Origin of the sequence: Rhodococcus sp. ACS1 (assembly GCF_002300155.1) — a bacterium.
Lineage (GTDB): Bacteria > Actinomycetota > Actinomycetes > Mycobacteriales > Mycobacteriaceae > Rhodococcus_F > Rhodococcus_F koreensis.
On sequence record NZ_NSDZ01000012.1, the window covers coordinates 168,820 to 226,490 of the forward strand.

The following is a 57,671-nucleotide window of genomic DNA, read 5'->3' on the forward strand; positions in this document are numbered from 1 at the left end:
GTCGAGGTCGATGCCCAGCCCGGCGAGCTCGGCATGCAGTTCGGCGGCGGGGCGCGTCAGCTCAGCCACGCGCAGCCCTGCTCTCGGAGTCAGCAACCGGAATCGTCGTCAGCGGGGCCATGGCTACATCGTCGAGCCGCCCCCGAAGATTGTCAACAATCCACTCCGTGAGTCGGTACGGTACGGAGGGGTGAGCGTCGTGCGAACGTCTGCACCCGCCCGGCGACAGCTGGCCGTGCGGGTGGGTGGCGCTGCGTGGGTGCTGATCGCCCTGTATTTCCTCGCGGAGGTCGTGACCGCGCGGGCCTGGCCGCGGCCGTACCGGGTGCGGACGAATTCCGTCAGCAATCTGGGTGTCACGGGCTGCGACGGGTCTGCTGCCACCAGGCTCTGCTCGCCGCTGCACACGGTGATCAACAGCGCCTTCGTGCTGACCGGGGTGCTCATCCTCGTCGGGGCGGTGTGCCTGCGCGAGTTCCTCCCACCCGGCCTCCTCCGCCGCGTCGCGCTGGCCTTGTTCGGTGTGGCCGCTGTCAGCGCCGCGCTGACCGGCGTGGTTCCGATCGACGTGGACGCCCACCTCCACCAGGTCGTCGCGACCCCGACGTTCGTCGCGCGCAACGCCGCCATGATCGTCGTCGCGATCGGGCTGTACGGGCGGTGGCGCGTCTTCGCACTGTGGACAGGCCTGTGCTGCCTGGTCGGGATCGTCGGGATGGCGGCGATCCTCCTCCGCGAGGGACCGTTCGGGATCACCGAACGCCTGGCCCTGTACCCGTTCACGGTGTGGGTCGTGACCGCCGGGTTCAGTGCGCTTCGCGCCCGTGCGCCGTTCTGGTTGCTCTGACTACCAAAAAGGCGCACGGGGCGCCGAAGGTGCCACCATGGAGTGATGTCCACAGCCCTCACGCATGCCGCCGCTTCTCAGCAGGTCGCGGAGAACGGCCGCATCTCGATCGAACCCAATCGCAAGCGCCTCCGGGTGTTCTTCGGCGGTCAGGCGGTCGCCGACACCACCCGGTCGGTGTACCTGTTCGAGAAGGGACACCTGCCCGTCTACTACATTCCCCGCGACGACGTGAACTTCGACGTCCTCGAGCCCGTCGACGCGACCACCACCTGCCCGTGGAAGGGCAAGGCGCGGTACTGGGATCTCGTCGTCGGCGACCGGCGCGCCGAACAGTCGGTGTGGGGTTACGACGAGAAACTCGCGGATTCCCTCGACCTCAGCGCGTACGTCGCGTTCTACTGGCACCGGATGGACGCCTGGTACGAGGAGGATCAGCAGGTGTTCGTCCACGCCCGCGACCCGTACGTCCGGGTGGATGTGCTGCCGTCGTCGCGGCACGTGGAGGTCTTCGTCGGCGACACCCTGGTCGCCGACACGGTCCGCCCGCGTCTGCTGTTCGAGACGTCACTGCCGGTGCGCTACTACATTCCCCGCATCGACGTGCGGTCCGAGTTCTTCACCGCCTCCGATACCAGGACGTCCTGCCCGTACAAGGGGACGGCGTCGTATCTGTCGTTCACCGGGTCCGAGAGCACCGATCCGGTGGAGGACGCCGCCTGGTTCTACCCGTTCACCACCGCGGAGGCGTCGGGCATCGACGACCACGTCTCGTTCTACCCGGACCGTGTGCGGATCGTCGTCGACGGCACACCGGTGGAGAACTAGCGGGCCGGCAGCGGCGGCAGTTCGAGGTTGTCCCGGAACGTGCCGCCCACGTAGTCGTCGCCGACGATTCCGCGTCGCCGCAGTTCGGGCAGCAACCCGTTGACGACGAAGTCCCGGGTTCGTTCGTCGGCGAGCCCGCCGAGGGAGATGACGTCGAGAACACCGGCGTCGTAGCGTTCCTGTACGGCGTCGACGAGTTGCTCGGGTGTTCCCGCGACCGCCCAGTGGCCGGTGTCCTTGGACGCGATGATCAGCTCACGCAGCGTCCGCCCGGACGCGGCGAGACGGCTGAAGATCTCGACCCGGCCGCGGCGACGGTTCACCGAGTGGACGTCGGGCAGGACGTCGGCCGGGATCGGCTTGTCGAGCGGCAGCCCGGACAGGTCGATGTCGCCACCGAACATGTCCTCGAGCCGGATCCGGCCCGCGTCGAGGTCGGTGGCCTCCTCCTGCTCCCGGACGAGCCGGCGCACCTCGTCCTCGGACGCGCCGTAGGTGGCGTGGAACGAACTCATGATCAGGGGCAGCCCGTCGGCGCGGCCGAGTTCGGCGGCCCGCGCCCGGATGCTCTTGGTGTAGGTGACGGCGTCCTCGAGGGTGGGCAGCGACGTGAACACCACCTCGGCGAAGCGGGCGCCGAGTTCCACGCCGGCCGCGGATTGGCCGGCCTGGAACTGCACGGGACGGCGCTGCGGCAGCGGCGGGATGTTGAGCGGACCCTTGACTGTGAAATAGGTGCCCGTGTGGTCGATCGGCCGCACCCGGCCGGCGTCGAGCCTGGTACCTCCGGCACCGTCGGGCGTGAGCGCCCCGGGTTCCCAGCTGTCGAACAGGGCGTTGACGACTTCGAGGGATTCCGTTGCCCGGGCGTACCGTTCCTCGGGGCTGGGGAGGTCGCGGTCGCTGTAGTTCTCCTCACCCAGCGACGACGTCACGGCGTTCCAGGCCGCGCGTCCGTTGCTCACGTGGTCGAGGGTGCCGAACAGCCGCGCGAGGTTGTACGGGTGGTGGAACGTGGTGGTCACCGTCGCAATCAGCCCGACGTGCGAGGTCACGGCGCTCAGCGCGGACAGGAAGATCAGCGGTTCCTGCGCGCCGATCGCGCCCTGCGCCCCGAAACTGAGGAGGTCTGCGGCGAACAGCGCGTCGAACTTGTTTGCCTCCGCGATCTTCGCGATCTCGATCGAGGAGGCGACGGTCGACTGCTGCGGGTCGATCGCCGCCGCATAGGTGCTGACGGCGCCGCTGACTCCCGTCACCGTCTTCAGTGGGCGGCGTCGCGCAGTACTCATTCGCCCAGCCTAGGGACGGCGGGCCGGTCGGCCCAGCGTTCGGATCAGCCGGATTCTGACCGCCCACGACACCGTCCCGCTACCGTCGGGGTGTGCTGTTCTCGCAGATCGTCGCGACGTCCCGGGACGTGGGTGCCACCCGGTCGCGGAAGGTGAAGGTCGGGGCGCTCCGCGAGGTCCTCACCCGGCTGGAGCCGTCCGAGGTGGAACCGGTGGTCGCGTGGCTGTCCGGGGAACTCCGGCAGGGCCGCATCGGAATCGGCTGGCGGACAGTCGCGGACATTCCGGCGACGCCCGTCGACGTCGGGTCCGTCACGGTGTCCGAGGTCGACGGGACCGTCTCCGCCGTCGCCGAGGTCACCGGCTCCGGGTCGGCGGTACGCAGGCGTGAACTGCTCGCGGACCTGTTCTCTCGCACCACCACCGACGAGCGGGATTTCCTGATCCGGCTGGTCACCGGCGACCTCCGCCAGGGCGCACTGGAGGGGGTGATGACGGACGCGATCGCGGCGGCCGCCGATCTTCCCGTCGAACCGGTGCGCCGGGCGTTCATGTTGTCGGGACGGCTGCCCGCAACGGCGGTCGCGGCGTTCGACGGTGGCGTGGACGCGCTCACCGCGTTCCGGCTGGAGGTGGGTCGTCCGATCCGGCCCATGCTGGCCTCCCCCGCCGAATCACTCACCGACGCGTGGACCGAACTCGGCGGTGATGTCAGTGTCGAATACAAACTCGACGGGGCCCGCATCCAGGTGCACCGCAACGGCGACGAGGTGCACATCTTCACTCGCACCCTGCGTGAGATCACCGGCAGCGTGCCGGAACTGGTCGAACTCGTCGCGGGCCTGCCGTGTACGTCGGCGGTGTTCGACGGGGAGACGCTGGCGCTCACCGACAGCGGCAGGCCCCGGCCGTTCCAGGAGACGATGAGCCGCTTCGGCGCCGAGTCTTCCCGCGACCTGCTGCTGCACCCGTACTTCTTCGACTGCCTGCATCTCGACGGCGTCGACCTGCTGGACGCTCCGCTCGAGCAGCGGTTGGACGCGCTGGAACGGGTCGCGCCGCAACACCGCATCCCCGGCCTGATCCGCCCCGACAGCGAGGGGGCCGCAACCCATTTCGACGACGCACTCGCCGCCGGGCACGAGGGTGTGATGGTCAAGTCGCTCACCGCCCCGTACGCGGCGGGACGACGTGGCCGCGCCTGGCAGAAGGTGAAACCGGAGCACACCCTCGATCTGGTGGTGCTCGGCGCGGAGTGGGGGTACGGGCGGCGCACCGGATACCTGTCCAATCTGCACCTCGGGGCGCGCGACCCGGACGGCGGCGCACCGATCATGGTGGGCAAGACGTTCAAGGGCCTCACCGACGCGCTGCTGCAGTGGCAGACGGACGAATTCCCTCACCACGAACGCCGCCGCGACGACCACACCGTGTACCTGCACCCCGACCTCGTCGTGGAGATCGAACTCGACGGCGTCCAGGTCAGTTCCCGCTACCCCGGCGGGCTCGCCCTGCGGTTCGCGCGCGTGCTGCGGTATCGCCCCGACAAGGCGGCCGCCGACGCCGACACCATCGACGCCGTCCGCGCCCTGCTTCCGGGGTGAGCGCTCGTCCTGCGTGGCGCCCGCCGGGGCGGTAGCCTCCCCGGCACAGCAAGTCGCCGTGCCGCGAGGGAGTCGACCAGTGACATTCGTTTCCCGCTTCGTGCCGTCGTGTGTCGCCCCGGTGGTCGAGGACGCGTACCGGAGGGCGGCCGAGGCGGCGGAGGGTCCCGTCCGCGTCGCCGTGTGTACGGTCACCGTGCCGATCGAGGTCGGAAAGACGTCGTTCCGCATCCTCCGGCTCACCGAGGAACTGCTCGAAGAGGTCGTGTTCCTGCTGCGGACGATGCGGCCGGTGGTCGAGGCCGTGAGCACGGGCAGGCAGTCCGACAATGTCGACACGATGTTCCGGACGCTCGAGCAGATCCAGCAGTCGGCCGACGCGATCGCCCGCACGCCGATGGGGGTGGTCCGGAGTGTCTTCTCACCGGCCCGTCCGGTGCCCGAGCAGGTCGACTATCACCCCACCGTCATCGACGCCGAACCGCCGCCCGCCCCCGGTCTCACGGTCCGCATCGCGTCGATCACGGTGACGGCGCCGAGCATCACGTTCGGCAGGCCCGCGCGCTGACCGCGCCCACCCGGATACGCTCGTATGGTGAGCGAACACATCCTCGTCACCGGTGGGTCGCGCGGCATCGGCGCCGCCGTCGTGCGCCTGGCCGTCCATCGCGGCTATCAGGTGACGTTCACCTATCAGAACGACGACGAGGCCGCCGCCCACCTCGTGCACCAGTGCGGGATCCGCGCCACCGCCGTGCGTGCCGATGTGCGCGACGCCGCACTGGCCGCGGCCGTGGTGGGCGCGGCCGACGAGCGCGGGCAACTGACCGCGGTGGTCAACAATGCGGGGACCACCGGTCCGCTCGGCACCTTCCTCACCACCACGGACGCGTCGCTGCGGGAGGTGTTCGACGTCAACGTGTTCGGAACGATCAATTACGCCCGCGCGGCGGCCGAGCACTGGGTCCGGGAGGGGCGCCCCGGCGTGCTCGTCAACCTCAGTTCGGTCGCGGCGGGAACCGGGGCACCCGGCGAATACGTCGGCTACGCGGCCTCGAAGGCGGCCGTCGACAGTCTCACCACGGGGCTCGGGCGGGAACTGGCGAGCGCGAACATCCGGGTCGTCGGCGTCGCTCCCGGCACCACCGACACCGACATCCACGCGGCCGCGGGCGACCCGGGGCGACCCGAACGGGTCGCCGGTCGGATCCCCCTCGGCCGGGTCGCGACACCCGAGGAGATCGCCGAGGCGGTGCTGTGGGCCCTGTCCCACCAGGCGTCCTACGTCACCGCCACGACCATCGCCGTCGCCGGCGGTCTGTGACTACCTCGGCTTTGCGCCGCACCTCGGGACGAGCATCGGCACCCGCGTGCGGTAGGTGCGATAGTCGTCGCCGAACGTGTCGATCAGGTCGTGTTCCTCGAAACGCACAGCGACCAGGATGAAGCCGGTGGTCCCGACGGCGAACAGCAGCCGGCCCCAGGTCATGGTCGGCGCCACCCAGAACGCGATGATGAAACCGGCGTACAGCGGGTGCCGGATCACCCGGTACAGCACGGGTGTCCGAAAGTGGCTGGGCAGAGCCGACTTCCCGCTCTGATTTCGCAGCACCTGACGCACCCCGAACAGATCGAAGTGGTCGATGGCGAACGTAGCGGCCAGCACGAGGGCCCATCCGCCGAGCGACACGGCGAAGATCGCGACGCGGACCCAGCTCGTCTCCACGTGCCAGATCTGGTCGGGCAGCGGACGCCATTGCCACATCATCAGCGCCAAAGCGGCCGTGGCGAACAGTACGTAGGTCGAGCGCTCCATCGGTTCCGGGACGATCTTCGTCCAGCGCTTCTTGAACCAGGGCCTGGCCATCACCGAATGCTGCATGGCGAAAATCATGAGTAGCGCCACGTCGACGACCACCGCGACCGCGACGGGGGCGGCGGGTCCGTCGTTGATCGTGTGGGGCACGACGAGGCCCTCGACCCATCCCATCGCGTAGAGGAACACGACCAGGAACGTGACGTACACGACCGTTCCGTACACGGTGATCAGTGTTCTGGCGACGCCGCCGGTGCGGTGTTTCTGCGGTGGCTCGACCATCTCGGCCATGATGTTCTCTCCGATCCATGGGTTTCCCCCGACGCACCGAAGTCTCCGGCCGCGCGACGGGCGCGACCAGTAACCCTGGGGTGGGACTCATCGCACCCCGGGGACCTGTCGGAGCGGTTGACTACTCTGTGGCCATGCTTCCCGGGGACTTGCGCGACATCGATATGGCGTCGATCAAGGCGGTCCTCGGCACCACCACGTACCGCCGCGGCGAGCAGTACGCCCGCGACCACGCGGTCATCGAGATGTCGTGGGATCTGGCGGCCAAGGAGCTGTGGGGCGAGGTGGCGGGCACGGCGAGGGAGCCGTACTCCGCGTCGGCGTTCGTCGTCTCCAGCGGTGGCCGCACCGTGTACCGGTACGGGATCTGCACGTGTCCGGTCGGCATGAACTGCAAGCACGTCGCCGCCCTGCTGATCACCGCGATGATGCAGGCGAGGTCCGAGGCCCAGGCGGCGGTCGCGCCCACCTGGGAACGCTCCCTCGGTTCCCTCCTCACCGCCGATCCGTTCGGCGACTCCGGCGGACGCTCGCCGCTCGCCATCCAGTTCCGGGTGCAGGCGTCGGCTGCCGGCGCGGCACCTCGGTTGCTGGTACGGCCCGTCCAGCCGGGCAGCAGGGGCTGGATCGTCGGCGGGCTGGCGTGGAACAAGCTGGGCAGCCAGTTCCAGCATCCCGCCGAGCAGATCCGGGTGCTGCACGAGATCCACCTGCTGGCCGACGGGGGTCTGACCTATCGCCGCCAGAACTACACCGATCTCGACCTCGGGGTCTTCGCCAGCCGCCAGCTGTGGTCGCTGCTCGACGAGGCGGCCCGGGTTGGTGTCGAGCTCATCCACTCCTCCAAGCGTCTGGGCGCGCTCGGCCCCTACCGCACGGCCGAGGTCTGCCTCGACGCCACCCGCGACGAGGCCACGGGCTCTCTCGTGGTGCAGCCGGTGGTCCGGATCGACGGTCGACCCGTCGACGCAGCGACCGTCGGCTTCATTGGCGTCCGGGCCCACGGCCTGTTCTACGTCGACGCGGACGACCGCATACATCTCGCCCGGCTCGACGCGACCGTCCCCGCTCCCCTGCAGGACCTGGTGCGCCGCCGCACACCCATCGAGGTTCCCGCCGCCGAGCAGTCCCGTTTCCTGACGGACTTCCTGCCGAAGTTGCGCAACCTCGCCACGGTCATCTCCTCGGACGGCTCGTTCGTACCACCCGAGATCTCCGAGCCCACCCTGGTGATGCGGGCGTCGTATCTCCCCGACCATGAGGTCACCGTCGATTGGGAGTGGCTGTACACCGTCGGGGACGACGAGCATCGCACGCCGCTCTCGGCCCGGACCCCCGGCGACGAGTATCGGGACGACGCCCGCGAACGCATACTGCTCGACGAACTCGACATCGCCTGGGACAGGTACGGGTTGGGGTCGAGCGGCCCGGAGTCGACGGCGTTGCGCGGACTCGACACGATGCGGTTCACCACCGAGGTCCTGCCTCTGCTCCACGGCAAGTCCGACGTGTCGATCGATGTGTCGGGCGAAGCGGCCGACTACCGGGAGGCCGGCGACTCCCTGGTCATCGGGGTGTCCGTCACCGAATCCGAGGGCGGCACCGACTGGTTCGACCTCGGCGTGACCCTCTCAGTGGAGGGCCGGGACGTTCCGTTCGACCAGGTCTTCTCGGCGCTGACCGCTGGGAAGACCGAACTACTGCTGCCCGACGGCGCCTACTTCTCCCTCGACAAACCCGAGCTCCACACGCTGCGCAAGCTGATCGACGAGGCGCGGGCTCTCCGCGAACGCGCGGACGGGTCGTTGCGGTTGAGCCGTTTCCAGGCGAGCCTGTGGGACGAGTTCGCCGCGCTCGGCACCGTCGAGAAGCAGTCGACGCAGTGGCGGCAGCAGGTGGACGGACTGATGGCCCCGACCACCGTCGGGCCCGCGGACGTTCCGAGCACGCTCGACGCCCGGCTGCGCCCGTACCAGCTGGAGGGGTTCCGCTGGCTGAGCTTCCTGTGGGAGCACGGGCTCGGCGGCATCCTCGCCGACGACATGGGACTCGGCAAGACGCTGCAGGCACTGGCATTGATCTGCCATGCGCGGCAGTCGAATCCGGACGCGCCGTCGTTCCTCATCATCGCCCCCACCAGTGTCGTGTCGAACTGGGAGTCCGAATCGGCCCGCTTCGCCCCCGGCGCGACCGTCGTCGCGATCTCCGACACCCTGACACGACGCAAGGTTCCGCTGAACGAACTGGTCCGGGGTGCCGACATCGTCGTCACGTCGTACACCCTGTTCCGCCTCGAGTTCGACGCCTATGCGGAGTCGGCGTGGTCGGGGTTGATCCTCGACGAGGCGCAGTTCACCAAGAACCATCAGTCCAAGATCTACCAGTGCGTCCGCCGACTCGAGACTCCGTTCAAGCTGGCGATCACCGGCACGCCGATGGAGAACAACCTGATGGAGCTGTGGTCGCTCCTGTCGATCACCGCCCCGGGGCTGTTCCCGAATCCGGCCCGGTTCACCGACTACTACCGCAAACCGATCGAGAAGCAGGGCGATACGGAGCTTCTGGCACAGCTGCGCCGCCGCGTGAAGCCGCTGATGCTGCGCCGCACCAAAGAGCAAGTGGTGAAGGATCTTCCGGCGAAGCAGGAGCAGGTGCTCGACGTCGAGCTGCACCCGCGGCACCGCAAGGTCTACGACACCCATCTGCAGCGTGAGCGGCAGAAGATCCTGGGTCTGCTCGCCGACGTCGACAAGAACCGCTTCACGATCCTGCAGTCGCTCACGCTGCTGCGGCAGCTGAGCCTTGACGCCGGTCTGGTGGACGACGAATACCACGACGTCCCGTCCGCGAAGGTGGACGCCCTGCTCGAGCAGCTCACCGACGTCGTCGCGGGCGGTCACCGGGCGCTGGTGTTCAGCCAGTTCACCGGGTTCCTCGGCAAGATCCGCGACCGACTCGCGGACGCCGGCGTCGCGCACAGCTACCTCGACGGCAGCACCCGTCGTCGCGGCGACGTTCTCCGCGAGTTCAAGGAGGGCGCCGCCCCGGTGTTCCTCATCAGCCTCAAGGCCGGCGGCTTCGGGCTGAACCTCACGGAGGCCGATTACTGCTTCATCCTCGACCCGTGGTGGAACCCGGCAACGGAGGCCCAGGCCGTGGACCGGGCGCACCGGATCGGGCAGACCCGCAACGTGATGGTGTATCGCCTGATCGCGAAGGACACGATCGAAGACAAGGTGATGGCGCTGAAGGCGAAGAAGTCGGCGTTGTTCGCGAGTGTGATGGACGCCGACTCCCTGCTCAGCTCCAGCCTCGACGCCGACGACCTCCGCGGGTTGTTCGAGTGACGCGGGCCGACGCGCCTCGCTTCGGACCCCCGATGCTGTCGGGGAGTCCTGATAGGAACGCAATTGTTCACACCGAGCGAGGAGGGCGCTGTGAGCCGCAACAGCCAGCAGAACCGGGCCGCACGCAAACGTAAGAAGCAGCAACGCGGCGGTGCCCGGCAACATCGTGAGTTCCGTGCCGAGATCGACGCCGGATCGTTGATCTTCGCGGGAATCGAGTTCGCGTTCGGGCCGTCGGCGAATGCGGAGTCGCTGCGCCGGACGGTCGACGACCTGGCGGAGCTCGAGGGTTCACCCGTTGCCGGCGCTGCCCTGGACCGGGTCTCGCAATTACTCGACGCGTCGATGGACCACGCGTTCGCCTCGGGGTGGCAGCCGGCCGAGTTGGTGCACGCGGTGCGCCGGGAATTCGGTGCGCGCACCGCCCGGCTGACGGTCGCGGCGATCGGCTCCCATGCCGGCCGCACCTCGGCACACAAGAGTGCCCCGGAGCCGTGGCGCGAGCAGCTCGACGAGCTGAACATCGGCGCCGACGACGCACCTGCCCGCGGTCGACTGTCCGCCTGGCGTGCGGCAGAGAACGCCGAGACGACGGCCACCTGGACGGCGATCCTGTCGCTCCTCGGCTTCTGCAACTACCTGGCCCCTCTCACGCCGCTGATGGCCACACCACCGAACTGGGTGACCGGGGCGGCTGCGTCACGGCCCGCCAAGCGTGGGGCCGAACCCAAGGTGCTCTCCCGCATCCGCGGCCTGCTGGCCAAGGCCGAAGCGACCACGTTCGCCGAGGAAGCGGAGACCCTTTCGGCGAAGGCGCAGGATCTGATGACCCGGTATGCGATCGACAGCGCTGTGATCGACGCGCATGCACACACCTCACTGACCGATCAGGTGGTCACCCGCCGGTTGCTCGTCGACAATCCGTACCCCGAAGCGAAGGTGCAGTTGCTGCATTGTGTGGCGAAGACCAACAATGTGCGCGTGCTCTGGCACCAACGATTCGGCCTCGTCAGCATGGTCGGGATGCCCGTCGATCTGGATCTCAGCGAAATGCTGTTCACCTCGCTGCTCGTTCAGGCGTCCCACGCGTTGAGCGAGGCGGGCGGTGATCGGGTGAAACGCTCACCCAGCTTCCGTCGCTCGTTCCTCCTCGCGTTTGCCACCCGGATCGGGGAACGGCTCACGATCGCCCGGGAACAGGCCGGCCGCGACGCGTCCAGTCAGTACGGCAAGGAACTGGTGCCGATCATGGCCGAGCGCAGCGAGGCGGTGGGTTCGGTGTTCGAGGAGCAGTTCCCCTCGGTCGTCACGACGTCGCATTCGATCACCAATGAGCACGGCTGGCAGGCGGGGCGTGTGGCCGCCGAGCTGGCCGACCTGACCGGCGGCCGGGAACGCATCACCGGCTGAACCGAGAGGAGTCCGATGTCCATCACCGCCGACGTCCATCGGCTTCTTCGCCTGCGCCAGGACCACGCCGCGTGGACGCTGCTGCGGGCCGACACGGCGCCGGCGATTCTGGCGCTGCTGGGCCGGCACTTCGATCGCGGGACCCGACGCCTCCCGGCTCCGGAACTGTTCGCCCGCTTGGACTCCGACCTTCAGACGATGCGCGACGAGGGCCTCGACTTCCCGCGCACCGGTCAGGCGTACTGCACCGAGTGGGTGCGGTCCGGTTATCTGCTCCGCCGAGCGGCGGCCGGTACCCGGGAAGAGACTCTGGAACCGACCGAGGGCGCGTTCGCCGCGATGGCGTTCGTCGCGAATCTCACCAGTCAGGCGAGTTCGGCCACCGAATCCCGCCTGACCACGCTCTCCACCCAGTTGCAGGCTCTGGCCCGGGATTCCGATCCGCGCACGGAAACTCGTCTCACCGCGCTGCTGACCGAACGGGCGGCGATCGATCAGCAGATCGCGGCGGTGGAGTCGGGGGTTTTCACGGTCCTCGACGGCGATCGTGCCGTCGAGCGTTCCGCGGAGATTCTCGCGCTGGCCTCGGAGGTCCCTGCGGACTTCGCCCGGGTCCGCGCCGAACTCGAGGAACTCAACCGTGATCTGCGGGCGCGCATCCTCGACGACGACGGTGACCGCGGCGACACCCTGGGAGATGTGTTCCGCGGCGTCGACCTGATCGGTGACTCCGACGCCGGTCGCAGCTTCACCGCGTTCTACGACATGATTCTCGATCCGGCCCGGTCGTCGCAGATCGACGAGTGGATCGACGCGGTGCTGCAGCGGCCGTTCGCCGCCATGCTGACCACCGATCAGAGATTGCGGTTCCGGACGTTGCTGACGGAGATGGAAACGGCAGGCTCCGAGGTGCATTCGACGATGACCTCGCTGTCCCGGTCGCTGCGTCACTTCGTCCAGTCTCGTCACTACGAGGAACACCGCCGGCTGCAGCGGTTGCTGCGCACCGCGCAACAGAGTGCCGTCGCCGTGGCCAAACGTCGTAGGCCCTACGACCTGCTCGACCTCGATCTGGTGCGTGTGGGTATGACCATCGAATCGGTCGCAGCTCTTCGCCTGCACAATCCCGCCGACAACCTCGTCACCGAACCGGTGCTCACCCACGACGCCGGCACCGTCGATCTCGACGAACTCCGAAGGCTCGTCCGAGAATCCGAGATCGATATGGACGAATTGTCCGACAACGTCGCGGCCACTCTGCGGGCGCACGGTCGCGCCACGATCGGTGACGTCCTGCGCGACTACCCCGCCACTCAGGGGCTCGCGAGCGCGGTGGGATTGATGGTCCTTGCCACCCACCACGGGCACGCGATCGACGGCACCGAGGACATTCAGTGGGTGTCGGGAGCCGGCGTCGCACGTCGGGCGACGATTCGTCGTCGCCTGTTCGATCCGGCCGCCGATGAGTTCACCACCCGGCCGGCATTCGAACCCACGGGGAGCCCGACATGACCGACGAGCCGACGACCCGCGGCCAGTACCCCGGAGACACCGGCGAATTGGATGTGGAGACGCGGCGCGCCTTCGTGCAGCTGCTCAAGGGCCCGCTCGTCACCGCGGCCAAGCATCCCGAGGTGTGGCGCGCGGTGATCCGGGACGAGCGCCTCCTCCGGTCCCGGCTCGCCGACGTGTTTCTCGTTCTCGTCATCGACGACGAGAACGAGCTGGCGTTCACCCGCCCCGCCGAAACCGGCGACGCCGGTACTCCCACGGTGCTGCGCACCGAGCGTCTGACCTTCATGGACACGGTCATGCTGCTCGCGTTGCGCCAACGTCTGCTGCGCGCGCAACCGGGTGAACGGGTGATCGTCGATCTCGACGAACTGCGCGAACAGCTCGAGATGTATCGCGCGGCGAGCGACACCGACCCCGCCGGCTACGCGAAGCGCATCAACGCGTCGTGGAAGAAACTCGACAAGTATTCGCTGCTCACGAAGACGTCGACCGACGATCGGATGGAGGTCTCCCCGGTGTTGCGGCAGCTGTTCGACGCCGAACAGGTCGCTCTCGTCGAGGCGGAGTTCCGGCGGATTCTGGAGGAGGGCACACCGTGATCCATCCCGGTCAACGCCGACTCGCGCGCGTGCAGGTCGTCAACTGGGGGACGTTGCACGGCCACCACGATCTCGCGGTGGCCCGCAAGGGGTTCCTGATCACCGGCAATTCCGGCTCCGGCAAGTCCACGCATCGATGCCATCTCGGCGGTTCTGGTCCCGGGTAATCAGCTGCGGTTCAACGCGGCAGCGCAGGAGGCCACGAACTCGGGACGCAACTTCGTCACGTACATCCGGGGTGCGTGGCGGCGGGAGGCGGGCGCGGACACGGAGGGGCTGGTCGCCTCGTACCTGCGGACCGGTGCGACGTGGAGCGGCATCGCCCTGACCTACCGCGCGGGCACCGACGATCCGCCGATCACCCTCGTCAAGCTCATGCAACTCGGGCGGGGGCAGAACGCGGCGGGCGATGTCAGCCACCTCCATCTCATTCTCGATCACGAACTGGACCTGACGGATTTCAGCGCGTTCATGGCCCGCGGTATCGACACGAGGGGAATCCGTAAGCGGTGGCCGGAGGCGGCCGTCAACCCGACTTACGCGCCGTTCGCCCGCAGTTTCCGCTCCCGCCTGGGCATCTCGACGGAAGGCGCGCAGCGACTGCTGCACCGCACGTTGTCCGCGAAAAGCCTCGGCAGCCTCGACCAGTTGTTCCGCGACTACATGCTCGACACCCCGAGCACGTTCGCAATGGCCGAGCGCGCGGTCAACCAGTTCCACGATCTGCAGGAGGCCCACCGCGTCGTCGTCGACGCACGGCTTCAGGTCGAGATGCTCACACCGCTCGTCGACCTGGCCGACACGCGGCGCCGCGGCCTCGAGTCGTTGCAGGACACGGAGGAGGAGAACGCGCATCTCGGGGCGGTTCACGCCGAGATGACGCTGTCGCTGCTGTGCGGTGATCGCACCGAACGCCGCGCCCTGACTCCCCTGCTGGAGTCGGGCGCGGACGAGGCCACGGCAGCGGCCGAACGCGCCCGCCAGGAAACCCTCGATCTGACCGTGAAACTCGAGGGCATCGGGGGCGGCCGGCTGGCCACCCTCCACGCGCAGCAAGACGCAGAACTGAAGACGTTGGCCCGGGTGCGTGCCAGGCGGGATCGGATCGCCGAGGCGGTGTCGGCCTGGGAGGGAACCGTTCCCGGGACCGCCGAAGAGTTCGCGCGGTTGCGCGGGCAACTCGAGGATCAGTTGCGCCAGGCGTCCACCACCCACGAGGAGCGGTTCGGTGACCGCTATCCCCTCGCCGAACAGCGCGGCACCGCGCAGAAGGAGCGCGCCGCGCTGATCACCGATCGGGAGATCATCGCCCGAAGACGCTCCAATATCGATCCGGGACTGCTGCGCGCCCGGGAGTCGATCTGTTCCGCCGCGGGCGTCCCCGATGACACCGTGCCGTTCGCGGGCGAGTTGATCGCGGTCCGGGACGAGCACTCCGAGTGGACCGGCCCCATCGAGCGGGTCCTCGGCGGTCTCGGGCGCACCCTTCTCGTCCCGGAGGAGGTGTATCCGGCGGTCGCGGCGGCCGTCGACGCCACCCACCTCGGCGCGCGGCTCGTGTATCGCCGGGTGCGGGTCGGGGCCACGCCGACGACGGTGCCGAAGACCGGGGCGCTGTCGCTGGTGCGCCGAGTAGAGGTCTCGGACGGTCCGCTCGCCCCGTGGATCCACCACCATCTCGCGGACCGCTACGACTACGCATGTGTCGACACCGCGGCCGGCTTCGCGGATCACGCCCGCGCCGTGACACGTGCCGGGCAGGTCAAACACTCCACGGAGCGGCACGAGAAGGATGACCGCAGCCGCATCGACGACCGGCGGCGGTGGGTTCTCGGATTCGACAACGAAACCAAACTCGAGGACATTCGCCGTCGAATCGCGGATCTCGACGTCACGATCGCGGGCGTCACGAGCCGACTCGACGCGCTGGACCGTGAGGATCAGCGGATCGCCCGGCAGAATCGCGCAGCACAGACCATCCTCGATGCGCAGTGGGCGGATGTCGACGTCAGCGCGGCGCAGGCTGCCGTCGACGCGGTGGACGGCCGCCTCGACTCCTGGCGGCAGGACAACCCGGAGCATTCCGCGGTGTCGGCTGACCTCGAGCTCGCGAAGAAGGCGGAGAACGAGGCCGACGCGGCCCGGCGTCAGGCGGACACAGCTTTGACGGTGCACCGGACGGCGCTCACGGAACTCGAAGCGAGGATCGCGCAGGCCGAACTCGACGCAAGCGAGACTGCTCCCGATGCGGTGGATGCCCGGATCAAGGCGCGGTTTCAGAGGTTCGCGCGCCGGGTCACATCGGACAATATCGACAGGGCGCTGTTCCAGGTAGGCCAGGGCATCGGCAAGGACAGGGGTGAGGCGCAGAACGCGGTGTCTGCCGCCGGCGCGTCGATCGTCCGGATCCTGTCGCAGTACCTGGCGCGGTGGGAGTCCCGCGGCGGTGAGTTGAGGGTCGACGCCGAATACGTCGACGACGCCCTGGCGATTCTCCAACGGCTGCGCTCCGACGGTCTCCCCCGGTACGAAGATCGGTTCTTCCAGCTGCTGCACGACCAGTCACACCGCAACATCGGCGAACTCGCTCGCACGATCCGCAAGGCGCCGGCGGAGATCCGATCCCGGATCGACCCGGTGAACGACTCATTGCGCCGCTCCGCGTTCGACACCGACCGGTGGTTGCGCATCGACGTCCGCGAGCGACGTTCGCCGGCGGCGGCCGACCTGCTGGACGACCTGACCCGGATCACGAGCGGTGGTTGGGACGTCGAGCAGCGCCCCGCGGCCGAGGAGCGATTCGAGCGGATGGCGGCGGTGCTGGAGCGTCTGGCCTCGAAAGAACCCGCGGATCAGCGCTGGCAGCGGCAGGTCCTGGACACTCGCCTGCACGTGGGATTCATCGGCGTCGAGATCGATGGCGCCGGAGAGGCTCGCAACTACCACGATTCGAGCTCCGGACTGTCCGGCGGCCAGGCACAGAAACTCGTGTTCTTCTGTCTGGCAGCGGCATTGCGGTATCAGCTCGCACCCGACGGTGCAGACCTTCCCCGTTACGGCACGGTCATCCTGGACGAGGCGTTCGACCGCGCCGACTCCGCGTACACACGCCGGGCGTTGGACGTGTTCGCGCAGTTCGGTTTCCACATGGTGCTGGCGACGCCGCTGAAGTTGCTCGGCACCCTCGAGGAGTACATCGGCGGTGCGGTGACCGTGAGTATCCGCGACCGGATGCACACCGAACTCAGCCTCATCGAATTCGACGACGTGGGTAGCGCATGAGCACCCGATGCGTTCTGCCGCCCGTAGCCGCTGCGAAGGCACTGGCCGCCTACAACAGTCGCCGACGACGCTGGCTGGCCGACTCCGTTTTCGCCGATCAGGATTCGCTGACGGTGGCGCTGCATCCGCCGTCCGAGCAGCAGATTGCCGAGGACCCCGACACGGTCGTCGCGTGGGTACGCGCCTGGCGCGGCTACGCCGGCGACGGCCGGGTGGAGTGGGCGACGCGGCGGTGGCCGAGCTTCGGCACCCAGGAGGTGCCGGTGCGGCTGACGCTGGCCGGGGCCGGCCGGATCGCGTCGGGGGGTGGCCGCGCAACCGAATGGCGCGCCCTGGTGATGCGCCGTGACACACTCGTCGACCGTCTCGGTCCCGGCACCCCGGAGTTGTCGGCCGCGGTTGCCGCGACCGCGGCGAAATGGCTCGATCTGGACGACGACGACTTCGGCAGGCTGACCACCATCGCGCGGTGGTTGAGCGACCAACCGAACTCCGGGTATTTCGTTCGTCAGCTTCCCGTTCCGGGGGTCGATACGAAATGGCTCGCGCGTCACCGCGGCGTGGTGGAGACGCTACTCGACGGCGTTCGCGGCAGCCGGGACCTCGGCATCCGAAGCCTTCCCCACCTGCGCGATCTCGCATTGTGCGATCCCGGTCTGCTGGCCGGCAGTCCGCGACGCTTCGCCACCTCCCTGGAGGAACTCACCACGTTGCCGCTGAACCCGGCGCGCACGCTGATTCTCGAGAACAAGGAGGGCCTGTACGCGCTCCCGCCACTGGCAGACACCGTTGCGGTGCACGGCAGCGGCTACACGGTCCACGAACTGGCCGAAGTCCCGTGGGTGGTCGGCTCGGAAGTCTGGTACTGGGGCGACCTCGACAGTCACGGGTTCGCCATCCTCGACCGCCTGCGCCGGCACCTTCCGCACGTGCGGAGTCTGCTGATGGATCAGGCCACCCTGGACCGGTGGCGGGGACTCGCGGTCCGGGAGCAGTCACCGACGTTCACCGAAGTGTCCCACCTGACCGGGTCCGAAGCCGCCGCCCTGGAGTCTTTGCGCGAGGGTGATCTCCGACTGGAGCAGGAGCGGATCCCCTGGCCGTACGTGCTCGAGCAACTGAACGCCGCCTTCGGTCGGGACCTGTAGTCGCCGTCCTCCGGCTGCGACGCCCGTCCGGGCAGCAAAGTAATGTCCGATCCATGCCTCGTTACACGCTCCCCCTGCGGAACAACGCCACGCCGGACGCGCCGGCGTCCGTGAGCCGCCATGTGCCGTTCTACTGTGTGCACGAGGCGGCCGCCGTGGCGTGGAAGCGGGCGCTCGTCGAGGCATGCGGCGACCTGCTCGACCCGGTCACGCAGACCGCCGTCGTGAACGTCGTCAGCAACTTCGGACGCGAACTGTTCACCGGCGCCGCGGACGTCGACGTCACCCTCGACCGGATCGGCACCACCTCGCTGACCTTCCTGATCACCCTCCACCAGGACGGCGTGCAGGCCGCGGAGCTGACCGTCGTACTCGTGCACCTCGATTCGAGCCGCGTGAACTCGGCGCCGTGGTCGCCGGAACAGATCGCGGCGTTCGAGACCTTGCGCGATGCTCGAGCTGTCGCCTGACCTCGACCATCGAAGTTTCAACCACGCCTGATCTGGGCATTTGATGGTTATGAGTATCGAAGACGGGCCCGGTGACACGCTGAGCCCCAGCGAGAGCCTGGACTCCGACGACGTGCGCAACAACGACGGCGACGACGTCGTCGATCCGCCCGACGGCTGGAGTGAGGCCGACCGGTTCGGTACCACCTTGCGTGAGGAGCGCGAGGGTGAGTCGCTCGACGAGAAGTTGTCCGAGGAGGAGCCCGATACCCCGCTGGAGCAGCAGCAGGAGGTGTCGTTGCGGGATCTGCCCGACGACGAGCTGACCGAGGACGTCGACCGCGTCATCGACGACGAGGAGATCGACATTCCGGTGTTCGGCACCAAGCACGCCGCCGTCGTCGAGGGCGTCATCGTGGAGGACTCGCGCACCGATCGCGGTCAGATCGACGGGTCCGCCGAGGACGGCGACTCGTTCTTCACGGTCCTCGACTGACCGTCGCCCCGCAACCTGGGCCTACACTGGCACTGTTCGCACTCGCGACCGTCACCGGAAGGCCCGACATTACTCATTCTTCTGCTCCGCACGACGTGTACCTGGTTCCTCCGGAGCAGGAGACCGCCGACGCTGTCGCGCATGCCTCCGCCGCCGCGTCGTCGCGGTTGCGGGACCGTCCCGACGTGGTGCGGTTCAAGGGCCGGTTCGCGCTGCCGATCACGCACACGACGCCGCACGAGGCGATGGTCGAGGACCTGTTGTTCGTCCGCGACGTCCTCGACGCGGCCGGCATCGAGTACCTGCTGGTGCGGGGCAACGACGAACGCCCGGTGATCGCGATCAACTGGGCGCAGCGCAAGGCGTTGCGTGCGGCGCTCGTCGCCGCGTGCGAGGACCGTCCTTTCTACTCCAAGACGGTCGACGCCAAGGGCCCCGCGGTCCTCGTCTCCGACGGCAGCCTGTCCGCGACGTCGAAGGCCCGCATCTTCCGGTTGTTCCGGCCGCGCGTGCACCTGGCCAGCGGTCTGGCGTACGGGGCGTCGACGGGCGTGCAGATCGAACTGTGGTCGATCAGCGACGACGAGATCGTGCTGCCGATGGAGAATTCACTGACCCGCCGTGTGGTGCGGTCGGAGGAGGCGGTCCGCGGCACCGTGGAGCGGTTCGGCCGGGTGTGGCCGACCATCGAGAACATGTTCGCCGACCACGCGTCGGACATCAATTTCGACGTCGACCTGGTGTTCTCCTGGGTGGACGGCTCGTCGGCGGAGTTCCAGGCGCAGCGCGCGAAGCGGATGCAGAACTACGTGGTCGGTGAGGGTGACGACTCCGCCGCCCGGTTCCGGCAGATCGACGAACTCAAGTACGCGTTGCGTTCGGTGCACATGTATGCGCCGTGGGTCCGCCGCATCTTCGTGGCCACCGACTCCGACCGTCCGGCGTGGCTGGCCGACGACCCGCGGGTCACGTTCATGCCGAGCGAGGAGTTCTTCGCCGACCCGTCGGTGCTGCCCACCCACAACTCGCAGGCCGTGGAATGCCAGTTGCACCACATCCCCGGGCTCGCTGAGCACTTCCTGTATTCGAACGACGACATGTTCTTCGGCCGCTCGGTGGGCCCGCAGATGTTCTTCTCCCCCGGCGGCATCACCATGTTCATCGAGGCGACCACCCGAATCGGGCTGGGCCACAACGACGACGAGCGCAGCGGCTTCGAGAACGCGGCCCGCGTCAACCGCCGGCTGCTGCAGGACCGGTTCGGGCTGATGACCACCCGGCACCTCGAGCACGCCGCCACCCCGCTCCGCAAGAGCGTCATGGAGGAGATGGAGAAAGAGTTCCCCGACGAGTTCGCCGCCACTGCCGCAAGCACTTTCCGGGCCAGCACCAACATTTCGGTGACGAACTCGCTGTATCACTACTACGCGCTGATGAGCGGCCGCGCGGTGGTGCAGACGGCGGCGCGGGTGAAGTACGTCGACACCACCATGAAGTCGGGGCTCCGCGACATGGATTCGCTGCTCGCGAAGCGGTCGATGGACTTCTTCTGCCTCAACGACGGCAGCGCACCCGAGATCGACCTGGAGCTGCGGACCCGGAAGGTGACACAGTTCCTGGAGAACTACTTCCCGATCCCGGCGCCGTGGGAGACCGGGATCTGATCAGACGCTGGGGAACGCGTCGGCCGGGCGCTCACCCTCGTCGTAGACCGTTGCGGGAGAACCGATGAGGAGCGAGTCGGGTTTGCCCACGACGCGTGCGTCCTTGCCGGTGTAATCGAAGCGGTGCAGGATCCAGCGGATCGCCTCGAGCCGGGCCCGTTTCTTGTCGTTCGATTTCACGACGGTCCACGGCGCGTGCGGGGTGTCGGTGTAGAACAGCATGGCTTCTTTCGCCTCGGTGTAGGCGTCCCACTTGTCGAGGCTCGCGAGGTCGGTGGGTGAGAGTTTCCACTGCTTGACGGGGTCGGTGCTGCGGGAGACGAACCGGGCGTGCTGCTCCTCCCGGCCCACGGAGAACCAGAACTTCACGATGTGGATGCCCGACTGCACCAGCATCCGCTCGAACTCCGGCGCTGACCGGGTGAACTCGAGGTACTCGTTGGGGGTGCAGTAGCCCATGACGCGTTCGACGCCGGCCCGGTTGTACCAGGAGCGGTCCATCATCACGATCTCCCCGCCCGCGGGCAGGTGCTGTACGTACCGCTGGAAGTACCACTGGGTGCGTTCGCGTTCGGTGGGCTTCTCCAGCGCCACCACCCGCGCGCCACGAGGGTTGAGGTGTTCGGTGAAGCGCTTGATCGCGCCACCCTTGCCCGCGGCGTCGCGGCCCTCGAAGATGATGACGACCTTCTCGCCGTTCTCCTTCACCCAGGCCTGGAACTTGAGCAGTTCGATCTGCAGTTTCCGCTTGCGGTTCTCGTACTGCCGCCGCGTCATCTTCGTGTCGTAGGGGTAGCCGTGCCGCCAGGGCTCGTCCTCGTCGGCCGCGTGTTTGCGGCCGGACTTGCGCAGCAGCTCCCCGATCTCGTCTATCTCCGGGGTCACGTCGATCTGGTCGGCGCGTGCGAGTTCGAAGGCTGTGGGATCGCGCAACTCGTCCATCTGCAAAGGCTACCGCTCTGCGCCGTCGCCCGGCAGGCCCATGAGATCGTAAACGGCATGAGCATCGACCACATCGTTTCCGCGCTCGACTCGAAAGTTGCGGCTGAGCTTCGGACCGCCCTCGACGGGTCGCCGGTCGTCACCCTCGACGGAATGGTGCTGCCCGAGCCCGCGCGGGACGCCGTCCTCGAACTGCTCACTCTCCTCGCCGACGGTCAGAGCGTGGCGCTCGGTGCGGTGGCCGACCTGCTCACCACGTCACAGGCCGCGGAGATCCTCGGCGTCTCCGACACCTACGTGCGCCGGCTCGCCGACTCCGGCGCGCTGCCCATCGAGATGCGCGGCACCCACCGCCGCTTCCGGCTCTCCGACGTCATGGCGTACCGGGAGAAGTTCCCGCGTAGCAGCTGATCAGACCCGGACGGGCTTGACGGCCTGTTCGCCGGCGTCGGGAATCCGCACGCCCTCGGCCGCGAGCCGCTGCCCGGTTTCCTCGGCGGTGACGTATTCGCCGACGGTGTCGTAGCTGCCGATCGGGACCACCGAGTGCACGACCGTCTCCGGGAACACGTGCACCAGGTTGTAGCCCTGGGCGCCGTCGCGTCCGCGCAGCGCCCCGGCGGGGACGTTGAGGTCCTGGGTGTAGCAGGTGGCCGACGCGACGGAGACCGGGATGCCCGCGAACGTCGCCGTCGTCGAGTAGTGCAGATGCCCCGCGAGGATCGACCGGACGTCGCTGCCGCGGAGCACGTCGGCGAGGCGCGGTTGGTCGCGCAATTCCACCAGCACCGCCAGGTCGAGGACACACGGCACCGGCGGATGGTGCAGCGCCAGGATGGTCCCGTGCGGCGCCGGGACCGCGAGCTGCTGTGCCAGCCAGATCAATTGGCTCTCGGAGATCTCCCCGTGGTGGCGGCCGGGGACCGTCGTGTCGAGGGTGATGATGCGCAGCCCGTCGACGTCGTGGACGTGATCGATCGGCTCGTACGACGGTTCCTGCCCGAGCAGTTCGGCCCGGAAGTTGCCGCGGTCGTCGTGGTTGCCCATCGCCCAGATCACCTGCGCACCGAGCGACGCGGCCACCGGTTCGACGATCCCCCGCAGCTTCTCGTAGGCGCCGGGCTGGCCGCGGTCCGTGAGGTCGCCGGTGAACACCAGGGCGTCCGGTCGGGCGTGCGACGCCTCGATCTCGGTGAAGATCTGCCGCAGCGTGGCCTCGCTGTCGACGGCCCCGTACAGCAGGGCGTCGTCGACGAGATGGGTGTCGCTGAGGTGCAGCACGAAGTGCGACGGTCGCGGATACTCGGCCGTCCGTATGTCGGCTGCCTCGGTGCCGCTCATCGGTCTCTCGCTTCCGCTCGCCCCGACGGGGGCAGGTGCCCGGGTGGACTCCTGCTGGTTGTCCAACCCTAGCCAAGCGCACTGCGGTCACCGCCCGGGGTACGCGCGGTGGCCGGACGGTGAACGGTGGGGCACGTCAGTTTCGTGCGTGGTGCGGAGTGCGCGTCTCCGGGCCGGCGGGCGGGATCATCGCGGCGAGGTTGGCCTGGGCCTCGAACCGGGCGCGCTCGTCTCCGTCGTCCGTGGCTGCCGCGTCCTTGGCCGCCGCGAGGAACGGGCGGACCAGGTCGAGGGGCATCGGGAAGACGACGGTGGAGTTGTTCTCGCCGCCCATGGCGCTGAGGGTCTGCAGGTAGCGCAGCTGCAGGGTGGTGGGGTTGCGGCTGATGACGTCGGCGGCCTCGGCGAGTTTCGCGGAGGCTTGGAACTCGGCTTCGGCGTTGATGATCTTGGCGCGACGCTCGCGTTCGGCCTCGGCCTGCCGGGCGATGGCCCGTTGCATGTTGGCGGGGATCTCGACGTCCTTGATCTCGACGGTGGTGACCTTCACACCCCACGGTTCCGTTTGCTGATCGATGACCTTCTGCAGGTCCTCGTTGAGGCGTTCCCGCTCGCCCAGGAGGGCATCGAGGTCGGCCTTGCCGAGGATCGAGCGCAGTGTGGTCTGGGCGATCTGCAGGGTGGCGGCCAGGAAGTCCTCGACCTCGACGATCGCCCGGTCGGCGTCGACCACCCGGAAGTAGGCGACGGCGGTGACCTTGGCCGGCACGTTGTCGTGGGTGATCACTTCCTGAACGGGGATCTTCAGAGTGACGGTTCGCAGGCTGACCCGTTCCATCCGGTCGATCGCCGGGATCAGCAGCACCAGTCCCGGGCCCTTCAGGTCGACCAACCGGCCCAGCCGGAACACGACGGCCCGCTCGTACTCCCGCAGCACCCGGATCGAGCTGCTCGCCACGACGGCGAGGAGGGTGATGACGACGCACAGGATGACGATGATGGTGGTCATATCTCCAGCTCCCACGGTTCGCGGCGGCGCACGGTGAGGGTGAGTCCGCGGATCTGCTCGACGACGACGGAATCGCCGGCGGTCGGCGTCTCGTCGTCCCCGAACAGGGTCTGCGCCCTCCACAGGCTGCCGGCGGCCTCGACCTGACCCTGCCGGCCTTTCCAGTTGCGGACGGTGGCGTCGGATCCGATGAGGGATTGCATCCCGGTGCGCACGGGCGCGTGCCCGGCGGCGAGCGCCTTCCGGCCGCCCACGACGGCGAGACCCACACCGACCACCGCGACTCCCGCAGCGGCCGGGATGGCGATCATCTGCGCGGTGTCGCTGGAGGTGAACAGCAGCCACACCCCGGCGCCGACAAACAGTGCCCCGAGCCCGCCGAGCACGCCCGCGGTCGGTGCGTGTGCCTCGACGACGATCAACAGCACACCCAGCACCAGCGCCAGCACGCCCAACGCGGTCATCTCGCATCACCCACGATCACGCTTCGCGAGGACCCGGTCGCACTCGCATAGCCACTCGGCGATCGAGCCCTCAGTTCAACGGTAAGCGCAGGTCGACGGCAATGCCACCGGCAATTTCCGGCGGGGTACCGTTCAGCAAATGACGAACTTAGATCACGGAGATCCCGGTGACGCCCCGACCGTGCCGCCGCCGTTGGAGGAGGTCGCCAACCCGGCCCGCCCGTCCGCTGCCGAGGAGGCTCGGACGGTCGCGGCCACCACCAATGTGGGCACCCTCGCGAGCCTGACCAGGGACGGCGACCCGTGGGCGTCGTTCGTCACCTACGGTCTGCTCGACGGCTCCCCCGTGCTGTGTGTGTCGCAGATGGCCGAGCACGGCCGCAACCTTGCGCACGATCCCCGCGCCAGCATCGCGATCGTCGCACCGAACCCGCCCTCCGATCCGCTGGCCAGCACCCGCATCACCCTCGCCGGGTACGTCTACCGCCCGGAAGGCGACGAACTCGCCGCGGCCCGGGAGGCACACCTCGCGGCCATCCCGGCAGCGCACGTCTACATCGACTTCAGCGACTTTTCGCTCTGGGTGCTGCGCGTCCAGCGCGTCCGGTGGGTCGGCGGCTACGGGCGGATGGACTCGGCGAACGAAGAGTCCTACGCCGCCGCCACAGCAGACCCCGTCACCCCGCATGCCGGCCGGGCGATCGAGCACCTCAACGCCGACCACGCCGACGCCCTCCGCGCGATGGCACAGGCTCTCGGCGGCTTCCCCGACGCGAAGACGGTCACCTGCGAGGGCGCCGACCGCTACGGGTTGGACCTGCGCGTCACCACCCCCCGCGGCGTGGCCGTGACGCGGGTCGGATACGCAGAGCCACTCGACTCGGTCGACCAGTTGCGCGCGGCGACAGTGGCTTTGACAGAGCAGGCCCGGGCACTGACCGGGCGCTGACGCTGCGCCCGCGGCGACTGGACTGAACTGTCCAGTCGCCGCTAAAGGGTTTTCGCAGGTGGTGATCGGGCCTCCAGACAGCCCACTCTCGCCGGTGGCGCTCCTGGATGCAATGCATCGATCGCTGAAGATCTTGTTCCTGAGCCATTTTCGACCGGCCCGGAGTCAGGTATGCGATCAATTCGCGTGCCGCTCCTGCGGCCGCGGGCATCGCGATGGTGCCACCCAGCGAGCCGAGTACCACGTGATCGTCAACGTTGCAAGGCGATATCAGACGCCCAGACCCAGGACCAGTGGGATCCCCCACGCGTAGCGTCAATCAAAGTTCACCCGGTCGAACTTGTTTGGGAGACGCGATGCATCCAGCTATTTCGTGGGATTCAAAAATTCGCCGTGCGTATGCAGTGGTCTTTGCAACTTTCTTGCTACTTTGTGCATGTAATTCGCAACCTGAAAACGTCGACACCACGACGACCATCAGCACGCCGCCGACTACAACGGCGACGACACTGTCTCCGGCAGCGAGCCCTGAGCCTCCACCCAGCGCGGAGGATCAGCCACAGGCAACCCCGGCGGAAACGGTGGACTGCAGCCAACCGATGCCCGCGCCGACAAATCAGTTCGGGGCGCCCATGTCGAGCGGAACAAGTATCTGCGCCACGGTCGTAGCGTGCGCCGACATAAGCGAGAACTACGAGCCGGGCACCACCCACATGTCAGACGGCACTCTGATGTACACCGAGGATTGCAACGACTACTACTTCACACAGAAGGCCGAGCAGCAGCCGGACCCCGGGACCACTTCCGGCCGCGGCTACACCTGCGACAAGAGCGGGTGCGTCTGGCCCGACGGCTCACCAGTTCCGAACTACCAACGCTGCGGTGAGATGTGCGGCGAACCTCCAACCTCCGGTGACATCCAAGGTAAATGGTTCGAATGCCTGAATTCTGGAGCAACCGAAGAAGAATGCCGATTGCAGCAGGGCGGAAATTAGGCCATAGCTTCGCAATGCATCACACGCGCGAAGGGTGTCCTTCGAACGTTCGCGAACGAATTCCTGGCGCGGGCGCAGGAGCGCCTGCGTTGTGATGAACCACGTCGTTCAGAGCATCGGACCGTCCCGCGCGGCGGGGCTCACACAGCGGTTCGAAGAAATTGCCCCGCCGATCCTGCGCGTAACAGATCTACCGAGAGGCGCGATAACCAGGGACAACGCCTGCGCGTGCTAGCAATACCTCGGAGATATCATGTACGACCCTCGCGATCCGGCAACTAGTTCACACGCTCACGAGCACGGCCGCGGAGGGTTCCGTCGCGCACTGTCGGCTGCCGTTCGCGTCGTTGTGGGACTGATTGGAGTCGTTTTCCTCATCGGTCTCATCGGCGCTGCGATGGACGGCGAGGCCAGCATTGCATTTTACGTATTCGGACTACTAATCTCAGCTGGCGCATTGTATTTCGCTACCATTCGGCCATCACGCGTTCGCGCATGGAAGCAACAGAATCCGGGCAAGTCACCCGTCAAGAGGAGAGTTCTGTGGGGCGCTGCGGTGGCAGCGTTGTTCATAACCTCGACTGCCCTTGACTCGGCGATTCACCCCGAGATGCGCGAGAGCCGGCAGGCGGCTGAGATCGCAAGCTCGACCGTCCCCGAACCTACGAGCGCTCCGTCTACATCTGCACCGACCACTACTGTCGAGCGCCCGCTCGCGGTCGCGTCCAAAGTCCCACACATCGATGGTTCAATAGCAGCCAACGCCGCACTCGCGAAGCTCGACACCTTGGCCATCGCAGAGTCGGCGCCGCTCGTAGGGTTTGACGATGCCAGGCTGTCGACGTGGTCCGACGACGTTGCGGTCGAGAGCGGAAGAAACGGGTGCGACACCCGCGATGACATTCTGCGACGGGATCTCACAGCGGTCGTCCTCGTATCGGGCTCTGGAGGATGCTCCGTACGTTCGGGACGACTAGAGGATCCCTATTCGGATAAGACCCTTACATTCGCAAGCGACGCGGACGAATCGGGCAGCGTGCAAGTCGACCGTGTCGTCGCCCTCGCGGACGCATGGCAGAAGGGTGCGCAGCAGCTCGACGAGCAAATGGTGCGCACGCTGGCAAACGACCCGCGCAACCTGCAGGCGGTAGGCGCCACTGCATTCGAGCAGAAGGCCGGGCGCGACGCCTCAGCGTGGTTGCCATCCGACTCGTCGTACCGCTGCACGTACGTGGCCCAGCAGGTGGTTATCAAGTCGCTCTATCGGCTATGGGTCTCGCAAGGTGAACGTGACGCGATCGCGCGCGTACTGGGTGAGTGTGGCGCGACGCTACCACCACCTCCAAGCCCCGTCGTCGAGCCGACCACAACCATTGCGCCTCCCCCTCCGGCCCCTACCAATTCTCCCGTTCAACAAGAACTAACTCGCGTCGCGCCGATCGCGCCGGCACCAGTTCCGGTCGCACCTCCCCCACCTCCGCCCCTACCGGCTCCCGCTCCCGCCCCTGCGCCTGCGCCTGCGCCGGATCCCGAACCTGGGGGAGGGTACGGCTGTGGTGAGGGGTATTACGAAAATTCTGCCGGCAATTGCATACCCGTACCCGGCTCGTCGCCGACCGACGCGAGCGCACGTTGCAAGGACGGTTCATACTCCTACAGCCAAAGCAGACGAGGAACGTGCTCGGGTCATGGTGGAGTGGCCGAGTGGTACTGAGCAACTGGGATTCGATCCTCCAGGAGCGGCGACCTCACACTGTGGGTGCGGCCGTTACACTTGCCGGATCCGCAGAACCACTCACCCTTTCAACGAGTTACGCGTGGTGACAACCGCTTTGCATGCCAGACTGCAGCGATGAAGGGATGGGTACCTGCACCTTTGCTCGTATGGACGGCGGGTTCCAGACTCGCTGGACTCCGCTTCCAAAGTATTCATGAGCGAATGGTTCGGCTTCTGCGATATTGACGCGACGTATTAATGAGTCCCATCAGGACTGCGAGGCGCCATGACGAGGTTGGTGTCGGTTCGGCGCGGTAGAACTCCATGGAGACAGTATCCAGTGAGAGGATTCCTGATGGGCAAGCTGGTACGAGACCGCATTCCGGAGATCATTCGACTGTCGGGGCGGAAGCCTGCAAGTCGAATCCTCGCAACAGACGAGTATCAGTGTGCTCTGATCGAAAAGCTATTCGAGGAAGCTCAGGAACTCCGCGACGCGGACGCGGCCCAACAGTTGGAGGAAGCAGCGGACGTCTATGAAGTGCTCCTCGCGATTGTGGCGAATTCGGGATTCACGGTAGAGGAACTCCACTCGGCCGCTGAGCGCAAACGTCTCGAACGGGGAGGTTTCCACGACCGCGTTTGGCTGGATTAGCCGTAGAACACCGTTACTGCAGAGCAACACCTGGACCGGCGCGCTTCACATCGCCGCGATGAGCGCAACGACCGTCAACAAGACCGAAGTGATCAGCCTGTCTATGACATCAGTGTCCTCAGCGCCTCGAGAACTTCGGCAAGCGTCTCGCGTGCCGCTCTGTCCCCGGTGGGCAAGCCGGTGCACGCGACGTCGAGGTCGGGCGGACTGCGCGCCCCCCACTCCCTCCCGCACCGGAACGGCCGTCTGGATGAGCGATGCAGCTTCGCACCCGCTGCATTACCCGACCGGGTGACCACGTAGCGGACCACGTGGTGACCCGCCTGTGTGCAGCCCGCGGACAGACCATTGTGATTCAGGTCATACCGCGATCGCGCCCCCGCCGAAATGTGTGGTGGACGACGAGCCGAGTTGCATACCAGGAAGGTCATTTCCATGACGCAAACCGTTGATCGATCAGTGTCCGCCGTCGCCGATCGGGAGCCTGTCGACTATCTCGCCCGGGCGAAGGCGGTCGCTCGCATCGTCGAGCAGGAGGCGGATGCGATCGAGCGTGACGCGACGATCACCAGGCCTGTGTACGAGGCCCTCGCCGAGGCGGAGCTGTTCTGGACCCTCGTCCCGACGGAGTTCGGTGGCGGTGGACTGGGCATCGTGCAGGCACTCGAGGTGATCGAGGAGATCTCCCGGGCCGACGCGTCGACGGGCTGGGCGCTGATGGCCAACTCCTTCAGCACCGGCATCGCCGCCGGTTTCATGAACGACGAGGGCGCCCGCGAGATGTTCGGCGGTCCGGACCGGGGAATCACCGCAGGCATGATCATGCCCACCGGCAAGGCCGTCCGCGTCGAGGGCGGCTACCGCGTCACCGGCCGCTACCAGTTCGCGAGCGGATCGGCGCACGCCACGTGGATCGGCGCGGGATTCGTCGTCCACGACGACAACGGGAACCCCATCCTGGACGAGGCCGGTACCCCCGACTGCCGCGTCGGCTTCCTCCCGCGGGCCGACGTCGAGTTCCTCGGCAACTGGAACGTGATGGGTCTGGTCGGCACCGGCAGCTACGACTACGCCGTCCACGACCGCTTCATCCCCGACAAGTTCACGATGGAGACGTTCTCGACCACCCCCGTCCGCTCCGAGCCCGTGTACCGCCTGGGACTGCTCGGCATCGGCGTCGGCGGACACGCCCCCGTCGCACTCGGACTGGCGAAGCGGGCGCTCGAGGAGATCGTCCGGATCGTCGCCAACAAGGCGCGTCCCGGCTACGCCACGGTGGTCGGCGAGTCGGAACTGTTCCGCCGCGAATTCAGCAAATACGAAGCTCTCTACCAGGCGACTCGCCTGTACGTGTACGCCGCCCACGAGGACGCCGAGGCCAGTGCGCGCGCCGGTGTGGAGATCACCGAGGAACAGCGCGCCCGGTTGCGTCAGGTCATCACCTGGTCGCAGGAGGTCGCCGGTGAGATCGTCGGTTTCGCGCACCGCTGGGCCGGCAGCCAGTCGATCCGCAACCCCAGCGCCCTCGGCCGGTGCGTGCGCGACGCCGCCGTCGCGACGCAGCACATGCTGGTCGATCAGATCACCCTCGTCGACGCCGCCACACCGATCATGCGCGCATACGCCGTCTGAAGACCCCAGTTCATTCACAACGGAAGGACCCCTGATGGGACAGCTTGAAGGCAAGGTCGCGCTGGTAACGGGAGCTGCACGCGGGCAGGGGCGCTCGCATGCCATCCGGCTCGCGGAGGAGGGCGCCGACGTCATCATCGTCGACATCTGCGCCAAGCCGGCGACGACGAAGTACCGCGGTGCGACAGAGGACGAACTCCAGGAAACGGCTCGGCACATCGAGAAGTTCGGGCAGCGTGCCCATGTCGCGGTCGCCGACGTGCGGTCGCTGGGTCAGCTCCAGGACGTGGTCGCGGAGGGTGTCGCGAAGCTCGGACGGCTCGACACCGTGGTGGCGAACGCCGGCATCTTCTCGTCCGCACCGCTGCACGAGCTCACCGAAGAGCAGTGGGACGAAATGGTCGACATCAACCTGTCGGGTGTTTGGAAGACCCTGCGGGCGACCGTTCCCCACCTGATCGAGCAGGGTGAGGGCGGGTCGATCGTCCTGATCAGCTCCACCGGTGGATTGCAGGGCTTCCCCAACTTCGCCCACTACGTCGCCGCGAAGCACGGGGTCACCGGACTCGCCCGGACCGCCGCCAATGAGCTGGGCGCCCATCGGATTCGGTGCAACTCCATCCATCCCACGTCGGTGCTGACGGACATGATCGACAACGAGGACATGTACCGCCTGTTCCGTCCCGATCTGGAGACGCCCACGCACGAGGATTTCCGTGAGGCGTGCGAGACGGCGATGAACGTGCTGCCGACTCCGTGGATCGAGCCGGTGGATGTCAGCAACGCTGTGGTGTGGCTGGCGTCGGATGCGGCACGCTACGTCACCGGCATCGCGATGCCCGTCGACGCGGGTGCCCTCAACAAGGTCTGACCAGCACATCCCTGCGAGTGCGGGGCACGCGGAACTAGCTCGGCGTGCCCCGCCCCGCGTGCGCGAACGCTGCGGCGATCTCGTGACGCCTGCTCATTCCCAGCTTTTCCAGAATGTGTTCGACGTGCCCTTCCACCGTGCGCGGCGACAGAACCAGCTTGGCGGCGATCTCCTTGTTGGTCATACCGGCGGCGACGTGCGCCGCCACCTCCTGTTCCCTCGGGGAGAGAACGTCTTCCGGGCGCGTGCCACCCGCGGGAGCCGGATCCCCGGACGGTACCGAATCCCCCAGGACGAATCCGGTGATCTCGGAGACCGACATCGCGGCCCCGCTAGTGTGGCACTTCTCGAACTGATCGTCTCCCAGAGACTTTCGCGCCTGCTTCTCGAAGCGTGCGCGTTGCTCGACCCAGTGGCTCGAACCGTACAGCTGCATGCCGAACGACTCCCACATCGAGGAGGCGGCGCCGAGGAGCACGGCCGACCGTTCCGCCGACCCCGCCTCGGCTTCGGCCCATCCCAGAAGGTCGGTGACCAGGGTGGTTCCGACGACGTCGTCGAAGTCACGCCGCAGGCGCAGGCTTTCGGAGCCGAGTCGGAGTGCGTCCTCGAATTCCTCGTTCATCAATGCCACCAGCCCGAGCCCGTAGACGGCGTAGGAACGCAGCCACGACTCCCCGACCGTGATGGCGCGCTCGTTCACCGTCTCGAAGAGTTCCGTGGCACGAGCCGTCTCGTCGGTGAAGCAGTACAGCATCCCGAGGTGGACGCGCAGCGTGTGGGCGAGATCCTCACGGTCCGGAATCTGTTCATACATTTCCAGCGCCGCCGTGAGCCGACTCTCCGCCTCATCGAAATCGCCGGCGAAGAAGGCCTTCAGCCCCATGACGTCCGCCGTGAACGCGCCGGTGATGGCGTCGTCGGCGGTCAGGTTGACGGCGGAGGCCTCGGTCAGCGCCGAGTCGGCGGACGCGCGGTCACCCTGCAGGGTCTGGACGAGACCGAGGTTGACGAGCATCCGCCCCCTGGTGGCCGTCGGCGCCGTCTCCCGTTCGAGGATGCGGTTCAGCCACATCCGGTGCTCGCGTACCGAGAACCCGCACGACCAGAGGAACCAGGCGCGCGAGACCATGTCCGCGGCCATCCGCACTTCGTCGTCGTCGGACGAATCCAGCAGTGCCGCGTGCAGCGCCGACCGGATGTTGGCATGGTTGCGGCGCAGCTTCTCGCTTCCGGCGCGTTGATCGGCACTGAACCAGTTGTCGGCCGTCGTGGTCACCAGCCGCGTACACCAGCGCAGGTGCCGCAGTGTCAGGGTGTCCATCTCCGAGGCGGTCAGCTTACTGTTCCCGTATTCGCGGATCGACTCGAGCATCCGGAACCGCACGTGCGTGCCGCCCTCTTCGCGGTGCAGGATCGATTTGCCGACCAGAGCCGAGATGCCGTCGAGCACGGTGTCCGCCGGGACGTCGTCGTCGCTGCACACCTCTTCGGCCATGCCGAGGTCGAATCCGCCCGCGAACACCGAGGCTCGCGACCAGAGGAGTTGTTGTTCGCGAGTGCAGAGTTCGTAGCTCCAATCCATCGTCGCCTGGAGGCTCCGATGCCGCTGCGGCCCGGTGCGGTTGCCGGTGGTGAGGAGATTGAGCCGGTGATCGAGCCGATCCGCCAGTTCGTACACCGACAGCACCGGCAATCGCGCGCAGGCCAATTCGATAGCGAGAGGGAGGCCGTCGAGGCGGTCGCAGACGCGCATCACCGCGTCGCGGTTGTCCTCGGTCAGCTCGAATTTCGACAGGACGGCGGCGGCCCGGTTCACGAACAGCTCCACCGCGCTTCCCGTCCCGCGGGCCGGCGAGGCCGACGCCGTTCCGTTGACCGTGGGCAGCGGGGAGAGCGGGAAGACGAATTCGTCCGGAACCGAAAGTATCTCGCGGCTGGTGGTGATGATGCGCAGTTCGGTCGTGGAGCGCAGCAGCACCGACACCAGTTGCGCGCATTCGTCGAGGAGGTGCTCGCAGTTGTCGAGGATCAGGAGCATCCGCCGCGTCCGGAGATACTCGATGATGGTGTTCTCCGTCGGGCTGGCATGCATGTCGCGGTTGGCGAGGGCGAGCCCGTCCACGACGGTCTGGGTCAGGAGCTCGGGGCTGCGCAGCGCGGCGAGTTCGATCACGCGCACACCGTCCGGAAACGCGCGGCGGTACTCGCCTGCGGCATGGATCGCGAAGCGGGTCTTGCCCATTCCGCCCGGGCCGGTGATGGTCACGAGCCGGTGGTCACCGAGCAGTTTTCGTAGTTCGAGCAGTTCGGTGCGACGGCCCACGAAACTCGATCCGTACACCGGGACCGACGGAGCCGCGGGCACCGTGTCGGCCGGGCTGTCGTGGGGCTCGCCGGTCGACCGTTCCTCACGGATGCTCGTGACCCTGCGGGCCAGCGTGGTCCTCGACTTGGTCCACTGGATCCGGCGCGCGATCTCCGCGATCGCGATGCTGGGGTCGTCGGCGATCAGCTCCCGGATCGCCGAATCGACGGGGTCGGCGACGGAGCCGCGTCGGCTGCGGTGGTCGGTGGGAGGGTGGTCGAGAGTCAGCGCGCGGCGCACCGTGTTGCGCGACATTCCGAGCTGCACAGCGATGTGCTTGATGGGAGATCCTTGCCGGTGGAGTCGGCGAATCTCATCCCACTCGTCAGCGTTCACAAGGTCCCTTCTGGGCTCGTAACCGGTCGGTCGACCTCCCGGTAATTGAGATCTGGATCACCTTGGTCGCTGGTTGCACCTCCTGTCAACTTTCGGGGGTCAAGATGTGTCATCGCAACCGTGCGCCGTACGCACTCGCCCCCGGACTCGGGTCGAGAAAGTGGTATTTACCTGCGCAGATTCGGAGCACCGGGTTCGGATAAGTGTGACCGTAGCGAACCACGTAGCTGGACGGTTCCGCCGGACTCCCCACACGGGCAGGGTGATGCACACCACAGGAACGACACGTGGTGCCGACATATCCGAAGCGACGATGGAGTCCGCATGACCAACAGCAATGCCGCCGCCCTGAAGGCAGCTTTCGCCGCCGCAGACGAGGGGAACCCGGTTCCGCTCGTGGAGCTGTACTCGGACGAGATGACGTGGGCCGGTTTCACGCTCGAGGGAACCCTCCGCCTCTACACCAAGGCCGAGTTCCTCGAGGCCTTCGGCGTCCTGGCCAAGCTCGACGAATCCCGCAACGAGGTCGTCTCCGTCGACGTCGTCGGTGACGATCTGGTGACCGCCAACGTCCGGGCGTACCGCCGCCTCGGGGAACTCGAACTCGACACCACGATCGTCATGACCCACCGCTTCGAGGACGGCAAGGTCACCCGCGGCACCGACATGTGCTCGGCGACGTTCGAGGAGTTCTGGGCCAAGACGGGGCTCTCGGTGTAGCTCTGCGTTCCAGCCGCCGCGGCATCGCGGCGGCTGGCAGCTCTCCCTCACACCATTCATTTCGACAGCCTGAAGTAGGTACCGATGCGAACCACCACCGAACCGCACATCACCGCCACCACCCCCGAAGACATCGCGGACACCTACCGCGCGGTGCTCGGAAAGTTCTGCACCGGCGTCGTCGCCGTCACCGCACTCGACGACACCGGCAACCCCATCGGACTGACCGTCGGCTCCTTCAGCTCCGTCTCCCTCGACCCCGCCCTCGTCGCCTTCTTCGTCGGCCGGGGCTCCACCACCTTCCCCAAGGTCGCCGCCTCCGGCCGCTTCTGCGCCAACATCCTCGCCGCCGACCAACACGAACTCGGCCGCGCCTTCGCCCGCAGCGGCACCGACAAATTTCACGGAATCGACTGGACCCCCGCCACCACCGGATCACCCCGCCTCGCCGGCGCGCACGCCTGGATCGACTGCCACATCGACCTCGTCCAACCTGTCGGCGACCACGACCTCGTCGTCGGCCGCGTCGTCGAACTCGGCGCCACCGACACCCCCGACCCGCTCCTGTTCTACACCTCCACCTTTCACCATCTCACCCCCGCGAGCCCGGCATGAACACCGTCGACCAGTGCCTCGAGCAGCTGCGCGCCGGGAAACCGGTCCTCGTCCTCGACGACGAAAACCGCCAGAATGAAGCCGATCTCGTGATGGCCGCACAATTCGTCACCACCCAGGACGCCGCCTACTTCCGGCGGCACACGTCCGGCTTCTTCTGCGTCGCGATGCCCGCCGAACGAACGCGCGCTCTCGGTCTGCCCCTGATGGTCGGGGATCCCACGAACCCGCTGGGCACCGCGTTCACCGTCAGCGTCGACGCCGCCACCGGCACCTCCACCGGCATCAGCGCCGCCGACCGGGCCCGCACCATCCGCCTCCTCGCCGACCGCGAGACCGTCGACACCGACCTCACCAGGCCCGGCCACGTCCTCCCGCTGCGTGCCCGCAACGGCGGAGTCCTCGTCCGGCCCGGCCACACCGAAGCCGCCGTCGACCTCTGCACCCTTGCCGGCCTCTCCCCAGTCGGGCTGATCTGCGAGGTCACCACCGCGGACAAACGCGACATGCTCCGCGGAGACGCCGTGCGCGCGTTCGCGGTCCGCGAGGACCTCCCGGTCGTCACCATCGAACAGCTGGTGGACTACCGACGCCGCACCCTGAGCATCGAACGCTGCGCCGACGCCGAAATTCCCACCGAACACGGCACCTTCACCGCCATCGCGTACCGATCGTCCGCCGGAACCGAACATCTCGCCATGGTCTTCGGCGACCCCACGGGCACCACCGTCCTGACTCGCGTCCACAGCGAATGCCTCACCGGCGACACTCTGGGCTCGCGGCGCTGCGACTGCGGTGACCAACTGTCCGGCGCGCTGGAGAGGATCGCCGACGCCGGCGCCGGCGCCGGCGTCGTTCTCCACCTCCGCGGGCACGAGGGTCGCGGCATCGGACTGGCAGCGAAGATCGCCGCCTACCAGCTTCAGGACCAACTGGGCCTCGATACCGTCGACGCGAACCTGCACCTCGGCCTGCCCATCGATGCCCGTGACTACGCCGACGCCGCCGCCATCCTGCGGGACCAGCGCATCGACCGCATCAATCTGCTCAGCAACAATCCCGCCAAGGCGGCAGGCCTCACCGCGGCCGGCATCACGATCGCCGGCACGACACCCCTCGAAATCGCACCGAACGACCACAACATTCACTACCTCGCGACCAAGCGAGATCGACTGGGTCACAGCCTCACCCGCGCGACGCTGACCGCCGCCCCCTGAGATCGTGGGATGGAACGGACTACCTCAGGGGAAGTCCGTTCTTGTCCTTCGGTTCGCCTGCTAGGAGGACGATGCCGTCGATGACGGGCCAGATCCACGCGACGAAGAGCCACATTCCCAGGCTCACAACCGTGAGCACGATGTTCACGATCAGCATCACGAACCCCAGCCCGGTGTGGCCGGCGTAGAAGCGCCCGGCACCGAAGTACCCGAAGAAGATACTGAGCAGCCCGGCAGCAAGCTTCGTCTTGTGCGAGTACGGCAATCCCGTGACGGGGTGGTAGCCGTACGCCGCCGGCTGTTGCATCCCCGACCCCGGCCCGAAGTTCTGACCGGGATGCGCCGAGGGCTGCTGCCCATACGGCTGCTGAGGCTGGTCGCCGTACGGGTGCTGGGGCTGAGTCATGGAGATTCCTTCGACGAGGTGGGTGCGGATCCGAACGTGGGGCAAGCGAACGGGCTCAGCCGAGCGAACGACATCCCCCGATTGCGACCGAACTCATCGCAATTTGTTCACCGCTCACTTGATAACACCGTGGACACGACCGCGGTATCGGCTGTCTGACCGTATCTCTCGAGCACATGAATCAGCTGAGGGGAAGTCGACCGCCGTCCAATCACTCCGATCGCTGACGTAACGTGGCGCGCGTGACACCACTCGACCCCGTCGACGTCGCCAGTCGCGTAGTGCAGCTTCTTGAGTCCGGGCGTCGTGAATCGACCTACAAGTTGGCGACGTTGCTCGCGCTGGTCGATATCTGCGTGGAGAACACGACCGCCCCGGACGGCAGTCTCACGGTGCCGGTCAACGAGATCACTCATCGAGTCGTGGCGTACTACTGACCTCAGGTTCGCGTCTTCAACGATCGTGGCCGATTGTCTCAGAACAAAAGCGGCCGATCGATACCGGACCGGATTGCCGACGCTCGTATCCAGCTGGCCGCCGAGAATTTGAGAACCGCGGAGGCCGCACGCGAAGCGGAGCACCCAGACTACGTACGACTCATCCGGTCACTGCGACTTACCGTCGCGCAACAACCGCTCACGCATCTTCAAACGGTCCCCCACGTGCACGATCGGGGCACTCGTGACGACTTCCTCTTCGACGCATCAGGTTTCCACAAGAAGATGACAGTGGGCGACGTCGACCGCATCGGCACAATCACCCTGCGGCCCGGCATACCGGAGGGCCTGCGCCGCACCTCCGCACTACTTCGCGCCTTCATCCGCACCGAATGGACCCACGACGTCGTCGCCTTCAACCGCGCTGAACTCGACACGGAGGACCTGGACGGCTTCCTGTTCGGCACGGATCGCGCTGCGTTGAGGTCCCTGGTGGAACCCTTGCGTGACCTCCAGGACGACCGCTGCTTCTACTGCAACAGGCGGATGGCCGGCGATGTCCATATCGACCACGTGGTGGCGTGGTCGACGATCCCGATCGACGGTGTCGCCAACCTGGTCGCGGCCGATAGCCGGTGCAACCTCGACAAGTCCGCGAGCATCCCGGTTCGCGCCCATGTCGACCGAGCGCTCGAGCGACGACACCTCACCGAGATTGCACGCACAACGCGGCTCCCGCTGCTGTATCGACGGACGTCATCCGCGGCCGAAGGGCTGTTCGCCTCCTTGCCCGTCGGCTCAATTCTCTGGCGCGGGGTACGCGACTACGAGCCGCACACGGCCTGAGCCGGCCCCGCCGGAACGCCTGCAGCCTTCGTGGAGGCGGATGCGGCGGCGCATTAGATCGGCCATCCACGCCGGCGACCGCCCTGAAGACCAACAGGACGTCACGACCCGGGCGAAAGGTTTCCGCCGGTGCTGACGATCCGGTCGCAACTGCTGCTCGACGCCCCACACCGCGTCGGGTCGGCGACCACGTCACTCGTGTGGCTGTGGTTCGGAACGCCAGAACCGATCGAACGTGTTCCGCAACGGTACGTTGTGAAGCGGACCATCCGTCACCAACAGTCAGGGTCGACGTCACTCCTCGCCCCTGCAAAGCACTCATCCTTTCGGGTCCGCCGATTGTCTTGCGCCCGCAGCGCGTGTCCGCCGCCGACGTGCGCTTGTCGATCGAAGCTCCCGAGATTTCACATCTCGCTCGCGGGGATCGCCTGGAGAGGCCTGCCCCCAGATCCACCTGTCGTGCCCGGTCGAGCTCAACCGATGAGCGTGATAAGAATTCAGCATGGGAATCGAAGATCTCCAGTCACTGGTATCGAACTTCTCCGAGCGCCGAGACTGGTCTCAATTCCACACCCCGAAGAACCTTGTGATGGCACTCAGCGGCGAAGTCGGCGAACTCACCGAGATCTTTCAGTGGCTGACTCCCGAGCAAAGCGCAGCAGTCGGTCAGGATGCGAAGACGCGTGCGCATGTCGAGGAAGAGGTCGCCGATGTATTCATCTACCTGCTGCGGCTGGCTGAGGTCCTAGATATCGACCTCGCCGAAGTCGTGAGGAAAAAGGTCGAGCTGAACGACAAGAAGTACCCGGAAGAGGAGTCACGGGGCAGTGCGACGAAGTACACAGAACTAGGGAAAAGCTGATGTCGCTCTTCGCGCTGGCGCCCTGCTGACCGCGAGAAATCGCGGACATAGGGCTACGTCCGGGCCGCGGCGCCAATTACTGCCGCCTGGCAGTTGCCAGCAACGTCGGAGGTGCGGGCGCGAGCGATGGTGTTGTCGAACTGGTCACCGCCGAGCGTCCCACAGAAGGCAGGCCACCCGGTGTCCGATAGTCGCCTACGGTATCGGTCCCAACGCCCCTGACCACAGGGTCTGTGTCAACGGCGAGCCGCGTCCGAGACAGAGATGGACACTTTCGTCCGAACGTGGCGTGTCGGCGGCCAATTGGTGGAAGCAGCCACTCCTGGGACTTCGCGGGTCCTTCGGCTGACATGGCACACCGCTGCACGAGCCGCCGATGCAACTCGGCTAATCTGAGTGTTGCGGCCCGACGGACTTCCGCTGCGATTCGCAGCTACGGACATGCCCCCACCCGCACGACTGGATTCGTGCTGCCCGGGGGACCCCACTGTGACCTTGCTTCGTACCTCTGCCGACCGAATTGTCGGCATGGCTCATCCCGAGTCCCTGGCTGAACAGCTACTGGAGCAGATGCTGTTCAGGACCGGCCACCGTGCCAGCGAAGCCGAGCAGAAGTCCTGGAGCCGAAGTCTTCCGGTCTTGGCCCGCGACTTGGCGGACGCAGGTCTGGGCGGCGTGGAGATGCTTGTCGAGTACCACCTTCCGCTGACATCGCAGCGAGCAGATGTCGTGCTGGCCGGCACCCATCCGGAGACAGGCGCGCCGTCATACGTCGTAGTCGAACTCAAACAGTGGTCTACAGCCTGTCGTTACGAGAACAGCGCGGAACTCGTCGAAGTACCAGGCATGCCTGGCGGGCCGAAGCTGCACCCCGTCGCGCAAGTGAAGGCCTACTGTGAGTACCTCGCCGACTTCGCAAAAACCCTCGCCGACCAGCCTGACGCGCTCGCAGGAATCGCGTACCTCCACAACGCCACAGATCCGGGTGCGGTTGCGGATTTGCGAGCCTTTCCTGCAACCACCACCGCGCGGCTCTTCACCGCAGCGGACCGGGGCGACATGCTCACGTTTCTCAAGACGCGTTTGTCCGCCACGACGGGCCACACCGCGGGCGACACCCTGATCCGCTCCGCGGTTGCTCCCTCCCAACAGCTCCTCAAAGTTGCGGCCGCCGAAGTCCGCGACCGACCACAGTTCCATCTTCTAGGCGCGCAACAGCTCGCGGTCGACCTGGTCCTGCATTCCGTCGAGCAGGCGCGGGCCAACGACGGAAAACGCATCATCGTGGTCACAGGAGGGCCGGGAAGCGGCAAGAGTGTGATCGCGCTGTCCCTCGTCGGTGAGCTCGCTCGACGAGGCCGAACGGTCCTGCACGCAACCGGGTCCCGATCATTCACGCAGACTCTCCGCAAGGTGGCCGGCGCACGCGCCCCTCGAGTGCAGAAGATGTTCAAGTACTTCAACCAGTTCATGACCGCAGACCGCAACGGGCTCGACGTGCTTGTGCTCGACGAGGCCCACCGCATCCGTGAAACGTCCGTTGACCGGTACACCAAGGCGGAGCTGCGAACCGACCGCCCCCAGATCGACGAGCTGATCGCCGCCGCTCGCGTACCGGTATTCCTCCTGGATGAACATCAGGTGGTTCGTCCCGGCGAAATGGGTTCACTCGAACAGATCCAGCTTCACGCCAAGACGATCGGCCTCGAGACGCAGCACGTCCACCTCGGCGAACAATTCCGTTGCGGTGGCAGTGAGGAGTACGTGTTGTGGGTCAAGCGCCTCCTCGGGCTTGTCGAGGGTGGACCCTACCTGTGGAGAGGCGATCCGCAGTTCGCGGTTCGCGTCGCCGATACACCGCAGGAACTGGAACATCTCCTCTCACAGCAGCAGGAGCGCGGCTACACCTCCCGAATGACAGCCGGCTATTGCTGGCCGTGGAGTGACGCAAACAAGGACGGTTCACTACCCGCCGATGTCCAGATCGGCAATTGGTCACGGCCCTGGAACAGTAAGAGCGACAGACACGTCGGAGACGCACCACCAGCACCGTTGTGGGCTACCGCGGACGGTGGTTTCGACCAGGTCGGTTGCGTCTACACCGCGCAGGGATTCGAGTACGACTGGAATGGCGTCATCCTCGGACCCGATCTCGTGTGGCGCGACGGCCAGTTCAAAACTGTTCGCTCCGCGAATCGCGACCCCGACATGCGGAACACGAAAAGGGTCGACGATGTGCGATTCAACAAACTGGTACGCAACGTCTACAAGGTGCTCCTCACTCGCGGGATGGTGGGCACGGTCATCTACTCAACAGACGAGGGGACACGAGACGCTCTCCACGCTTTCGTAAGCGAAACCAACTGAGTCACAGCACTACCGAATCAATCACTGCGAACACGAGCACGGCCCGACAGGCTTCCACTTCAGGATATGCCTCCACCCGGTGCGATACCGGATAGGCGCACGAGCGTTGGCTACATGGGTACTGGTCAATCAAAGAACTATCCCGATCACTGGGACTTGGCGCGGAAGGACGGATTTTGGGATACACGGCCACGCACCAGGATCGAACCGGCTGACGATGTCTTCTTTTGGATGGCCGGCACGGGTCTCATCGGATGGGCCCGAGCAACGTCTGCAACGTTTGAGTTGAACTCGTCCCATCCGCCTGCGCACTGGCACGATGTGGCCACCGGAGGATACCGGTGGCGCTTCAAGTTGGAGGTTCAGAGCTCCGCACCGGTGCGACAGCCACCGTGGAAAGAGATGGCCGCGGCTACCGGAATCACCGTCCCAGCGAGCAATGGTCGCATCGAGGTGAAAGACGCTATAGGACGAGCATACTTACGCGCACTGTTTGTGAATGAGCCCTCATTCGATCAGGCCTTTCCGGACGGACTCACTGCCTATGCGCCCGGTGACGATCTTCGCAAACGTGCACAGAGAGACATCGCAGTACGTCAAGGGCAGGGCCAATTTCGCAGCTCTTTGATCAATTCATACGACAGCACCTGTGCAGTTACTGGATCAACGGTCCTCGCCGTATTGGAGGCGGCACACATCGACCGCTACTACGGTGTCCACACAAATCACGTGGTCAACGGCCTGTTACTTCGCGCCGATATTCACACGCTGTTCGACCTCCAACGCATGACCGTCGACCAGGATTTGCGCGTAAGAGTCGAACCTGGCCTTATTCACACGGAGTATGGAAGTCACGAGGGCAAGCCTTTGAGACTGCCCTCTAACCCCAACCACCACCCGGATCGCGAAGCTCTGCGCCGCCATTGGCAGAGCTGCGATTGGGCGAACTTTTCGCAAAACCAGTAGCCCCTACGTATCCAGCGTGGCCGTAGACACGAATGCTTCCTGGATCTCTCGAACCAGACAGCAACCTCTTTCGTTTCAATGAGCCCGCCGACAACATCGGACGCAGGAGCCTACATCCGAGCAGTTTGTGCCGCTGATTCAGTGACTACCCCGCTGACCGAAACTTTTCATAGCTTGCCTCAAGTAGTTCCCGATCGGGTCGCTCAGCCCGGACCGGCGGAACTACCATCAGCTTCTGACCGTGCCGTTCCTTCAAGCCATATTCGAGCATCGGTCCGTCGATCTCGATGAGCAGGTCTTGTCGAATTTCGACCACAAGGTCAGGTCGGATACCCAGAATATGCGCGTCGAATGCCGCATGGTGAATCTTGCACATCGCTAGCCCATTTCGAACGGAAGCGATGCCCCCATCGTCAGAGTCTGGCACGATGTGCGCCGCGTCCAGAAGTTGGCTATGTCCGAGCGCGCAAACCGCGCAACGGGTGTCATACGCGCGCATCACAGTGGACCGGAAGACGGGCTGATGCAATCGCCGCTTTGTCTCCGCCACGATGTATCGACGGAGATGCTCCTCCAGAGGCGACTCGGTCCGGTGCAGATCACGCGCGACTTCCGTTGCCACAACGAATTGATGCTGTTCAGCTTCTTCAGCGACAATGAATACTGGGTAGATCGGCTGAAAACGACTCGGACCCACGCCATAGAACCAGATGAGCGGAACCTTCAGCTCCATAGCGGCACGAAGACCCCGGTTGTCCATGTTCTCGGGATCCTTCCCCGACCACTTGTAGCGAAGGAGACCATCTGCACCGACGGTATCCTCGTACGGTCGTTCTTCACCAACACGACGGTAGGTGGTGCTGATCGACAATGCGGAGGCGAGCTGACGCGGCTTTCGAATTCCGCGAGTGGGATCCATCAAACGGAACATCTCGCCGTCGATAGAGAAGTCGAGCAGTTCCTGTCTACTGATCGAATCGAGACCGTCATTTGTGCGGACTGCCAGAAATCTCATCGCCTCACTACGTAGACGTGTATCAAAATCCGATGCGACGTTGACACCCTGAGAAATATCCACCATCAACTGCTCCTCCACGTACTCAGCCTTCCTGCCGCTATTCACATTGAGTCGTAGAAGGGTCGCAGGATGTCTGCGGCTGGCTCCTCTTTCATTGCTTTCAGCAACTTGGACTCTATCTGCCGGATTCGCTCTCGCGTAACACCATAGACTTTTCCGATTTCATCGAGGGTGTGCGGATCCGATCCGGTCAGCCCGTACCGGAGCCGGATGACCTGGGCGTCCCGCTCGGACAGCGGCGAAAGCACCGACTCCAGCATTTCGTAGAAACGTCTACGATCAGCGACTTCTTCTGCAACGACGGCCAGGTCGTCCTCGAAATCGAGCCCGTCGTGTTCTGCATTGTCGGTGAGCACATCAAGACTCAGCACCCGTTGGTTGTACTTTTCCAGATCACCGATGTGTTCAATTGTGGTGTCCAGCGCAGTCGCGAGCTCGCTCGGCGTCGGCTCCCGCCCGGTCTCCTTCGTCAGGCGCGTACGCTCCTTGCCCAGCTGGTCGATCTGCTCGACCATGTGCACCGGAATTCGAATGACCCTGGACTGGTCAGCCAAGGCACGAGTGATCGCCTGCCGAATCCACCACGTCGCGTAGGTCGAGAACTTGAATCCGGTCTTGTAGTCGAACTTCTCGACGGCCCTGATCAATCCCAGGTTGCCTTCTTGAACGAGATCGAGAAGATCGAGTCCCCTGCCCTGGTACCGACGAGCGATCGATACGACCAACCGCAAGTTCGCCTCGAGGAACCGCCTCTTTGCACGCTGTCCGTCACGACACATCCGATGCAGGTCGCGGTGTCGCTGGTCGGACAACTTTTCGCCGGCGTCCTCGGCCTCCTCCAGGAGATAAGCCGCATAGAGCCCGGCCTCGATCCGCTGCGCGAGCTCGGATTCGTCTCCCGACACGAGTAGGGAGCGCTTCTTGATCGACTTCAAATACGCGCGAATCGAATCGACAGTCTCATACTCGTCGACATCAGTGGCCGCCTCTGCACCTGGATCGCTATCGTCCAATTCGGGAGGAAGGGCAGTCTTGCTGTTGCTCGCATTGTCGACGACACCCGGTTTTGGACGCGGAGCTGCCTGCTTCGACGATCGCGTGAGTTGCAGCGCACCCTCTTGCTCCGCAGCGCCCTTCTGCTGCAGCCCTGTTTGCGAATGTGCCGCGGGCTTGGGTGCCTGCGGCATTGGAGGACGATACACAGGCTCGACAGGGACTCCATCGAGCCCTTCGACCACGCGCTCGACAGGGGAAGCCCGAACGACGACGGTGACGTCGAGCGCCCTGAGCGAACGAGCCAGCTGCTCGAACGCGTCATTCGAGCCGGCGTAGTAACGCACGGCGTCGGGATGACCAATCTTGCCTCGCCTGTCCGACCACACGTCGAGGTCGAAACCCCGCTCGATGATGTGGACAATTCCAAACTCGGAAGTTGTTCCCCCCGTGAGCCGTACTTCACCGATCTCCGAAATCGGCAATCGCCGCGGCGCAGTGGCAAATGCCAACGCCACTGACGGCGCGAGATCTTCCCGTGTTATCCAGACGTACCCGCCATGCAGAAGTACCTGCCCGTCGAAGCCGTCGTACCGATCGACTGTGATCATGAATTACCGCAGCACATCGCCCTTGGTGGCGCGGGCCTGCACCCGCTCCACTATCCGATCGATCAAGCGCGGCGGAGTCTTCCAACGCATCGCGGCTTTGTCATAGTTCATCGAGTGCTCGGTGACGATGTCCTTCAACTGCTCCGCGTTCAGCGTCTTCAATCGTGCCCGCAGGCCCGCTTCACCCGATACCTCGAACACCGAGAACGGATCGAGGACACCCTTGGAACGCGTGGTCGTGTTACGCGCGGCGGCAGGCTTGGGTGAGGCAGGAGGCGCTTGAATGCCACCGGCGGTGAGTGCCTCACCCAACGCCTTCGCGAAGCGCGGCGTACGAGCTGCTTCGTCCGCGACCGCCTGGACCATTCGAGCCAGGGCCACCGCGACCTCAGGATGGGCCTTGCCGAGCGTCACCAACGACGTCTCCGCATCGGAGGTGACCCGCCGCAGTCGCAGCTCGTCGACCGTCAGGTCTCTCCCGCGTGTCTCTCCTACGCCCATCCCAACCTCACCTTTGCCGTAGCCATGAAATCCTGTGCCAGATCCCGTAGTGCGGTGAACTGACCTTCCGCTCCGTACTTCTGTCGGAGAGTGCCGAAGTCCGCATACTCTGCAGCCGCCGCAATCTGATTCGCCTCCGGGATCAGGGATGGAAACACCATCGTGATGTCCCTTCTCCGGTTCAGGTCATCAACCGTGTTTCGGTGGACCGGCGACGCCTTCCGGTACTTGGTGATCACTACACCCAGTTCGACGATTGGCCGTCCCCAGCGCTCGCCAAATTGCGCGATCCGTTCCTGAACCGGACCGATCCCGTATGTCGACATCACATCGGGGATGGTGGGAATTATGTACGCATCCGCGCAACGTAATCCGTTGAGCGTGATGGTCTCGAGGTTCGGTGGGCAGTCGATCAGCACGTAGTCGTACTGATCGATGACGGGCTTCAGGGCGCGCAAGAGGATGCCCGTCGAATCATCCGACACGAACCCTGCTCCCGCGATCCTCTCCTGCAGACCAATCATTTTCAGCGAGGACGGAAGGAGATCCACCGTCCGCACCTTGCGCAACGGCGACACGGAGCGCTGGATGATGCTCGATACGTCGAACTCGAAGGCGCTGCCGCCAGCTGACATCGCCCCCTCGAACAATGCCGCCAAGGTGAGGCTCTGCGAGTCGAGCTCGCCCCAGTGACTCTCCCCAATCATCATCATCGTGAGGTTGGTCTGAGGGTCGAGGTCGATGAGCAGTACCCGTTGCCCGAACTCGCCGGACAGCATCTCACCGAGGGCAGCCGTGGTCGTAGTCTTCCCCACCCCACCCTTGAGGTTGATGGTCGCGACCACGTGCGTCATGACGGCCCTTTCCTGCTGCAACTTTCAACAATGCACAAACTAGCGTGTGGATCCGACACGGACTGGCACCGCGGCTACAGCAGGTTCGCCAGCACGTTGGCAATGTCGGGCTTCTCGAGCCGACTCATTGCGGTGGACTCCATCCGGCCGACGTCGACCGCCGTCAGTGCGAGCGTCGCGGCTACCTCCGGCAGACTCATCGGCCGGTGACCACCTAGCCCGAACCGCAAGATCACGACACCAACTTGGTCCGGTTCGAGCACCGACAATCCTGTCAACACGATATCGAGGTCGTCGGCACGCGGGTTCTCCGCGACTCGGCTCAGGACAGCCCGCAGCTCAGAGCCGGCAGAACCGAGAGTGACCGCCGCGGACTCCACAGAGTCTGCCTCCCCCACCAGTCGCTCAGCGGTTTCCCGATAAACGGCGTCGGACGAATCCACACACAACCCGTCGAACGACTCGACCCCACCGAGCCAATCACGAAGAACTTCCGCAGCCTGTTCCGCGTCGACGGTGATCAGCTCGCACGCGATACCCGTCAGCTGTTCGAGAAATGTGCCGTGAGCACCCAATTCCGGGTCCTCCGCACTCCCCTTGGCGAACAGTACGAGGAAGGACGCGTGTCTGCCGTCCTGCTTCGGACGAATGATGCGACCCATCCGCTGGATCATCTGCCGCCGACTCTTGCTGCTGGCGAGGATGACGCCCACATCAGCTTCCGGAACGTCGACACCTTCGTCCAACACCTTCGGGGCGACCAAGGCCTTCATCGCCCCGCTCTTGAACGCACCCAGTAGCGTGGTGCGGTCGGTTCGGGACAGGTCACTCGTATACGGCGCCGCGAGCACGCCTTCCTCGAGAAGCACCTCCGCAGCCGCACGCGACGATTCCTTGGTCTCGGAGAACAGGATGCTGCGTCCGGTCTGTGCCAGCACTCCCCCGAGCTCTCGAACCGTCTCGAGTTTTCCGGTTGCTGCCGCGAGCAGTGCACGTCGCTGCGAGAACGCACGGAGGTAATTCCGGGCAGCCCACGTGGCGCGATCAGCGCCGCCTTCGCTGAGTTGCTGTACCTCACGCATGAATTCGCCGAAGGGTTCCCCCGTGCAGCCGTACTTGTGGATCAGGTTGCCGCGCTCACGCTTCGCCGTTTCGTCGAGCTCGGAGTAGGCGCCCTGTTCCGCCTCCGAGAACGGTACGGCAACCAACATCACCCGGACCGGAGCGAGAATGCCATCGCGGTGTCCTCGGTCGTAGTCGCATCCCGAGATGACAGCCTCGAAGTACGGCAGAAGATGTTGTTCGACGCCGTCATCGGTGCGCTCGAATGTGGCGGTGAGGCCCAGCCGTTCGGTGAACTCATCGGTGAGTAGACGTGAGAAAGTCAGGGCGCCGTACCGGTGCACCTCGTCCGCGACCAACAATGCCGGACGAGTCGGCGTGGGCGCATTGTGCTGGATCGCGGATTGCACAGTGCTCACGAGGATGTCGCTGTTCGCAAAACTATCCGACGACCCGGCACCACGACGACCGACACGACGACCCGGCAACGCCTCCCGAATTGCCCGATGCCACTGGTCGAGGAGGTCTATGCCGGGAACCACCACCAGCACCGACAATCCGCGAGACAGCGCCTCTGCGGCGGCGACGATACCGAGCGTGGTCTTACCCGTGCCGGTCACCGCTTCGACCACCGCACGGCGACCCGCTGCATTCCACGCATCGAGCGCTTCCTGTTGCCACGCGCGCAGCTCGAGGCGTTCGGCGGCAACCGTGAATGCCGTCACGGCCTGGCCCATTCCGGACCGTCGGCACCGGCACGCTTACGCAGCAAGCCTTCCCGCTCCAGCTCGGCGAGGACGGCCGAGAGCTCGCCGTCCGGGAGCCGAGTGATGCGAGAGCCGCGTTCCATCGTCACCGGGCTCGTCCATGCGGCGGCGGTGAGCACACTCTTTGCAGAAGCACGTTTCGCAGAAGGCAGGCTCGCCCCCACCGTGTCGGGCGCCATGCGGTCCTCGGAAAGGACATACTTCCCTTGGGCGATGGCGAGTGTTTCCTCGGACACCAACGCGTCCAGTGTCTCCCGCATCAACACGTCGTCAGCCGGCAGTCGTCGGTGTAAATCGGTCCGAGTCACCGGTCGCTTCTTCACCTCGGCGACGATGAGAGTGCGCAGCAGCCGCGGGGAGAACTCCTGGGGACCGGGCTCGGGACGCGAACGGGAAGGTGCGACGGGTGTGTCAGATTCCGTCTCCAGAGGTTCAGCGAGTGCGTAGCGGATGTCCGGCTTACGCCCCACCTTGTCCATGAGGTTCTTGTGCGCCAGCTTTCGGAGCGCCGACCAGATCTGCGCACGGTCGAGTCGCCACAGCTCAGTGAGCTCGGCGGTCGACACCGGACCGGACTTCGCTGCCGCGAGTAGTCGAGTGAAGAGGTAGTCGTCAGGTCGCGGAATAGCGCTTTCGGGCATCACTTCCCATGCCGAAGCAGAAACCGCTGGAGAGGGGTCAGAAACTACCTCGGGTACTGACGTCTCGACCTCGGCGGCTATCGGTGCCGGAGGCTTTATTTCTGCCGGTTCCGGCGTCGCGACCGCCGGCTCGGCCAGGTGCAGTACCCGCTCAACCAGATCGACGTCCACCGTCGGCTCAGCTGGCAATGGGACGGGCAGTAACTCTGAGGGGAGCACGTTCGCTAGCTCCGCCTCAGCCACGTCCTCGGCGAGTGACTCGTCGTCGGGCAGTACCGGTGGCGTCCACGTCGAGGTCGAGACCGACTCCGCTGTGGAGACGGACCCGGGCGAGATTCCGCGCTTGTCGAGCTGAGCCCACAGCCCGCTCAGCGAACCGACGGGATCCAAGTAGTACTCCGACTCGCGGATCCTCCAGAACTCCCAACCGCAACGCTGGAGTTCTCGTTCGCGCTCCATGTCGCCGCGCACCTGTTCCGGTGATGTGTGGAAGGCGTCGCCGTCGCACTCGACCGCTAGCCGACCTGCTGCACCGGTGACCACCAGATCGATGCGGCGATTGTTCACCTCCACCTGTGGGTTCACGTGATATCCGCGTGCCACGAGGTCGAGGTAGATGCGCTGTTCGAAGAGGCTGTCGAAGTCTCGGTGGCGCTCGTCTCGCGTTACCCCCTCCGGCATCGGATTTGCCGGTGCCGGCGAGGTCGACTGCATGTAGGTGAGCAACGAATGCCGTAGGTCGGTCGAGCGCAACGAATCTGCCGTCCTCGAATGGAACAGCCACAGCTGGTCCTGCGCACGTGAGGCAGCCACGTTGTAGCGGCGTTGGTAGTCGTTTTTCGTCATCGCCGATATTTGCTGTTCGGGTGCGACCACCATCGACAGGAAGATGACGTGCCGCTCGTCGCCCTGGAAGTCGGGTGGTGTTCCGATACGGAGCCGCCGCTCGTCCCACACGTCGATGTCCAGGCGCTTGAGAAGCTCGTTTTGGATGACGTCCACCTGCGACTGCCCCTGGAGCACCACGACACCGAAGGTCTTGCCGTCGTATGCATTGTCGGACAGGCATTCCTCGATGGCATCGACGATGGCGAGTGCTTCGGGCCTGTTCGACAGTGTGGCGTTTCTCCCGGTAACGACACCGCCCTCCACATAGGTGGTGCGCAGCGGGGACAACCGGTCTGCGCCGAACTGGCGTACAGGCACCAGCGGCGCGTCGCGGTAGAACTGGTTGCTGGACCAGTTGATGATCTCGGGCATACAGCGGAAATGCTCGCGTAGCCGGATCACCTGACCAAACCTGGTCCTTAGCAGGGAGAACAGGCTGTCGCGGGGGGTGAAGCTGTTGCGGAGGTAGCCCGGCACGTCGTGCAGATACATGTCGAGGCGGTCGAAGATTCCCTCCAGCGCGCCGGACGATACCTCGCTGGGAGCGCACTGCTTGTCGTCGCCGACAACGATCACTCGCGGTGCAAGCCACAGCAGGAACAGACTGCTGATGTCGGCCTGGCTGGCTTCATCGACGATCACGACGTCGAAGGTGTTAGGTTCCGGCGGAATCGACGCGAGTACCTGCTGGAGCGGCATCACCCATGCGGGCACCGCACGCTGCGCGATTTGCATCGCTTCACGAGCCGAAGCGCGATAGGTCTCGGCATACTTGCCGGTGCCCTTGCCGATCGCCGACACATGCCCGCGGTATGCCTGCAGGGCCTGCACTTCGGTTGCCGTCATCCGTTGAAGACAACCCAACCAGGCGCGTTCCGCCGCCAGCCGCGCCGTCAGCTGGGCGATATCAGCTTCGGCCGTCGCGAGGTCCAATTCCTGCCGCTTGTCTCGGCCCACCTCGTGCTGGCGCTGCACCCAGGTGTGAGCGCGACGCCAAGCCCACGCCTGGTCGAGGTTGTCGAGGCGCGTCGACCATCTCTCGTCATCCGCGGTTTCAGCGATCAGCGTCGCCAGTCCAGGAGCGCTGCCCTCGACCTGCCCGCGCAGGGTGTTCAAGTAGCGCTCTTCTTCTTGTTGCTGCCGAGCCGTCGCAAGATCGGAGAGCGCTCGGGTGATTTCGTCGAAGTCTGCCGAGCCAAGCCCCTCGATCAAATCGACGCACTCGGGGGCTGGTGCTCCACCACACACCGCCGACACCTCGGCACTGAGTTGACTCATTCGGCTGCGGGCATCGTCCGCGTCATGAGTCGCCGCGACGGCGCCGGCCGCGGCCGCGAGTGCTTGCGCATCCGAGACGCTTCGGATCCGAGGCGCGGCAGGGCTGATGCCGAACAATACCTCCACCAGACCGTTTGCCTCGGCGACTAGCGCATCGACGTGCCTGATCTGCACGACCGTCCGGTGCAGTTCATTGATCTGCACTGTGCGTGAACCGTTGACGTGGACGACGATGCCGAGATCCCCGAGGAGTGTTGCGGCACTCTGCACGCAGTCGAGTGCACGAAGGTGTTCAGTGACTACGCGCGCCGATTCTGCGGTGGCGGCGTCCTCGCCGTCCACTGTCGCCAGTGCGCCCAGCTCCTCGACAGCCTTCTGTTCGTCGCTCTTGCGAAAACGGGTTCGCCACTCCACGCCCTTTTCCATTGCGACGGCCAACGCGCCGTAGGCATTCAAAACACGGCGCCCGGCGACCTGAGTTTCGACGCGACGCGAGCCGACGAAGGCGTCGCTGCGCTTGGCCATGTCGAGCAAGGCTGGCACCTCTGCGGTCCTCGACCACAGATGTGACGTGTGACCCGACAGCACACCCTCGGCAGCGTTCTGGAACGCCGGCTCCAATGCACGAACCTCGGCAACACGGGCCTGCAGGCGCTCGCACCGGCGTTGCACATCCATCAACGTCGGCGCCGGAGCTCCGCCGAGCAACTGAAGAACATGAGCGGCCCCCGGATTGATATCCGCGGGCCGGATGGATGCACGCGTGCACAGCTGCTGCAGCTCGGGCATCGACGGAAGGAGGTGGTCGACAGTCGGCAGGTACTGGTCGAGCCGCCCAGCGCGGGTCGGGTTGGATCGTAGGGTCAGCGTGATCAGGGTTCGGAACTGTTCAGCGGTGAGCGGGGGCGCGTCAGCATTGACTGGACCTGGGAGCCAGTCGAAGAGCTCCGCCCGGTTGGTGACCTCACGAACGATTGCTGCCGCAGTGCCCGAGTACCCCGGTGCAATTTCCGGATGCTGGAACGTTTCGGATTCGCGCAGGGCGCGGATGTCTTCGGTGATCTTCGCGCGGCGACTCAGCGCCTGCCGACGTCTGTCGGTGAGATCCGCGATCCGGGAATCGGCATCGCCTTTGCTGAACGAAGCTTTTCGGGTGGCGATTTCGGCAACGCTTTTGTTGAGCTCGTCGGAGCCACCGCGTCCGACATCCGTGATGGAGACACACAGTTCTTGCATCTCCTCCGGCAACTTGTCCCGCAGCACCCGCAGCGCCTGCGACTTCTCACTCGTGACGAGCACGCGCTGCCCGTTCGCCAGCAAGGCCGAGACGAGGTTGGCAATGGTGTGCGTCTTGCCGGTTCCGGGGGACCTTCCACCACGACGCCGCTGTCGTCTGCGAGCCGTTCGATGATCTCGCTCTGCTCGCGGTTGGCGGGCAACGGAAACAGCGGGTCTTCAGCGAGAGCGGCCGACGGCGCGGACCCTGTCCGCTCGAGCCACGCGACTCGCCCGTCCGGCTCGATGGCCGTCACGAGCTGTGCAAGCCCGAGAGGAACCGTGCTGTCGTCGCGTTCTGCAGCAGCGATCATCGTCTCGTAGTACTCGACGAGCGCGAACGCCCCTCGCTTCCGCAATACCAGCGCCGGCGACGGCGTGAGAAGGCGACCGGAGGGCGAGTCTGTCCCGCTCTCTTCGACCTCTACGTTGGTGGTGAGCGCACGCGTGGCCCATTCCTTGAGGAAAACGAGAATGTTCGCGTCGACGGGAGACGCTGATTCGTGCAGCCGCTCCTGGAGAGCCCGTGATCCCGATACGTCGAACACGTCGAGACCGGTGAGCAGCTGGGTGTCCTCGAGCCTGGGCGCAGTGTCCGCGTTGAGTCGTACCAGTAGGTCGCCGGTGGTTTCGTCGCGTTCCACGGTGACCGGCTGCGTAACGATGTGCGTGCGAATGTCCTCGCCGGCAACCTTTGCCGACAGCTCCAGCAACCCGGACGCCAATACCAGCTCGACGGACTCGGGGCGCGACACCATTTCCTGCAAGGCGTGCTGCAGTGCCTGGTAGAGCTCCCAGTACGGCCGTCGCTCCTGGTCGAGCTGAGCCCACATTCGCCACTCGGACAGCCACCGTGTGAATTCGCCCTCGACGGCCGGTGCGTTGGGCGCAATTGCCAACGAGGCACGCGAGTCTGTGGGATCACCCTGGATCCATTCACGAAGGTTTCGAGGCACCTCGGGCGGCTCTTCCAACGCGACCCGCCGCGACCGAATGACTACTTCACCCGCGGTAACTTCGAAATCCACTGACACCGACAGGCGGCTCTCGTTCAGCCAGATGATGTCGTCGTGGAGGCGGAGGTTTCGGACCGGCTTGGTCCTCGCTTTGACCAGTTCCTGCAGGAACTGCATGAGCCGCTGAACCCGATCTTTGAGCTGGGGGTCGTCTTCCCGAACCTCCACCGAATCGCCCCCTTCGTGCCTGTGCGCCTACTGCGCACCCGTACCGTGTAACAGGGTAATGACCAGGTAAGACACGCGCGCGACGGAGTCCTCAATTCCATCCGCGGTATCCGCTACGTGAATGACACGAGTCCTACCGTGGAAGTCCTAGAAGATCCCAGCGATTCCTTCCGTGAGCCACCCGATCGAGTTCGATCGCGTGATGCCCTTTCCGCTCGCGACGAGGATCGCGTGCCACCCATGCATCGGTCGCTCGCCTGATGCCGTCTGCTACGTCTTTCGCGGCGAGAATGTAGATCGACTTGGACGAGGCCGACAGATCGACGAATGCCCAGAAGTCCGCGCCGGTGTCGTCGTTCGCCAGGCTTTCGTCGCTCTTCTGCGCCTGCCAGGTGCCCGCGGTGCGCGTCTTGACTCTGACGATCAGGGGCGAAGCACCCGGGCGAATGATCCGCACAGCTGTACGTCTTGACGTCGTCACGCGTTCGCCATGCGCGCCCTTCGCGCGGACGGCCTTCAGGAACCAGTCGATGCCCAAGTCCGCGGTGCCGGCCTGCTTCGATGGGCCTGATTGCTGAACACCCGGAAAGGCAGTATGGACGTGTCCGACCGGTGCGCACTCGGCCGGCATCTCACCCTGACGCTTCGAGCCGAGTGGACGGCCCGACCTGTCGTGGAGAATCCACAGCTCCCAACCATCAGGGTCGCCTGCCTCGCCGGGATCGTGCCGATTGATCACCGCGGCCGCGGCCGACGACGGATCCGGAAAGCGGCGCCCCTTCAGCTCGCCCTTGGTGATGTTGGTTTCTCCTGACGCCGCGTCGCACACTGCGAGCGTGCGAAATCCCGCGCAGTCGAGGTACACCCGCCATCGACGTCCGACCGCGGCTGATCCGACAGGATCCTTCACCGCTGGGGGCGCGGGAGCAGTCGGCGCCGGTGTCGCCTTCGAGACCGGCCTCGGCGCCGGTTTCACGCTTCGGGGCGGCGCGGCTCCCGGGGCCCGTGACTGCACGGGCGTGACAAGCGGCTTCGGGCTCGCCAGTGGTGATGCCTTCACACCGGGTGGTGGCGTCTCCGGCACTTCTGGAGCAACGATCTCCCAGAGCTGCGCCAGGCGCATCGTAGACAGGGCAGCTAACGGCGTGCCCGCGACTGCAGCGGCCAGCTGTTTGGTGCCTGTGTCTCTTCCGAGAGTCGAGGCCAGCCGTGCGAGTTCGCGGAGTCCCAATTCGCGATCTTCCTCGGGCACCGAGATGTGGCCGCCTGCTACGAACCAGCCGTCGCACACCCAGCCCCACGTCATTCGTGCATCGTCGTCGGGTGTGTCCAGCTCGTCAGCGAGTCGGCTGAACGCCTCCCCGTGCAGCTGGGACTCGTCGAGCAGGCCGGCCTTCATGATGATCTCGTCGACCGACGCCAGCCCTTCAAGCGCATCGAGCGCAGACAGGAACTTGTCAGCCGACTCCTGCGGTGGCTCCTCCGTGTGAACCACTACCTCGCAGTATTGAGCCAGGCTTCTGGTGAGCTCGAGAATGGCGGGTGTGGCCGAAGCGTCGCACAGTACGACGTCGGGGTGGCTGACGACTCCGTCGTCGGGAGCTTTAGCACCCTGCACGTGTGTGGACGAATCCGGGCCCGTCCTCCGACCCTGGAACGAAGCGGCACCGCTGCACAGCGGATAGCAACGCTCGCCGCGGATGGGTGGGAAACGGAAAGTTTGCCTCCGCGGCTAACTCCTCGCGGGTAATCCACACATACGGGTGGTCGATAAGGATCTGGCCATTGATGCCGTCGTACCGCTCCACCGCGTCTCCCTCCCACTCAGGCGTATGCCGGGATGCTCACTGGGTAGTCGGCCCGGTGGCGTAGTGCGTTACGGTCTGTTCATAGTTCTCTGCGAGTCTCTGCGGTCATAGACACGTATGACTCCGACGTTCGGATCGAGCGCGTCGCACAAGACACCGCCAACCTCTGGGTAGTCCACTTCGACGACATGGTCGGATGCTCTGGCTATTGTGAGGTCGAACAGCGAACACGGGGACGCCGATCTGGTCGTCGTCCGCAGTCTCGAAAGGATCCACTATGGGCGTCACCCTGGCCAAAGGCGGCAATGTTTCCCTGTCGAAGGCGGCACCGGACCTGACAACGGTGTCTGTGGGACTCGGGTGGGATGCGCGTAGCACCACCGGCGCACCCTTCGACCTCGACGCAAGCGCCCTAGCCACCGGCCAGGACCGCAAGGTGCTCTCCGACCTTCACTTCGTGTTCTACAACAACCTCCGCTCCCCCGACGGTTCGATCGAGCACACTGGCGACAACCTCACCGGCGAGGGAGATGGCGATGACGAATCGATCAACGTCGACCTGTCCGCCGTTCCGCCGAACGTCACAAACATCTTCTTCCCGGTCTCCATCCACGACGCCGACACCCGCGGCCAGTCCTTCGGGCAGGTCACCAACGCCTTCATCCGCGTCGTCGACAGCACCACAGGAATAGAACTCGCTCGCTACGATCTCACCGAAGACGCGTCCAGCGAAACCGCGATGCTCTTCGGCGAGGTCTACCGCCACAACGGCGAATGGAAGTTCCGAGCCATCGGTCAGGGCTACGCCTCCGGACTCGCCGGCATCGCACGCGACTACGGCGTCAACATCTGACAACTCCGTAGAGCGCCGGGTTCATCACGCCCGAACGGCCCCAGCGAGAAGGTGAAACAACTTGGCACCTGACTCGCTGGGGCGTTATGGCCCGAGCACATTCGGTTCGATGCGATTCGAACCATCTTTTGCCAACCAGGCAATATCGCTCAGCTGGTAGACAAAGTCAGCCGGGCCTCTTCGCCATTGCTAAGCGCCTCGTCGTCGTCCGGCCCGAACTCGGCTTCAAATTCGGCGTCGAGGTCAGCGCGTGAAATATCGTCACTGACTACGTCATCGACAGGTATCGACTTACCCGTCGCTTCCTCGATGAGGGACACAAGCTGCCTCTTCCGATCAGCCATGAACGCTTCGAATTCGTCTGACCGAAGCAGGTTCGGATTGATCAGGTGGCTCGAGAGATACCCATCCAGAGTCCCCGCGGCGATGACCGGCGCGTTCCCCTTGCCTCGTTCGAGACCTGCCAGGTAATGCGATGGAGCCTCGCCGCCGATGATTCTGTTGGTCCTGAAAGACAGCGGGGTCTTGTTGATGATCGAGTCATACACGGAACGCTGGATCCCGTTCGTTTCACACCACTTCTTTGGGAAAATGTGGTGGATGTCCACGTTCTCGCCGAAGAACACCGTGTGGTCGAACTCCTGACCTGATCGGAAGTCCTTCGCGCCCTTCAACATCAGCAGCGCATTCACTCCCTTGTACGCCGCAGACAAGCGCATCCTCATCGTCTTCAGTCGCTCCGCGCGGAACGATGCATCGAGCACTGTAGTCGGCTCCGGACCTCCGCGCATCCACTCAGGAACCTCAATAAAGTCCTTGGCAATTCGGTTCTCCGTCGTGGAGCCGTACAGCTCGCCAAACACGCCGTTCCAATACCAATTGACAAGCTTCGCGTGATTTGTGACATGGTCGACGTCATCGCCGATGTCCGCCAAAATCGCCGCGAGGGGGATTATCTGGGTCTGGTACGGAAGGTCGAAGATGCGATAGATGTGGAGCCGATGAAGGAACTTCGCGGCCGCGACGAATCCCTGTTCGACCTGGTCTTGGTACTTCACGTACGCAGAGAGCGGCAAATTGAGAAGCGCCTGACGATTACCGATCACCTGCGGCAGCTCCTTGCCAGTCTTCCCCACAGCAGCGGCATCTCGGCGCTTTTCACGAGTATGAAAAAGCGAGATGACATGCAAGAAGTCGGTGTTTGACACTTCCGCAAGAATTCCCGATTTCGCGTCCGCGAGGCGGTGCGTCCGCGCCAAGCGTGCCTGCCGGCCTACGGTCGTCCCTTCACCGAACCAGTCCTTGCGAAGTTCGTAACCCTCTGCGGCGTACATGGCGGTGATCAGTTCAAATGCGTCGAGCGCCTTACCGCCGGTGTTCACCTTCTCGAATACGACGCAGACGGCTTCCTTCGACGTGTCCTTGTCGAGGGCGATCACCGGGACGTGGTAGCCGGTGAAGTTGTCAACTATCTGCTCCTGGAACGCGGTCAGCAGCGCCCACTTCTCCTGCAGGTTGTCCGGTTCTTCCTTCACGAAGTAGTTGATGAACTCCTTCTGCCACTCAGGGAAGTCG

48 protein-coding genes and 1 pseudogene (2 of these 49 only partly in view) are annotated in these 57,671 nt (G+C 65.6%); 31 read left to right on the forward strand and 18 right to left on the reverse strand.

Annotation, left to right across the window (positions count from 1 at the left end):
- Window positions 1-69, reverse strand: partial view of an FAD-binding and (Fe-S)-binding domain-containing protein gene (locus CJ179_RS45320; protein ID WP_095865784.1) — the start only. The gene continues 2,841 nt to the left of window position 1, outside the view; the window shows 69 of its 2,910 coding nt (coding positions 1-69); the start codon lies at window positions 67-69; its stop codon lies off the left edge, out of view.
- A gap of 130 nt (window positions 70-199) precedes the next feature.
- Here CJ179_RS45320 and CJ179_RS45325 point away from each other — a divergent pair, with 130 nt between their 5' ends.
- Together CJ179_RS45325 and CJ179_RS45330 are read left to right on the forward strand one after the other, a co-directional pair.
- Entirely contained in the window at window positions 200-847 is a 648-nt protein-coding gene (locus tag CJ179_RS45325) for a DUF998 domain-containing protein (protein ID WP_257016178.1), read from the forward strand.
- 45 nt (window positions 848-892) lie between these two features.
- Window positions 893-1,675: a DUF427 domain-containing protein gene (locus tag CJ179_RS45330; RefSeq protein WP_095865786.1), complete on the forward strand. Its 783-nt coding sequence runs from the start codon at window positions 893-895 to the stop codon at window positions 1,673-1,675.
- Here the strand turns inward: CJ179_RS45330 and CJ179_RS45335 are convergent.
- Entirely contained in the window at window positions 1,672-2,967 is a 1,296-nt protein-coding gene (locus CJ179_RS45335) for an NtaA/DmoA family FMN-dependent monooxygenase (protein ID WP_095865787.1), read from the reverse strand. The two genes, CJ179_RS45330 and CJ179_RS45335, sit on opposite strands and share 4 nt — an antisense overlap.
- A 92-nt stretch (window positions 2,968-3,059) precedes the next feature.
- On the opposite strand from CJ179_RS45335, the gene CJ179_RS45340 reads away from it, so the two are divergent.
- From CJ179_RS45340 to CJ179_RS45350, 3 genes are all read left to right on the forward strand, one after another.
- Window positions 3,060-4,571, forward strand: coding sequence for an ATP-dependent DNA ligase (locus tag CJ179_RS45340; RefSeq protein ID WP_095865788.1), 1,512 nt, complete (start codon window positions 3,060-3,062; stop codon window positions 4,569-4,571).
- 79 nt (window positions 4,572-4,650) lie between these two features.
- Complete coding sequence (locus CJ179_RS45345) at window positions 4,651-5,139, forward strand: hypothetical protein (protein WP_095865789.1); 489 nt, start codon at window positions 4,651-4,653, stop codon at window positions 5,137-5,139.
- A 27-nt stretch (window positions 5,140-5,166) separates the two neighbouring features.
- Complete coding sequence (locus CJ179_RS45350; protein WP_072946142.1) at window positions 5,167-5,895, forward strand: SDR family NAD(P)-dependent oxidoreductase; 729 nt, start codon at window positions 5,167-5,169, stop codon at window positions 5,893-5,895.
- Here the strand turns inward: CJ179_RS45350 and mddA are convergent, their stop codons facing one another.
- On the reverse strand, window positions 5,896-6,678 hold the full coding sequence (gene mddA / locus CJ179_RS45355; protein ID WP_095865790.1) for a methanethiol S-methyltransferase: 783 nt from the start codon (window positions 6,676-6,678) through the stop codon (window positions 5,896-5,898).
- Between the two features lie 134 nt (window positions 6,679-6,812).
- Between mddA and CJ179_RS45360 the strand changes: the two genes are divergently transcribed.
- The 5 genes from CJ179_RS45360 (at window position 6,813) to CJ179_RS53470 (ending at window position 13,716) form a co-directional block, all read left to right on the forward strand.
- A complete protein-coding gene (locus tag CJ179_RS45360) occupies window positions 6,813-10,025 on the forward strand; it encodes an SNF2-related protein (RefSeq protein WP_095865791.1) in 3,213 nt (1,070 codons plus the stop codon).
- Between the two features lie 90 nt (window positions 10,026-10,115).
- Window positions 10,116-11,435 carry a DUF2786 domain-containing protein gene (locus CJ179_RS45365; RefSeq protein WP_244163762.1) on the forward strand — a complete coding sequence of 440 codons (1,320 nt, stop codon included), beginning with the start codon at window positions 10,116-10,118 and terminating at the stop codon, window positions 11,433-11,435.
- 15 nt (window positions 11,436-11,450) lie between these two features.
- A complete protein-coding gene (locus tag CJ179_RS45370) occupies window positions 11,451-12,947 on the forward strand; it encodes a DUF3375 domain-containing protein (protein ID WP_095865792.1) in 1,497 nt (498 codons plus the stop codon).
- Entirely contained in the window at window positions 12,944-13,549 is a 606-nt protein-coding gene (locus CJ179_RS45375) for a DUF4194 domain-containing protein (RefSeq protein WP_095865793.1), read from the forward strand. The genes CJ179_RS45370 and CJ179_RS45375 overlap by 4 nt, the downstream gene beginning before the upstream one ends.
- Window positions 13,546-13,716, forward strand: a complete 171-nt coding sequence (locus CJ179_RS53470; RefSeq protein WP_257016180.1) for an ATP-binding protein — start codon at window positions 13,546-13,548, stop codon at window positions 13,714-13,716. Before CJ179_RS45375 ends, CJ179_RS53470 begins: the two co-directional genes overlap by 4 nt.
- Here the strand turns inward: CJ179_RS53470 and CJ179_RS53475 are convergent, their stop codons facing one another.
- A complete protein-coding gene (locus CJ179_RS53475) occupies window positions 13,717-13,869 on the reverse strand; it encodes a hypothetical protein (protein ID WP_257016181.1) in 153 nt (50 codons plus the stop codon). It abuts the gene before it with no gap.
- Between the two features lie 55 nt (window positions 13,870-13,924).
- On the opposite strand from CJ179_RS53475, the gene CJ179_RS45380 reads away from it, so the two are divergent.
- The 5 genes from CJ179_RS45380 (at window position 13,925) to CJ179_RS45400 (ending at window position 20,588) form a co-directional block, all read left to right on the forward strand.
- Window positions 13,925-16,831: an ATP-binding protein gene (locus CJ179_RS45380; protein ID WP_257016182.1), complete on the forward strand. Its 2,907-nt coding sequence runs from the start codon at window positions 13,925-13,927 to the stop codon at window positions 16,829-16,831.
- Window positions 16,828-17,979: a DUF3322 domain-containing protein gene (locus tag CJ179_RS45385; protein WP_095865794.1), complete on the forward strand. Its 1,152-nt coding sequence runs from the start codon at window positions 16,828-16,830 to the stop codon at window positions 17,977-17,979. The genes CJ179_RS45380 and CJ179_RS45385 overlap by 4 nt, the downstream gene beginning before the upstream one ends.
- Window positions 17,980-18,032: 53 nt before the next feature.
- Complete coding sequence (locus tag CJ179_RS45390) at window positions 18,033-18,449, forward strand: thioesterase family protein (RefSeq protein WP_072944259.1); 417 nt, start codon at window positions 18,033-18,035, stop codon at window positions 18,447-18,449.
- Window positions 18,450-18,492: 43 nt separating this feature from the next.
- Window positions 18,493-18,924 carry a hypothetical protein gene (locus tag CJ179_RS45395; RefSeq protein WP_095865795.1) on the forward strand — a complete coding sequence of 144 codons (432 nt, stop codon included), beginning with the start codon at window positions 18,493-18,495 and terminating at the stop codon, window positions 18,922-18,924.
- Window positions 18,925-19,091: 167 nt separating this feature from the next.
- Window positions 19,092-20,588 carry a stealth family protein gene (locus CJ179_RS45400; RefSeq protein ID WP_371851561.1) on the forward strand — a complete coding sequence of 499 codons (1,497 nt, stop codon included), beginning with the start codon at window positions 19,092-19,094 and terminating at the stop codon, window positions 20,586-20,588.
- On the opposite strand, the gene ppk2 is transcribed toward CJ179_RS45400, so the two are convergent.
- A complete protein-coding gene (ppk2, locus tag CJ179_RS45405) occupies window positions 20,589-21,530 on the reverse strand; it encodes a polyphosphate kinase 2 (RefSeq protein ID WP_072944257.1) in 942 nt (313 codons plus the stop codon).
- 57 nt (window positions 21,531-21,587) lie between these two features.
- Here ppk2 and CJ179_RS45410 point away from each other — a divergent pair, with 57 nt between their 5' ends.
- Window positions 21,588-21,941, forward strand: a complete 354-nt coding sequence (locus tag CJ179_RS45410) for a helix-turn-helix domain-containing protein (protein WP_095865796.1) — start codon at window positions 21,588-21,590, stop codon at window positions 21,939-21,941.
- Here the strand turns inward: CJ179_RS45410 and CJ179_RS45415 are convergent, their stop codons facing one another.
- From CJ179_RS45415 to CJ179_RS45425, 3 genes are all read right to left on the reverse strand, one after another.
- Entirely contained in the window at window positions 21,942-22,871 is a 930-nt protein-coding gene (locus tag CJ179_RS45415) for a phosphodiesterase (RefSeq protein ID WP_095865797.1), read from the reverse strand. It abuts the gene before it with no gap.
- Window positions 22,872-23,007: 136 nt separating this feature from the next.
- Window positions 23,008-23,880: a slipin family protein gene (locus CJ179_RS45420; RefSeq protein ID WP_072944252.1), complete on the reverse strand. Its 873-nt coding sequence runs from the start codon at window positions 23,878-23,880 to the stop codon at window positions 23,008-23,010.
- Complete coding sequence (locus tag CJ179_RS45425; protein WP_072944251.1) at window positions 23,877-24,344, reverse strand: NfeD family protein; 468 nt, start codon at window positions 24,342-24,344, stop codon at window positions 23,877-23,879. The genes CJ179_RS45420 and CJ179_RS45425 overlap by 4 nt, the downstream gene beginning before the upstream one ends.
- Window positions 24,345-24,483: 139 nt before the next feature.
- Here CJ179_RS45425 and CJ179_RS45430 point away from each other — a divergent pair, with 139 nt between their 5' ends.
- From CJ179_RS45430 to CJ179_RS45455, 6 genes are all read left to right on the forward strand, one after another.
- Window positions 24,484-25,293, forward strand: coding sequence for a HugZ family protein (locus CJ179_RS45430; protein ID WP_095865798.1), 810 nt, complete (start codon window positions 24,484-24,486; stop codon window positions 25,291-25,293).
- A 356-nt stretch (window positions 25,294-25,649) separates the two neighbouring features.
- A complete protein-coding gene (locus tag CJ179_RS51085; protein WP_143549047.1) occupies window positions 25,650-26,288 on the forward strand; it encodes a hypothetical protein in 639 nt (212 codons plus the stop codon).
- Between the two features lie 610 nt (window positions 26,289-26,898).
- Window positions 26,899-28,002 (forward strand): DUF3761 domain-containing protein, encoded by a 1,104-nt coding sequence (locus CJ179_RS54295; RefSeq protein WP_095865918.1) that lies wholly within the window; start codon window positions 26,899-26,901, stop codon window positions 28,000-28,002.
- Window positions 28,003-28,360: 358 nt separating this feature from the next.
- A complete protein-coding gene (locus CJ179_RS45445; protein WP_095865800.1) occupies window positions 28,361-28,660 on the forward strand; it encodes a nucleoside triphosphate pyrophosphohydrolase in 300 nt (99 codons plus the stop codon).
- Window positions 28,661-29,095: 435 nt separating this feature from the next.
- Window positions 29,096-30,292, forward strand: a complete 1,197-nt coding sequence (locus CJ179_RS45450; RefSeq protein ID WP_095865801.1) for an acyl-CoA dehydrogenase family protein — start codon at window positions 29,096-29,098, stop codon at window positions 30,290-30,292.
- A 34-nt stretch (window positions 30,293-30,326) separates the two neighbouring features.
- Window positions 30,327-31,163, forward strand: coding sequence for a mycofactocin-coupled SDR family oxidoreductase (locus CJ179_RS45455; RefSeq protein WP_095865802.1), 837 nt, complete (start codon window positions 30,327-30,329; stop codon window positions 31,161-31,163).
- A gap of 34 nt (window positions 31,164-31,197) precedes the next feature.
- On the opposite strand, the gene CJ179_RS45460 is transcribed toward CJ179_RS45455, so the two are convergent.
- On the reverse strand, window positions 31,198-33,867 hold the full coding sequence (locus tag CJ179_RS45460) for a LuxR C-terminal-related transcriptional regulator (protein ID WP_095865803.1): 2,670 nt from the start codon (window positions 33,865-33,867) through the stop codon (window positions 31,198-31,200).
- A 324-nt stretch (window positions 33,868-34,191) separates the two neighbouring features.
- On the opposite strand from CJ179_RS45460, the gene CJ179_RS45465 reads away from it, so the two are divergent.
- The 3 genes from CJ179_RS45465 (at window position 34,192) to ribB (ending at window position 36,419) form a co-directional block, all read left to right on the forward strand.
- On the forward strand, window positions 34,192-34,587 hold the full coding sequence (locus CJ179_RS45465; RefSeq protein ID WP_005252661.1) for a nuclear transport factor 2 family protein: 396 nt from the start codon (window positions 34,192-34,194) through the stop codon (window positions 34,585-34,587).
- Window positions 34,588-34,671: 84 nt separating this feature from the next.
- The gene (locus CJ179_RS45470) at window positions 34,672-35,202 is read left to right on the forward strand and encodes a flavin reductase family protein (protein WP_095865804.1); all 531 of its coding nucleotides are present in this window, start codon (window positions 34,672-34,674) and stop codon (window positions 35,200-35,202) included.
- Window positions 35,199-36,419, forward strand: coding sequence for a 3,4-dihydroxy-2-butanone-4-phosphate synthase (gene ribB / locus CJ179_RS45475; protein WP_095865805.1), 1,221 nt, complete (start codon window positions 35,199-35,201; stop codon window positions 36,417-36,419). Before CJ179_RS45470 ends, ribB begins: the two co-directional genes overlap by 4 nt.
- Before the next feature lie 19 nt (window positions 36,420-36,438).
- Here ribB and CJ179_RS45480 read toward each other — a convergent pair whose 3' ends face one another.
- Window positions 36,439-36,825 carry a TM2 domain-containing protein gene (locus CJ179_RS45480; RefSeq protein ID WP_095865806.1) on the reverse strand — a complete coding sequence of 129 codons (387 nt, stop codon included), beginning with the start codon at window positions 36,823-36,825 and terminating at the stop codon, window positions 36,439-36,441.
- Between the two features lie 242 nt (window positions 36,826-37,067).
- On the opposite strand from CJ179_RS45480, the gene CJ179_RS53855 reads away from it, so the two are divergent.
- The 5 genes from CJ179_RS53855 (at window position 37,068) to CJ179_RS51885 (ending at window position 42,303) form a co-directional block, all read left to right on the forward strand.
- A complete protein-coding gene (locus tag CJ179_RS53855; RefSeq protein ID WP_306454274.1) occupies window positions 37,068-37,262 on the forward strand; it encodes a hypothetical protein in 195 nt (64 codons plus the stop codon).
- 225 nt (window positions 37,263-37,487) lie between these two features.
- Window positions 37,488-38,108: an HNH endonuclease gene (locus tag CJ179_RS53860; RefSeq protein WP_306454275.1), complete on the forward strand. Its 621-nt coding sequence runs from the start codon at window positions 37,488-37,490 to the stop codon at window positions 38,106-38,108.
- A gap of 502 nt (window positions 38,109-38,610) precedes the next feature.
- On the forward strand, window positions 38,611-38,970 hold the full coding sequence (locus CJ179_RS45490) for a nucleotide pyrophosphohydrolase (protein ID WP_095865807.1): 360 nt from the start codon (window positions 38,611-38,613) through the stop codon (window positions 38,968-38,970).
- Between the two features lie 489 nt (window positions 38,971-39,459).
- A complete protein-coding gene (locus CJ179_RS45495; protein ID WP_373560193.1) occupies window positions 39,460-41,337 on the forward strand; it encodes a DNA/RNA helicase domain-containing protein in 1,878 nt (625 codons plus the stop codon).
- A 402-nt stretch (window positions 41,338-41,739) separates the two neighbouring features.
- Complete coding sequence (locus CJ179_RS51885; protein ID WP_179377895.1) at window positions 41,740-42,303, forward strand: HNH endonuclease; 564 nt, start codon at window positions 41,740-41,742, stop codon at window positions 42,301-42,303.
- A 145-nt stretch (window positions 42,304-42,448) separates the two neighbouring features.
- Here CJ179_RS51885 and CJ179_RS45505 read toward each other — a convergent pair whose 3' ends face one another.
- The 7 genes and pseudogenes from CJ179_RS45505 to CJ179_RS53490 all read right to left on the reverse strand — a co-directional run bounded on the left by CJ179_RS45505 (window position 42,449) and on the right by CJ179_RS53490 (window position 54,300).
- Entirely contained in the window at window positions 42,449-43,399 is a 951-nt protein-coding gene (locus tag CJ179_RS45505; RefSeq protein WP_257016186.1) for an HNH endonuclease, read from the reverse strand.
- 23 nt (window positions 43,400-43,422) lie between these two features.
- Window positions 43,423-44,985 carry a sigma-70 family RNA polymerase sigma factor gene (locus CJ179_RS45510; RefSeq protein WP_218834924.1) on the reverse strand — a complete coding sequence of 521 codons (1,563 nt, stop codon included), beginning with the start codon at window positions 44,983-44,985 and terminating at the stop codon, window positions 43,423-43,425.
- Window positions 44,986-44,988: 3 nt separating this feature from the next.
- On the reverse strand, window positions 44,989-45,486 hold the full coding sequence (locus tag CJ179_RS45515; RefSeq protein ID WP_011594616.1) for a hypothetical protein: 498 nt from the start codon (window positions 45,484-45,486) through the stop codon (window positions 44,989-44,991).
- Window positions 45,477-46,340: a ParA family protein gene (locus CJ179_RS45520; protein WP_095865810.1), complete on the reverse strand. Its 864-nt coding sequence runs from the start codon at window positions 46,338-46,340 to the stop codon at window positions 45,477-45,479. Before CJ179_RS45520 ends, CJ179_RS45515 begins: the two co-directional genes overlap by 10 nt.
- Window positions 46,341-46,414: 74 nt before the next feature.
- On the reverse strand, window positions 46,415-48,127 hold the full coding sequence (locus CJ179_RS45525) for a DEAD/DEAH box helicase family protein (RefSeq protein WP_257016187.1): 1,713 nt from the start codon (window positions 48,125-48,127) through the stop codon (window positions 46,415-46,417).
- Window positions 48,124-53,384, reverse strand: a pseudogene (locus CJ179_RS53865) (AAA domain-containing protein). The gene CJ179_RS45525 and the pseudogene CJ179_RS53865 overlap by 4 nt, the downstream one beginning before the upstream one ends.
- A 184-nt stretch (window positions 53,385-53,568) precedes the next feature.
- Window positions 53,569-54,300: a hypothetical protein gene (locus CJ179_RS53490; RefSeq protein ID WP_257016189.1), complete on the reverse strand. Its 732-nt coding sequence runs from the start codon at window positions 54,298-54,300 to the stop codon at window positions 53,569-53,571.
- Between the two features lie 1,220 nt (window positions 54,301-55,520).
- Here CJ179_RS53490 and CJ179_RS45540 point away from each other — a divergent pair.
- Window positions 55,521-56,096, forward strand: coding sequence for a TerD family protein (locus CJ179_RS45540; protein ID WP_095865812.1), 576 nt, complete (start codon window positions 55,521-55,523; stop codon window positions 56,094-56,096).
- A gap of 149 nt (window positions 56,097-56,245) precedes the next feature.
- On the opposite strand, the gene CJ179_RS45545 is transcribed toward CJ179_RS45540, so the two are convergent.
- Window positions 56,246-57,671: the 3' portion of a DUF262 domain-containing protein gene (locus tag CJ179_RS45545; protein WP_095865813.1), read on the reverse strand. Its footprint extends 539 nt past the window's final position; 1,426 of the gene's 1,965 nt are visible here — the last part of the coding sequence; the start codon falls outside the window, past its right edge — the gene reads right to left on this strand; it ends in the stop codon at window positions 56,246-56,248.

Bases quoted from the DNA above. Each gene is read 5' to 3' on its own strand.
- CJ179_RS45330 (WP_095865786.1), top strand. From the start codon at position 893: ATGTCCACAGCCCTCACGCATGCCGCCGCTTCTCAGCAGGTCGCGGAG.
- CJ179_RS45335 (WP_095865787.1), bottom strand. From the start codon at position 2,967: ATGAGTACTGCGCGACGCCGCCCACTGAAGACGGTGACGGGAGTCAGC.
- mddA (WP_095865790.1), bottom strand. From the start codon at position 6,678: ATGGCCGAGATGGTCGAGCCACCGCAGAAACACCGCACCGGCGGCGTC.
- CJ179_RS45360 (WP_095865791.1), top strand. From the start codon at position 6,813: ATGCTTCCCGGGGACTTGCGCGACATCGATATGGCGTCGATCAAGGCG.
- CJ179_RS45370 (WP_095865792.1), top strand. From the start codon at position 11,451: ATGTCCATCACCGCCGACGTCCATCGGCTTCTTCGCCTGCGCCAGGAC.
- CJ179_RS45375 (WP_095865793.1), top strand. From the start codon at position 12,944: ATGACCGACGAGCCGACGACCCGCGGCCAGTACCCCGGAGACACCGGC.
- CJ179_RS53475 (WP_257016181.1), bottom strand. From the start codon at position 13,869: ATGCCGCTCCACGTCGCACCGGTCCGCAGGTACGAGGCGACCAGCCCC.
- CJ179_RS45380 (WP_257016182.1), top strand. From the start codon at position 13,925: ATGCAACTCGGGCGGGGGCAGAACGCGGCGGGCGATGTCAGCCACCTC.
- CJ179_RS45385 (WP_095865794.1), top strand. From the start codon at position 16,828: ATGAGCACCCGATGCGTTCTGCCGCCCGTAGCCGCTGCGAAGGCACTG.
- CJ179_RS45390 (WP_072944259.1), top strand. From the start codon at position 18,033: ATGCCTCGTTACACGCTCCCCCTGCGGAACAACGCCACGCCGGACGCG.
- CJ179_RS45395 (WP_095865795.1), top strand. From the start codon at position 18,493: ATGGTTATGAGTATCGAAGACGGGCCCGGTGACACGCTGAGCCCCAGC.
- ppk2 (WP_072944257.1), bottom strand. From the start codon at position 21,530: ATGGACGAGTTGCGCGATCCCACAGCCTTCGAACTCGCACGCGCCGAC.
- CJ179_RS45410 (WP_095865796.1), top strand. From the start codon at position 21,588: ATGAGCATCGACCACATCGTTTCCGCGCTCGACTCGAAAGTTGCGGCT.
- CJ179_RS45415 (WP_095865797.1), bottom strand. From the start codon at position 22,871: ATGAGCGGCACCGAGGCAGCCGACATACGGACGGCCGAGTATCCGCGA.
- CJ179_RS45420 (WP_072944252.1), bottom strand. From the start codon at position 23,880: ATGACCACCATCATCGTCATCCTGTGCGTCGTCATCACCCTCCTCGCC.
- CJ179_RS45425 (WP_072944251.1), bottom strand. From the start codon at position 24,344: ATGACCGCGTTGGGCGTGCTGGCGCTGGTGCTGGGTGTGCTGTTGATC.
- CJ179_RS45430 (WP_095865798.1), top strand. From the start codon at position 24,484: ATGACGAACTTAGATCACGGAGATCCCGGTGACGCCCCGACCGTGCCG.
- CJ179_RS51085 (WP_143549047.1), top strand. From the start codon at position 25,650: ATGCATCCAGCTATTTCGTGGGATTCAAAAATTCGCCGTGCGTATGCA.
- CJ179_RS54295 (WP_095865918.1), top strand. From the start codon at position 26,899: ATGCGCGAGAGCCGGCAGGCGGCTGAGATCGCAAGCTCGACCGTCCCC.
- CJ179_RS45445 (WP_095865800.1), top strand. From the start codon at position 28,361: ATGGGCAAGCTGGTACGAGACCGCATTCCGGAGATCATTCGACTGTCG.
- CJ179_RS45450 (WP_095865801.1), top strand. From the start codon at position 29,096: ATGACGCAAACCGTTGATCGATCAGTGTCCGCCGTCGCCGATCGGGAG.
- CJ179_RS45455 (WP_095865802.1), top strand. From the start codon at position 30,327: ATGGGACAGCTTGAAGGCAAGGTCGCGCTGGTAACGGGAGCTGCACGC.
- CJ179_RS45465 (WP_005252661.1), top strand. From the start codon at position 34,192: ATGACCAACAGCAATGCCGCCGCCCTGAAGGCAGCTTTCGCCGCCGCA.
- CJ179_RS45470 (WP_095865804.1), top strand. From the start codon at position 34,672: ATGCGAACCACCACCGAACCGCACATCACCGCCACCACCCCCGAAGAC.
- ribB (WP_095865805.1), top strand. From the start codon at position 35,199: ATGAACACCGTCGACCAGTGCCTCGAGCAGCTGCGCGCCGGGAAACCG.
- CJ179_RS45480 (WP_095865806.1), bottom strand. From the start codon at position 36,825: ATGACTCAGCCCCAGCACCCGTACGGCGACCAGCCTCAGCAGCCGTAT.
- CJ179_RS45490 (WP_095865807.1), top strand. From the start codon at position 38,611: ATGGGAATCGAAGATCTCCAGTCACTGGTATCGAACTTCTCCGAGCGC.
- CJ179_RS51885 (WP_179377895.1), top strand. From the start codon at position 41,740: ATGGCCGCGGCTACCGGAATCACCGTCCCAGCGAGCAATGGTCGCATC.
- CJ179_RS45510 (WP_218834924.1), bottom strand. From the start codon at position 44,985: ATGATCACAGTCGATCGGTACGACGGCTTCGACGGGCAGGTACTTCTG.
- CJ179_RS45515 (WP_011594616.1), bottom strand. From the start codon at position 45,486: ATGGGCGTAGGAGAGACACGCGGGAGAGACCTGACGGTCGACGAGCTG.
- CJ179_RS45520 (WP_095865810.1), bottom strand. From the start codon at position 46,340: ATGACGCACGTGGTCGCGACCATCAACCTCAAGGGTGGGGTGGGGAAG.
- CJ179_RS45540 (WP_095865812.1), top strand. From the start codon at position 55,521: ATGGGCGTCACCCTGGCCAAAGGCGGCAATGTTTCCCTGTCGAAGGCG.